At 72.7% G+C, this 56552-nt stretch carries 53 protein-coding genes and 1 pseudogene (2 of these 54 running past the window's edge); 30 read left to right on the top strand and 24 right to left on the bottom strand.

What is annotated here, in order from left to right:
* From E0L36_RS28465 to E0L36_RS08550, 3 genes are all read right to left on the bottom strand, one after another.
* Positions 1-161, bottom strand: partial view of a DUF309 domain-containing protein gene (locus tag E0L36_RS28465; protein WP_180928210.1) — the beginning only. The gene continues 571 nt to the left of window position 1, outside the view; only the first 161 of its 732 coding nucleotides appear in the window; its start codon is at positions 159-161; its stop codon lies beyond the left edge, outside the window.
* A gap of 158 nt (positions 162-319) precedes the next feature.
* Positions 320-2137 carry a siderophore-interacting protein gene (locus tag E0L36_RS08555; protein WP_180928209.1) on the bottom strand — a complete coding sequence of 606 codons (1818 nt, stop codon included), beginning with the start codon at positions 2135-2137 and terminating at the stop codon, positions 320-322.
* A complete protein-coding gene (locus E0L36_RS08550) occupies positions 2137-3129 on the bottom strand; it encodes an ABC transporter substrate-binding protein (protein WP_180928208.1) in 993 nt (330 codons plus the stop codon). Before E0L36_RS08550 ends, E0L36_RS08555 begins: the two co-directional genes overlap by 1 nt.
* Positions 3130-3172: 43 nt before the next feature.
* Here E0L36_RS08550 and E0L36_RS08545 point away from each other — a divergent pair, with 43 nt between their 5' ends.
* Genes E0L36_RS08545 through E0L36_RS08535 form a run of 3 tightly spaced genes read left to right on the top strand, consistent with a single transcriptional unit; the run spans position 3173 to position 6124 of the window.
* A complete protein-coding gene (locus E0L36_RS08545) occupies positions 3173-4189 on the top strand; it encodes an iron ABC transporter permease (protein ID WP_219636134.1) in 1017 nt (338 codons plus the stop codon).
* A complete protein-coding gene (locus E0L36_RS08540; RefSeq protein ID WP_219636133.1) occupies positions 4186-5322 on the top strand; it encodes an iron chelate uptake ABC transporter family permease subunit in 1137 nt (378 codons plus the stop codon). The genes E0L36_RS08545 and E0L36_RS08540 overlap by 4 nt, the downstream gene beginning before the upstream one ends.
* The gene (locus E0L36_RS08535; RefSeq protein WP_180928207.1) at positions 5315-6124 is read left to right on the top strand and encodes an ABC transporter ATP-binding protein; all 810 of its coding nucleotides are present in this window, start codon (positions 5315-5317) and stop codon (positions 6122-6124) included. The genes E0L36_RS08540 and E0L36_RS08535 overlap by 8 nt, the downstream gene beginning before the upstream one ends.
* Positions 6125-6285: 161 nt before the next feature.
* Here E0L36_RS08535 and E0L36_RS08530 read toward each other — a convergent pair whose 3' ends face one another.
* The 4 genes from E0L36_RS08530 to E0L36_RS08515 form a co-directional block, all read right to left on the bottom strand.
* Positions 6286-7059 (bottom strand): D-Ala-D-Ala carboxypeptidase family metallohydrolase, encoded by a 774-nt coding sequence (locus E0L36_RS08530; protein ID WP_180928206.1) that lies wholly within the window; start codon positions 7057-7059, stop codon positions 6286-6288.
* Between the two features lie 237 nt (positions 7060-7296).
* Entirely contained in the window at positions 7297-7944 is a 648-nt protein-coding gene (locus E0L36_RS08525; protein WP_180928205.1) for an FMN-binding negative transcriptional regulator, read from the bottom strand.
* Positions 7945-8077: 133 nt separating this feature from the next.
* Entirely contained in the window at positions 8078-8695 is a 618-nt protein-coding gene (locus E0L36_RS08520; RefSeq protein WP_180928204.1) for a LysE family translocator, read from the bottom strand.
* A gap of 22 nt (positions 8696-8717) precedes the next feature.
* Positions 8718-9461, bottom strand: a complete 744-nt coding sequence (locus tag E0L36_RS08515; RefSeq protein ID WP_180928203.1) for a metallophosphoesterase — start codon at positions 9459-9461, stop codon at positions 8718-8720.
* A 238-nt stretch (positions 9462-9699) separates the two neighbouring features.
* Between E0L36_RS08515 and E0L36_RS08510 the strand changes: the two genes are divergently transcribed.
* Complete coding sequence (locus E0L36_RS08510) at positions 9700-10320, top strand: ABATE domain-containing protein (protein WP_180928202.1); 621 nt, start codon at positions 9700-9702, stop codon at positions 10318-10320.
* Between the two features lie 10 nt (positions 10321-10330).
* Here the strand turns inward: E0L36_RS08510 and E0L36_RS08505 are convergent, their stop codons facing one another.
* Positions 10331-11107 (bottom strand): alpha/beta fold hydrolase, encoded by a 777-nt coding sequence (locus E0L36_RS08505; protein ID WP_180928201.1) that lies wholly within the window; start codon positions 11105-11107, stop codon positions 10331-10333.
* Between the two features lie 57 nt (positions 11108-11164).
* Between E0L36_RS08505 and E0L36_RS08500 the strand changes: the two genes are divergently transcribed.
* Positions 11165-11701, top strand: coding sequence for a MarR family winged helix-turn-helix transcriptional regulator (locus E0L36_RS08500; RefSeq protein WP_180928200.1), 537 nt, complete (start codon positions 11165-11167; stop codon positions 11699-11701).
* Between the two features lie 48 nt (positions 11702-11749).
* Here the strand turns inward: E0L36_RS08500 and E0L36_RS08495 are convergent, their stop codons facing one another.
* Positions 11750-13111, bottom strand: a complete 1362-nt coding sequence (locus E0L36_RS08495) for an NAD-dependent succinate-semialdehyde dehydrogenase (protein ID WP_180928199.1) — start codon at positions 13109-13111, stop codon at positions 11750-11752.
* Positions 13112-13351: 240 nt separating this feature from the next.
* Here E0L36_RS08495 and E0L36_RS08490 point away from each other — a divergent pair, with 240 nt between their 5' ends.
* From E0L36_RS08490 to E0L36_RS28225, 5 genes are all read left to right on the top strand, one after another.
* Positions 13352-14494 carry an SRPBCC family protein gene (locus E0L36_RS08490; RefSeq protein WP_180928198.1) on the top strand — a complete coding sequence of 381 codons (1143 nt, stop codon included), beginning with the start codon at positions 13352-13354 and terminating at the stop codon, positions 14492-14494.
* A gap of 63 nt (positions 14495-14557) precedes the next feature.
* Positions 14558-15487, top strand: a complete 930-nt coding sequence (locus tag E0L36_RS08485; RefSeq protein WP_180928197.1) for a 3-keto-5-aminohexanoate cleavage protein — start codon at positions 14558-14560, stop codon at positions 15485-15487.
* Positions 15474-16448, top strand: coding sequence for a 3-hydroxyacyl-CoA dehydrogenase NAD-binding domain-containing protein (locus tag E0L36_RS08480; RefSeq protein WP_180928196.1), 975 nt, complete (start codon positions 15474-15476; stop codon positions 16446-16448). Before E0L36_RS08485 ends, E0L36_RS08480 begins: the two co-directional genes overlap by 14 nt.
* Positions 16449-16580: 132 nt before the next feature.
* On the top strand, positions 16581-17546 hold the full coding sequence (locus E0L36_RS08475) for a PDR/VanB family oxidoreductase (RefSeq protein ID WP_180928195.1): 966 nt from the start codon (positions 16581-16583) through the stop codon (positions 17544-17546).
* A gap of 132 nt (positions 17547-17678) precedes the next feature.
* On the top strand, positions 17679-18260 hold the full coding sequence (locus tag E0L36_RS28225) for a TetR/AcrR family transcriptional regulator (RefSeq protein WP_180928194.1): 582 nt from the start codon (positions 17679-17681) through the stop codon (positions 18258-18260).
* Between the two features lie 89 nt (positions 18261-18349).
* On the opposite strand, the gene E0L36_RS08465 is transcribed toward E0L36_RS28225, so the two are convergent.
* From E0L36_RS08465 to E0L36_RS08455, 3 genes are all read right to left on the bottom strand, one after another.
* On the bottom strand, positions 18350-19192 hold the full coding sequence (locus E0L36_RS08465; RefSeq protein ID WP_180928193.1) for a VOC family protein: 843 nt from the start codon (positions 19190-19192) through the stop codon (positions 18350-18352).
* Positions 19192-19941 carry an SDR family NAD(P)-dependent oxidoreductase gene (locus E0L36_RS08460; protein ID WP_180928192.1) on the bottom strand — a complete coding sequence of 250 codons (750 nt, stop codon included), beginning with the start codon at positions 19939-19941 and terminating at the stop codon, positions 19192-19194. Before E0L36_RS08460 ends, E0L36_RS08465 begins: the two co-directional genes overlap by 1 nt.
* 88 nt (positions 19942-20029) lie before the next feature.
* Positions 20030-20818, bottom strand: a complete 789-nt coding sequence (locus E0L36_RS08455; protein WP_180928191.1) for an SDR family NAD(P)-dependent oxidoreductase — start codon at positions 20816-20818, stop codon at positions 20030-20032.
* Between the two features lie 471 nt (positions 20819-21289).
* On the opposite strand from E0L36_RS08455, the gene E0L36_RS08450 reads away from it, so the two are divergent.
* Positions 21290-22204 (top strand): hypothetical protein, encoded by a 915-nt coding sequence (locus E0L36_RS08450; RefSeq protein ID WP_180928190.1) that lies wholly within the window; start codon positions 21290-21292, stop codon positions 22202-22204.
* Positions 22205-22357: 153 nt separating this feature from the next.
* Here E0L36_RS08450 and E0L36_RS08445 read toward each other — a convergent pair whose 3' ends face one another.
* Positions 22358-22765 (bottom strand): hypothetical protein, encoded by a 408-nt coding sequence (locus E0L36_RS08445; protein WP_180928189.1) that lies wholly within the window; start codon positions 22763-22765, stop codon positions 22358-22360.
* 144 nt (positions 22766-22909) lie between these two features.
* On the opposite strand from E0L36_RS08445, the gene E0L36_RS08440 reads away from it, so the two are divergent.
* A complete protein-coding gene (locus E0L36_RS08440) occupies positions 22910-23344 on the top strand; it encodes a VOC family protein (RefSeq protein WP_180928188.1) in 435 nt (144 codons plus the stop codon).
* Positions 23345-23680: 336 nt separating this feature from the next.
* On the opposite strand, the gene E0L36_RS08435 is transcribed toward E0L36_RS08440, so the two are convergent.
* A complete protein-coding gene (locus E0L36_RS08435; protein ID WP_180928187.1) occupies positions 23681-24457 on the bottom strand; it encodes a methyltransferase domain-containing protein in 777 nt (258 codons plus the stop codon).
* Between E0L36_RS08435 and E0L36_RS08430 the strand changes: the two genes are divergently transcribed.
* Positions 24456-25004 carry a MerR family transcriptional regulator gene (locus E0L36_RS08430; RefSeq protein ID WP_308416671.1) on the top strand — a complete coding sequence of 183 codons (549 nt, stop codon included), beginning with the start codon at positions 24456-24458 and terminating at the stop codon, positions 25002-25004. The two genes, E0L36_RS08435 and E0L36_RS08430, sit on opposite strands and share 2 nt — an antisense overlap.
* Before the next feature lie 56 nt (positions 25005-25060).
* Here the strand turns inward: E0L36_RS08430 and E0L36_RS08425 are convergent, their stop codons facing one another.
* Positions 25061-25537, bottom strand: a complete 477-nt coding sequence (locus tag E0L36_RS08425; RefSeq protein WP_180928186.1) for a nucleoside deaminase — start codon at positions 25535-25537, stop codon at positions 25061-25063.
* A gap of 438 nt (positions 25538-25975) precedes the next feature.
* On the opposite strand from E0L36_RS08425, the gene E0L36_RS08420 reads away from it, so the two are divergent.
* Entirely contained in the window at positions 25976-27025 is a 1050-nt protein-coding gene (locus tag E0L36_RS08420) for a hypothetical protein (protein ID WP_180928185.1), read from the top strand.
* 284 nt (positions 27026-27309) lie between these two features.
* On the opposite strand, the gene E0L36_RS08415 is transcribed toward E0L36_RS08420, so the two are convergent.
* The gene (locus tag E0L36_RS08415) at positions 27310-27867 is read right to left on the bottom strand and encodes a sugar O-acetyltransferase (protein ID WP_180928184.1); all 558 of its coding nucleotides are present in this window, start codon (positions 27865-27867) and stop codon (positions 27310-27312) included.
* 173 nt (positions 27868-28040) lie between these two features.
* On the opposite strand from E0L36_RS08415, the gene E0L36_RS08410 reads away from it, so the two are divergent.
* Positions 28041-28985, top strand: a complete 945-nt coding sequence (locus E0L36_RS08410) for a LysR family transcriptional regulator (RefSeq protein WP_180928183.1) — start codon at positions 28041-28043, stop codon at positions 28983-28985.
* Positions 28986-29051: 66 nt separating this feature from the next.
* Here E0L36_RS08410 and E0L36_RS08405 read toward each other — a convergent pair.
* A pseudogene (locus tag E0L36_RS08405) lies at positions 29052-30253 on the bottom strand (IS110 family transposase).
* A gap of 302 nt (positions 30254-30555) precedes the next feature.
* On the opposite strand from E0L36_RS08405, the gene E0L36_RS08400 reads away from it, so the two are divergent.
* From E0L36_RS08400 to E0L36_RS08360, 9 genes are all read left to right on the top strand, one after another.
* Positions 30556-31473, top strand: a complete 918-nt coding sequence (locus tag E0L36_RS08400; RefSeq protein ID WP_180928182.1) for a LysR family transcriptional regulator — start codon at positions 30556-30558, stop codon at positions 31471-31473.
* Positions 31474-31752: 279 nt separating this feature from the next.
* Entirely contained in the window at positions 31753-33075 is a 1323-nt protein-coding gene (locus tag E0L36_RS08395) for an MFS transporter (protein WP_308416670.1), read from the top strand.
* Positions 33076-33178: 103 nt separating this feature from the next.
* Positions 33179-33982 (top strand): LamB/YcsF family protein, encoded by an 804-nt coding sequence (locus E0L36_RS08390; RefSeq protein WP_219636131.1) that lies wholly within the window; start codon positions 33179-33181, stop codon positions 33980-33982.
* Positions 33979-34608, top strand: a complete 630-nt coding sequence (locus E0L36_RS08385; RefSeq protein WP_180928181.1) for an allophanate hydrolase subunit 1 — start codon at positions 33979-33981, stop codon at positions 34606-34608. The genes E0L36_RS08390 and E0L36_RS08385 overlap by 4 nt, the downstream gene beginning before the upstream one ends.
* The gene (locus E0L36_RS08380; protein WP_180928180.1) at positions 34605-35528 is read left to right on the top strand and encodes a biotin-dependent carboxyltransferase family protein; all 924 of its coding nucleotides are present in this window, start codon (positions 34605-34607) and stop codon (positions 35526-35528) included. The genes E0L36_RS08385 and E0L36_RS08380 overlap by 4 nt, the downstream gene beginning before the upstream one ends.
* 206 nt (positions 35529-35734) lie before the next feature.
* Positions 35735-36628, top strand: coding sequence for an NAD(P)-dependent oxidoreductase (locus E0L36_RS08375; protein WP_180928179.1), 894 nt, complete (start codon positions 35735-35737; stop codon positions 36626-36628).
* A 65-nt stretch (positions 36629-36693) separates the two neighbouring features.
* On the top strand, positions 36694-37806 hold the full coding sequence (locus E0L36_RS08370) for a mandelate racemase/muconate lactonizing enzyme family protein (protein WP_180928178.1): 1113 nt from the start codon (positions 36694-36696) through the stop codon (positions 37804-37806).
* A 290-nt stretch (positions 37807-38096) separates the two neighbouring features.
* Positions 38097-39005 (top strand): alpha/beta hydrolase, encoded by a 909-nt coding sequence (locus E0L36_RS08365; protein WP_180928177.1) that lies wholly within the window; start codon positions 38097-38099, stop codon positions 39003-39005.
* A gap of 22 nt (positions 39006-39027) precedes the next feature.
* Positions 39028-39918, top strand: coding sequence for a virginiamycin B lyase (locus E0L36_RS08360; protein WP_180928176.1), 891 nt, complete (start codon positions 39028-39030; stop codon positions 39916-39918).
* Positions 39919-40444: 526 nt separating this feature from the next.
* Here E0L36_RS08360 and E0L36_RS08355 read toward each other — a convergent pair.
* Positions 40445-40858, bottom strand: coding sequence for a hypothetical protein (locus tag E0L36_RS08355; protein ID WP_180928175.1), 414 nt, complete (start codon positions 40856-40858; stop codon positions 40445-40447).
* A 352-nt stretch (positions 40859-41210) separates the two neighbouring features.
* Here E0L36_RS08355 and E0L36_RS08350 point away from each other — a divergent pair, with 352 nt between their 5' ends.
* Positions 41211-43103 carry an alkyl/aryl-sulfatase gene (locus tag E0L36_RS08350; protein ID WP_180928174.1) on the top strand — a complete coding sequence of 631 codons (1893 nt, stop codon included), beginning with the start codon at positions 41211-41213 and terminating at the stop codon, positions 43101-43103.
* Between the two features lie 85 nt (positions 43104-43188).
* On the opposite strand, the gene E0L36_RS08345 is transcribed toward E0L36_RS08350, so the two are convergent.
* Positions 43189-44430, bottom strand: coding sequence for an MFS transporter (locus tag E0L36_RS08345; RefSeq protein WP_180928173.1), 1242 nt, complete (start codon positions 44428-44430; stop codon positions 43189-43191).
* A gap of 133 nt (positions 44431-44563) precedes the next feature.
* Between E0L36_RS08345 and E0L36_RS08340 the strand changes: the two genes are divergently transcribed.
* From E0L36_RS08340 to E0L36_RS08325, 4 genes are read left to right on the top strand one after another with little or no spacing between them, the layout of a single operon-like run.
* Positions 44564-45691 (top strand): thiolase family protein, encoded by a 1128-nt coding sequence (locus E0L36_RS08340; RefSeq protein ID WP_180928172.1) that lies wholly within the window; start codon positions 44564-44566, stop codon positions 45689-45691.
* A complete protein-coding gene (locus tag E0L36_RS08335; protein ID WP_219636130.1) occupies positions 45688-46503 on the top strand; it encodes a crotonase/enoyl-CoA hydratase family protein in 816 nt (271 codons plus the stop codon). Before E0L36_RS08340 ends, E0L36_RS08335 begins: the two co-directional genes overlap by 4 nt.
* The gene (locus E0L36_RS08330) at positions 46500-47666 is read left to right on the top strand and encodes an acyl-CoA dehydrogenase family protein (protein ID WP_180928171.1); all 1167 of its coding nucleotides are present in this window, start codon (positions 46500-46502) and stop codon (positions 47664-47666) included. Before E0L36_RS08335 ends, E0L36_RS08330 begins: the two co-directional genes overlap by 4 nt.
* Positions 47666-48718 carry an acyl-CoA dehydrogenase family protein gene (locus E0L36_RS08325; RefSeq protein WP_180928170.1) on the top strand — a complete coding sequence of 351 codons (1053 nt, stop codon included), beginning with the start codon at positions 47666-47668 and terminating at the stop codon, positions 48716-48718. Before E0L36_RS08330 ends, E0L36_RS08325 begins: the two co-directional genes overlap by 1 nt.
* Before the next feature lie 151 nt (positions 48719-48869).
* Here the strand turns inward: E0L36_RS08325 and E0L36_RS08320 are convergent, their stop codons facing one another.
* Genes E0L36_RS08320 through E0L36_RS08310 form a run of 3 tightly spaced genes read right to left on the bottom strand, consistent with a single transcriptional unit; the run spans position 48870 to position 52875 of the window.
* Positions 48870-50222: a CynX/NimT family MFS transporter gene (locus tag E0L36_RS08320; protein ID WP_180928169.1), complete on the bottom strand. Its 1353-nt coding sequence runs from the start codon at positions 50220-50222 to the stop codon at positions 48870-48872.
* The gene (locus tag E0L36_RS08315; RefSeq protein WP_180928168.1) at positions 50219-51151 is read right to left on the bottom strand and encodes an alpha/beta hydrolase fold domain-containing protein; all 933 of its coding nucleotides are present in this window, start codon (positions 51149-51151) and stop codon (positions 50219-50221) included. Before E0L36_RS08315 ends, E0L36_RS08320 begins: the two co-directional genes overlap by 4 nt.
* Complete coding sequence (locus E0L36_RS08310; RefSeq protein ID WP_180928167.1) at positions 51148-52875, bottom strand: class I adenylate-forming enzyme family protein; 1728 nt, start codon at positions 52873-52875, stop codon at positions 51148-51150. Before E0L36_RS08310 ends, E0L36_RS08315 begins: the two co-directional genes overlap by 4 nt.
* 82 nt (positions 52876-52957) lie before the next feature.
* On the opposite strand from E0L36_RS08310, the gene E0L36_RS08305 reads away from it, so the two are divergent.
* A complete protein-coding gene (locus E0L36_RS08305) occupies positions 52958-54946 on the top strand; it encodes an NAD(P)/FAD-dependent oxidoreductase (RefSeq protein WP_180928166.1) in 1989 nt (662 codons plus the stop codon).
* A gap of 35 nt (positions 54947-54981) precedes the next feature.
* Here the strand turns inward: E0L36_RS08305 and E0L36_RS28220 are convergent, their stop codons facing one another.
* The gene (locus E0L36_RS28220) at positions 54982-56253 is read right to left on the bottom strand and encodes a TetR family transcriptional regulator (RefSeq protein ID WP_180928165.1); all 1272 of its coding nucleotides are present in this window, start codon (positions 56251-56253) and stop codon (positions 54982-54984) included.
* 213 nt (positions 56254-56466) lie between these two features.
* On the bottom strand, positions 56467-56552 hold the end of the coding sequence (locus E0L36_RS08295; RefSeq protein ID WP_180928164.1) for a MazG-like family protein. It continues 223 nt past the right edge of the window; the window shows 86 of its 309 coding nt (coding positions 224-309); its start codon lies beyond the right edge, outside the window; the stop codon is at positions 56467-56469.

Raw genomic sequence — 56552 nt, 5'->3', positions numbered from 1 at the left:
CGCTCCGGCCCGGCGGGCCCGCTCTCCGGCTCGGCGTCGGCGGTGGCGCCGCAGCGGGGGCAGGGGGTGCCGGGATCGGCCGTGTCGCGGACGGCGCCGCACTCCGGGCAGACCAGCGCGGCCCAGCAGGCGGGGTCGCCCCCCTCGCGGTCGTCGCTCACCGGTGCCTCCTTCGCCTCCGCACGTCATGGCCGGTCACCACCGGGCAGCCTACGCGCAAGCCGTCCGCGAGGTCAGCCCGCGCGAGCGGGGCCGCACTGGGCCGCGCGGGGCCCGGAGGTACCGCGGTACCTCCGGGCGACCGGGAGGGCTACGGCCCTCAGGCCGCGCGCAGTTCGATCATGAAGAAGTTCTCCCTGACCCGCGTCGTGCCGGTCAGCCGCAGCCCCGCCCCCCGGGCCAGCTCCGCCCAGTCGGCCTCGGTGCGCTCCCCGCTGGCGAAGACCGTGTGCATCTGGAGGTCGAACACGATGTCCTGCGCGTCGTCGTGGTCCCCGCTGATCCGCTCGAACAGCACGACGCGGCGGTCGTCCGCCGCCGCTGCCACCCGGCGCAGAATGGCCGTGGCCTCCGCGTCCGGCCAGTCGTGCAGCACCTGCGCGAGCACGTAGACGTCGGCGTCCTCCGGCAGCGCCTCGAAGAAGCTGCGACCCACGATCCGGACGCGCTCGGCCAGCCCCCGTCCGGCGAGTTCGGCGCGGCCCCGCTCGGCGGTCGTCGGCAGGTCGAGCAGGGTGCCGGAGGTGTGGGGGTAGGCCGTGAGGACGCGGCCGAGCAGGGTGCCGGTGCCGCCGCCCACGTCCATGACGTGCTCGTCGGTGAGGTCCAGCGCCTCGACGGCCCGTGGCGACCACATCTCCGTCCAGTGGCCCAGCACCTCGTCGAAGGTGCGGCCGAGCCGTTCCTCGGTGGCGAGTTCCGCCCAGAAGTCGTGGCCCCTGACGTGGGTGAAGCCGGAGGTGCCGGTGCGCAGGGTGTGCACGATGCCGGGCCAGGCGTCGTCCAGCCGGGAGTATCCGTTCCGGCGGTCGAGCCCGCTGTGGGCGGTCTCCTCCAGCAACACCGCCCCGAAGGGGGTCAGTTCGACGGTCTCGGCGGCGCCCGCCTTGCCACCGAGGGTGCAGAAGCCCTCCTGTTCGAGGACGCGGAGCAGGCGGCGCAGCCCTCCCTGGGTGACCTCCGCCGCCTCGGCGAGCGCGGCGATGGTGCGGTGGCCGTCCGTGACGTGCTCGGCGAGGTCGAGGGTGAGCGCCGCTCGGATGGCGTGCGGCACCCCGAGTCCGGTCTTCCGCCGCAGGGTGTGCAGCGCCAGGCCCATCTCCTCCTGGGTCTGGCCCGCGCGCCAGTACCCGGCGACGTCGGTGAACCCGGGGTCCACGCCGCGGTCCTGGCGGAACCAGCGGCGCAGGGGGCGCAGCGTGCCCGCCTCCCCGGCGGCCCACGCGTACACCCGCCCGTCGCGCCAGGGCGCCGCCCGTACCGCGTCCATCAGCCCGTCGGGACCGGCGGTGTCGCGGTGCACCCACGTCAGATGGAGGTCGGTCGCGTGGTCGAGGGTCTGTTCCTCGCTGGCGGTGGGGACGGAGACCACGGCCGTCACCGGGGTGCCCGCGGGCAGCTCCTCGATGCGCCGGGCGATGGCGGGCAGCGCGGTCTCGTCACCGACGAGGAAGTACCAGTCGATGCCGTCCGGGAGGACGGTCGTACCGCGGGGCCCGGCGACGTGCACGCGCTGGCCGGGGGCCACCCGCTCCGCCCACTCGGCGGCGATCCCGCCGCGGTGCCGGACGAAGTCCAGCTCCAGGCGGCGCCGTTCGGGGTCGTAGCGGCGCGGGGTGTAGTCGCGGGAGCGGCCGATGGCCTCGCGGGTCCAGTCCAGGTGGCCGTCGTCCTGGACGGGTGGCGCCACCGGCGGCGTCCCCTCGGGGACCCCGGGCCCGTCGGTGATCACGATCTTGACGTGGTCGTCGGCGTTCTCGGTGCGGAACGGCTCGATGGCGTACCCGTTGTTCCGGAACGCGCCGAGCTGTTCGCCAGTCAGAACGACCCGGCGGGTGAGGGGGGTGACGTCGAAGACCTCCAGGACCTCCAGCTCACGGATGTAGATCGGGAACGCCCGGTGTTCGCGGCCGGCCATCAGGAGGAGGTCCCTTCGGAGGTGTACCGCTGTGCGGCGGTGGTCAGTTCCGTCACCTGCTGGTTGGCGGCGGCGAAGGTGTAGATGGTCGCGGAGGTGAGCGGGAAGACGTTGCCCGCCTTCACCGCGGGAAGACGTTTGAAGGACTCACTCCGCAGCAGCTTGTCCACGTCCGGCTCCTTCTTCCCGTGCAGGTCGACGGCGTAGAAGAGCACGTCGGCCCCGTTGAGGTCCGGGATGTTCTCGCTGGCCAGCTCCTCCACGTAGCGCGCGGGCCGCTTGGTGTACCGGTCCATATAACCGAAGCCCGCGGCGTCCAGCCGCTCCCAGGCGAGCGACTTCTTCGTCGATATCCAGTTCTTGCCGCCGTCGGTGCTGAGATGGACGGCCTTGGCGCCACGGAGCCGCTTGCCGTGGCGGCGCTCGATGGCGGCCAGCTTCTTGCTGAGCGCGGCGTTGTCCCGTTCGAAGCCGGTCGACTTCCCCACCACGTCGGCGAGTTGGGGGTAGTTCTTCCAGACGTCCGGCGGTTCGGCGATCTTGAGGATCACCGTGGGAGCGATGTCCTCCAGCTCGTCGTAGTCGATCCCGATGTTGCCGTGGTCCATGCCGACGATCAGGTCCGGCTTGGCCTTGATGACCTTCTCCACGTCGACGCCCTGGAAGGTCCCGACCGTGGGGATGTCCTCGTACTTCGCGTAGGTCCCGGCGTCCATCTCGCCCTTGAGGAACTCGCCCTCCAGCGCCGCTACCGGCTTCACGCCGAGGTCGGCCAGTTCGGAGCCGGTGCGCCAGAGCGCCACCACACGCTTGGGTTTGACGGGGACTCCGGAGATGTCGCCGTTCATGGTGTCGCGCACGGTTCGGGTCTCCCCGCCGTTCTTCCCACCGTCCGCCGTGTCATCGGAAGTTGAGCCTCCGCAGGCGGCCAGCGTCAGCATCGCTCCCACGGCCGCGACGGCGAGGGCGGCTCGGGTTCTGCGTCCTGTCATCGTGTGATTCGCCTCCAATGAGATTTAGGTTAGCCTAACCTTCGTGAGATTCAAGCCACCTCCAGCGGGGCTCCGACTCCCGCTCGCCGCCGGGCTGCTGACCGTGGGAACCGGCCTCGCCGTCCTGCTCAGCCTCGCGTTCGGCAGCAACGCCATCCCCTTCGGCGAAGTCCTCGCGGCCGTCCTCACCGACGTGGATTCGGACAACGCCACCGTCATCAGTTCGCAGCGGCTGCCCCGCACGCTGCTCGGGCTCGCGGTCGGCCTCGCGCTCGGCATGGCGGGCGCCCTGATGCAGGGCCACACCCGCAACCCGCTGGCCGACCCCGGGCTGTTCGGCGTCAACGCGGGCGCCGCCTTCGCCGTCGCCGGTCTCACCTACGGGCTGGGCGTCGGCTCCGCCACCGCACACGTCGGCGCCGCGCTCGCCGGTGCGGCCCTCGTCACCGCGCTCGTCGCGCTGTTCGGGCTGCGCGGCACCAACCGGGGCGCGCTCGTCATGCTCGCCATCGCCGGTACCACCCTCAGCGCGCTGCTCACCGCGCTCACCACGGCGCTGGTCCTGCTGGACAAGAACACCCTGAACGTCATGCGGTTCTGGCAGGTCGGCGCGCTCGCCGACCGGGACTACACGATGCCGGCGCTGGTCGTCCCGCTGCTCGCGGCCGGCTGCGTGCTCGCCCTGGTCAACTCCTTCTCCCTGAACGGCCTCGGGCTGGGTGACGAGGTGGCGCACGCGCTCGGCACCCGGGTCCGCCGCAGCCGGATCACCGGCGTCCTCGCCATCACGCTGCTCGCCGGACCGGCCACCGCGGTCTGCGGGCCGATCGCCTTCCTCGGCCTGGTCGCCCCGCACACCGCCCGGGTCCTGGCCCGGCACGACCAGCGCTGGCTGGTGCCGCTCTCCGGACTGACCGGCGCGATCGTGCTGCTCCTGGCCGACACCCTCGGGCGGGTCAGCGCCCGCCCCGGCGAACTGGAGGTCGGCATCGTGATGGCCGTCATCGGCGCCCCCGTGCTGCTCGCCGTCACCCGCCGCAGAAGGCTGGTGGCCCTGTGACGACCACGCGATCCACCACCCTGGAGCGGCCGTCGGAGCACCGGCCGGAGCAACAGCCCCCGCGGGGGCTGCGGTTCGCGCTGGACCCGCGCCGCGGGGTGCGGCTCGGCCCGGTCGCGGTACCGCTGCGCCCCCGCGCCGTGCTGGTGACCGCGGTGATGGTGCCCGCGCTGCTCGCGCTCTGCGCCGTCGGGGTGTTCACCGGCAGCGTGCACCTTCCCGCCGACCGGGTGCTGGCGGCGCTCAGCGGGAGCGGCAGCCAGCTGGAGAACCTCGTCGTCCTCGACCACCGGTTCTCCCGGGCCGTCGCCGCCGTCCTCGTCGGCTGCGCGCTCGGCTGCGCCGGGGCGCTGACCCAGTCCGTCACCCGCAACCCCATCGCCAGCCCGGACATCCTCGGGGTGGCCAGCGGCGCCGGGTTCTTCGCGGTGCTGCTCGTCACCCAGCCGTCGATCGCCTCGCACACCGGGGAGAACGCGGCGACTGAACTCCTCGCGCCGGTCGCGGTGCTCGGCGGGATCGTCACCACCGCCGTCATCCTGGCACTCGCCTGGCGGGGCGGTTTCGACGGGCTGCGGCTCATCCTCGTCGGGCTGAGCGTCAACGCCATCGCCCTGGCCGGGACCTCCTGGCTGCTGACCCGGGCCGAGCTGGAGGACGCGCAGATCGCCACCCGCTGGCTCACCGGCTCCCTGGAGGGCGTACGGATGCCGGACGTCACCGCGCTCACCCCGGTGGTGCTCTGCGGCCTCGTCCTCTGCGCGGCGCTCGCCCGCGACCTGGGCGCGCTGCGGCTGGGCCGGGACGTGGCCCCCGGGCTGGGCACCCGGCCCGGGCGGACCGAGGCGCTGGCGCTGCTCCTCGCCGTCGTCCTCGTCTCGGGCGCGACGGCGGTCGCCGGGCCGATCGCCTTCGTCGCGTTCGTCGCGCCGCAGGTCGCGATGCGTCTGTTCGGCACGCCCGGCCCGCCGCCGCTCGCCGCCGGGCTGACCGGCGCGCTGCTCGTCCTGGCGGCGGACATGACGGCCCAGCGGCTGCCCGCCGAACTGCCGGTGGGCGTGCCCACGGCCGTCCTCGGCGCCCCCTACCTGCTGTACCTGTTGAACCACCACCGGCGGAGAACCAGTGTCTGAGGAGAAGTCCGGGGCCAGTCCCCTGAGCGCGCGCGGCGTCAGCGCCGGGTACGGGCGGAAGACCGTGCTCGGCGACCTGTCGCTGGAGATACCCCGCGGGCGGGTCACCACCGTCATCGGGGCGAACGGCTGCGGCAAGTCGACCCTGTTGCGGGTCTTCGCGCGGCTGATGACCCCCACCGCGGGTCAGGTGCTGCTGGAGGGCGAGCCGCTCGCCGGGCTCCGCCCGCGCGACCTCGCCCGGAGGGTGACGCTGCTGCCGCAGAACCCGGTGGCGCCGGAGGGGATGACCGTCGCGGACCTGGCGGCGCGCGGACGCCAGCCGCACCAGCCCTGGTACCGCCGCTGGGACCCGGAGGACGACCGGATCGCGGCCGAGGCGATGGCCGCGACCGGCGTCGGCGAGCTCGCGGACACCCCGCTGGAGGAACTCTCCGGCGGCCAGCGTCAACGGGCCTGGATCGCGATGGCGTTGGCCCAGCAGACCGAGCTGATGCTGCTCGACGAGCCCACCAACCACCTCGACCTCGCCTACGCCGTGGAGGTGCTCGACCTGGTCGTGCGGCTCTGCCGGGACACCGGCCGCACCATCGTCATGGTGCTGCACGACCTCAACCTCGCCGCCCGCTACAGCGACCACCTCGCGGTGATGCGGGACGGCACGCTGGCCGCGCAGGGCCCGCCCCGGTCCGTCCTGACGCCGGAACTGCTGTGGGACAGCTTCGGGTTGCGCGCCCACGTCTTCGACGATCCGCTGGACGGACTGCCCACCGTGGTGGCCGCCCGCACCCAGCGGGCCTGACCCCGCCCGGCGGGGCTGGCCGTCCCGGCCGTGGGGGCCGGGCGCGAACTCGCCGGCCCGGAGGGCCCGTTCGCCCCGCCGGGCCAGCCCACGCGAAGCGCCCGCGGTCCCCCAGGAGGGGAACCGCGGGCGCGCGTCCGGCTGTTGTCAGCCGGGCGACCTCACATCCCGCAGCTGGGAGCCGACCAGGACTTGCCGCCGCCGCCCGCGACGTGGGTGTGGTCGTCGTGACCGGGGTAGCCCGGGCCGAGGATCTCACCGAAGCCGTGGTTCCGGGCTTCGAGGGCCAGGGCGCAGAAGCCCTGGGACCCGGCGCCCAGGTCGGCCGCGTGGCCGTACAGGTGACGGCTGTTGGGCGCGCCGCCCACGTTGTCGTTGCAGGAGACGCTGCGGAAGCCGCCGTTGACGACGATCGGCTTGTCGCCCATGGCGTGCCGCATGGCCTGCAACTTCCACATGGTGACCAGGGCGTTGGCCTTGGCGGTGGCCGCCGAGACCTTTCCGCCGGACCAGTCGGAGTTGCAGTTGTTCAGCTCACTCCAGTCGAAGTTGACCGGCGAGCAGTCGTCGTCCTGGAGTTCGTAGATCTTGTCGAAGGTGGCCTGGTCCGCGACGCCGCTGCCGCTCAGCCCGTACGCCTCCTGGAAGCGCTTCACCGCCGCCTTGGTCGCGGGGCCGAACTCGCCGTCGATCGCGATGTCCTCACCCGACGCCGGGTAGCCCGCCACCCGGATCTGGAGCTGCCGCACGGCGTCGCCGGAGGCGCCCTCCTTCAGCTCGTCGCTCCAGGTGTAACAGGCGTCGGCGGGCGCGGCGTCGGCGGACGGCGCCGGGGCGGTGGACTGGCTGGAGCTGGCGGAGGCGGGCGCGGCGAACAGCATTCCGGCGCTGGCCACCGCCGCCACGAACAGCGTGGTGGAACGTCGTGATGTCATGTGGGGAGACCTCTGCTCGGTCGATGACATGGTCAGGCCGGAGCCTCGCGAGCCACCCCGCGTTTGTCAATGCGCCCGCTCCGTCCTTAACTCCCTTGTGTCCAGGGCTCATTGGACTAGCCCGCGGAAACGGGGAGGGGAGCCCCGGTCCGTCCGGGAGGAGCGGCGGGGCACCCGGATACCGGACGCCCGGCACCCGCCCCGGGGCCCGGGAGGAGGTCCGGGGGGGGCGGGGTGTCAGGGTGTCCAGGGGCCGAGGCGGTCGAGTCGGCGGCGCTGCTGGCGTGCGGTGGCGGCGTCCAGGCCCTGGTCGCGCACGGTGAGGTGCCCGGCGACGGCCGCGCGGTGCTCGACGGTCTTCTGGTCGTCGTACTTGAACTTGGCCCGTACCTCGGTGACCGCGAGCCGCAGTCCGCGGATGCCGGACAGCATCCGGCCGTAGGGCGGCTTCCCGGGCTCGACGGCGGCGTGGTCGCCGTCCGGCTGGAAGTGCGCGAGCTGCCGGCGCAACAGCTCGGCCTTGGCGTCCGGTTCGTCCACGAGGTGGGCGTGGCAGCTGAACTGGACGGCCGTGTAGTAGCTGGTGGGGACCCCGTCGGTGGGGGGCACGCCGTCCTTCGCTCGCCAGGGGCCGGGGATGAAGGCGTAGTCGCCGACGACGGTGAGGACGACGCGCGGATCGCGCTCGAGCGCCGTCCAGACCGGGTTGGGCCGGGCGAGATGGACCAGCAGGTCCGCGCCGTCCGGGCTGAAGTGGGTGGGGACGACGGCGGGCGGCTGGCCGGGCGGGCCGTTGACGCTCAGTTGCCCGAAGTCGTGGCCCTCAAGGATCCAGTCGCGCCACTCGGCCTCGTCCAGGCTGGCGTCCCAGGGGTGGATGAGCACGCTGTCCTCCTCGCGGTGGCCGCTCGCGGACGAGCCGGTGGTGGTCCGCCCGCCACGGTAGCCGCCCGGTGGCGGGCCCCGACGTCCCGGCCCCGGTCAGGCCGCCCCGTCCCGGTCAGCGCCGCCCGCACGGCTAGGCCAGCGCGCTCCGGACCCCGAGGACGAGCAGCACCGCGCCGGTGGCCCGGGCCACCCGCTCCCGGTACCGGGGCCGCCGCAGGGTGTCCGCGGCCCGGTGGATGAGGAGCGTCCAGACGCCCAGCCAGGCCGCCACCAGCAGCGCGTGGGCGGCGGCCAGGGTGAGGATCTGGCCGCCCAACGGGCGGTCCGGCACGAGGAACTGGGGTACGAGGGTCAGGTAGACCGCCGCCGCCTTCGGGTTGAGGACGTTGGCGAGCGTCGCCTGCGTGTAGGCGGAGTCCGGCCACCACGCCGGGCGGCGGGCGGCGGCGCCCGGCGGCTTCCGGGCGGAGCACCAGGTCCACAGGCCCAGGGCTACGAGGTAGGCCGCGCCGAGCAGCCGGACGGCGGTGAGGGCCCGGCTGGAGTGCAGGACCAGCGCCGACAGTCCGGCCAGCGCAAGCAGGGCGTGGGCGTGGATGCCGGTGGCCGTGCCGAGGATGACGGGCACGGCCCGGCGGCGCCCGGCTCCGGCGGTGTGCCGCAGCAGCAGCGCCAGGCTGGCGCCCGGGGTGGCGACCAGGGGAAGGAGCGCCACCAGGAACCCCAGGACGGCGTGCGGCGGGATCACGGTGCCTCCGGGCTCGGCGGGTTCAGGGCAGCACGCGGAAGTGGGTGGTCAGCCGCCCGTCGTCGTCGAGGACGTGGAAGGCGAGACCGGGCGGCTGGTCCGGGTCGACGGGAGGGCCGCCCTCCCAGGGCAGACGCAGGGTCGAGGTGACGGCCGGTGCGGTGACCAGCGGGAGTCCGGCGAAGTTCGAGACGGCCGCGGTGTGCGCGTGCCCGGTGAGCACGGCGGCGATCCGGGGGTGCGCGTCGAGCAGGGCGGCCAGTCTCGCCGGTTCCCGGAGCCGGATGGCGTCGGGCAGCGGGTGGTGGAGAACGACGGGCGGATGGTGGAAGGCGAGCAACGCCCGGGTCTCGCCCGGCAGTTCGGCGAGCCGCTGCTCGATCCAGCGCAGCGTGCCGGCGTCGAGCAGGCCCTCGTCGCGGCCGGGGACGCTGGAGTCGCACAGCAGGACGGCGGTTCCGGCGACGTGGTGCAGCCGGTTCACCGGCCCGTCGCCGGGTGCCTCCCCGAGCAGGGCCGTGCGGTAGGCGGAGCGCACGTCGTGGTTACCGGGGCAGGTGAGCACCGGGAAGGGGCCGCTGAGCAACTCGGCCGCCAGGGCGTACTCGTCCTCCTCCCCGTGGTCGGCGATATCGCCGGTGACGAGGACGGCGTCGACCGGGCGGGGCAGGGAGCGCAGGTGCTCCAGGACCCGTTCGGCGCGCCGGGTGGCCCGTGCGCCCCCGTCCAGATGCAGGTCGCTGACCTGGGCCAGAAGCGTCGTCATCGGCTGTTCCCTCCCCGGGGCGGCGGCAGGCGCGCACGCGTCGGACGCGGAGGCGCACGACGCGGCGGGCACGGCGAACGCCCGCGCCTAACGGTAATTTCCATTTTTCCGTTAGATAGCCTAGGCGCGGCGGCGCGGTGTGCTCAAGTGGGGGCGGTGGAAGGGGTGGTCACGCCCCGGCACCACGGAGCGAGGCCGGGAGCCGTGGGGAGCGGCGAGGACGTGGGAGGAGGCGCCGATGGAGAGCGGGCTGGCGCTGGAGCTGGCGAGCACGATCCGGCACGACGGGGACGGCGGCGTCACCGACGACCTCGCCACGCCCGCCGGGGCGACCCGCTGGGTCCGGGCGCGGGAGGAGCTGCTGGACGGCGTCCCCGTGCGGGAGCTGGTGGTGGACGAACGGCTCCGGGCGGAGATCACCGGGGTGCGGCGGGCCGTCCGCGCCCTGTTCGCCCGGGCCGTCGAGCCCGCTCCCCCCAGTCCGGCCGACGCCGGTGAACTGCCGCCGTGGGAGCGGGCGCTGGCCCATCTGAACCAGACCGCCGCACTGGAGCGGGTGGTTCCCCGGCTGGACTGGCCGCCGGACGGAGACCCGGCACCCCGGCTGCTGCCGACCGAGCCGGACCCGCGGGTCCGGCTTCTGGCGGCGCTGGCCCGCTCGGCCATCGACTTCCTGGGCGGACCTCGACGCGCGCGGCTGCGGGCCTGCGCCGCACCGCGCTGCGTGCGCTACTTCGTCAAGAGCCACGGGCGGCAGGAGTGGTGCAAACCCTCCTGCGGCAACCGCGCCCGGGCGGCCCGCCACTACCGGCGTCAGCGCGCGGCGGCGGAGGGCGGTCCCGCCGCCGCGCACCCCTGACGGCCGGGGGTCACAGCTCGCGGAGGAAGCCCCGGAGGATCTCGTTGAAGGCGTCCGGGCGCTCCATGTTGGGGTAGTGCGCGGCGCCGTCGAGCGACACCGCCCGGCCGCCCGGGACGGTGCGGGCGAGCCGTTCGGCCATGCCGACGTGGTCGGGTGAGTCGAGGGCGCCGTTGACGGCGAGCGTGGGCACGCCGATCCCGGCCACGCGGTTCCAGGTGTCGGCCACCGGGATCCGCCAGTCCGGCTCGTCCGCGGTGTGCTGGGACATCGTGCCCCGCGCCATTCCGCGCAGGCGCCCGACGACCTCGGGGTCGAGCTGGTCGAGCCCACGGTGCGGGCCCGCGCCGAGGAGGGTGAACGCCTCGACGGAGGCGTCCAGATCACCCGCGGCCATCGCCGCCTGCCAGGCGCCCAGGGTCTGCTGGGTCCAGGGGTCGGTGAAGTACGGCTCGCTGGTACCGGCGCCGCTGACGACCAGCGCCGCGACGAGATCGGGGTACTCCAGGGCGGCGTCGACCGCGAGGGCGCCGCCCATGGAGACGCCGACCAGGATCGCCGGGCCGGTCTCCAACTCCCGTAGCAGCGCGGCGAGGTCGTCGACGTGCCGGAACGGCGCGGTGGCGGGAGCGGACCGCCCGTGCCCCCGGGCGTCGGGCGCGATGACGCGGTACCGCGTGGCCAGCACGGGAATCTGGTCGGCCCACATGCCGTGGTCCAGGAAGCCGCCGTGCAGCAGGACGAGCGGCCGGCCGGTGCCGGCGTCGAGCCAGAACACATCATTCATGACAACCAAGGTGTCATCTTGTGGCGCGACTGACAACTCAGGTGTCATGATGGAGAGGTGAGTGAGACCGAGCGTGAACAGCCGCCCGAAGCCCTGGCGGAGCGGCTCTCCCAGGTGTTCGACCTCGTGGGGCCGCTGTACCGCCGGGCGCACCACCGGGTCGAACAGGACGTGTCCACCGAGGGGTTGACGGTCGGGGTGCGGGCCGTGCTCCGCGTGCTGCACGCCAACGGCCCCCTGACCGTCCCGCAGATGGGCCGGAACCAGGCGCTGAGCCGCCAGTTCGTGCAGCGCGTGGTCAACGACGCGGCGGCGCGGGGCCTGGTGGAGCCGGTCGCCAACCCGGCGCACAAGCGGTCCTCCCTGATCCGGCTGACCGCCGACGGCGAGGCCGCGATCGGGGCGGTGCTCGACCGGGAACACGCGGTGCTCGGCGGGATCAGCGGCGAGCTGAGCGAGGCCGAGGTCGACACCTGCCTCCGCGTCCTGACCCACCTCCTCGACCTGGTGGGCACCGGGGAGCCGCAGCGGACCCGCCCGGGCGGGGCACCGGCGGACGGCACGCGGCCGCCCCGCCCGCCGGACCCGGCGTAGCGCGGGGCGGCGGAACGGGGCGGGAGCCGCGTGCGGTGTGGGCCGGACTCAGGGGAGCCGGATCATCTTCTTGTTCACGAACTCGTTGAACGCCAGGTGCCCGAGCTCGCGTCCGGTGCCGGAGCGCTTCACGCCACCGAAGGGCAGCTCCACGGCCTCCGCGTCGACCTCGTTGACGAAGACCATCCCGGCCTCCAGCCGGTCCGCCACGCGCCGCGCCTGCTCCTCGTCCGGTGTGTGGACGTACGAACCCAGGCCGAACGGGGTGTCGTTGGCGAGGGCGACCGCCTCCTCCTCGTCCCGCGCCCGGTACAGCACGGCGACCGGACCGAAGAACTCCTCGTGGTGCACGGGGTTCTCCGGGGTGACACCGGTGACGACGACGGGCGGGAAGAAGGTGCCCCGGCGCGGACCGGCCCGGCGCACGGTGGCCCCGTGCTCGGCGGCGCGCTGTAGCTGCTCCTCCAGCCGCTCGGCGGCGGCGGTCGAGGACAGCGGCCCCAGCCGGGTGGCGGGGTCGGTCGGGTCGCCGGGCTCCAGGGCCGTGAAGACGCGGGTGAACCGCTCGGCGAACTCCTCGTACAGCTCGTCCACGACGATCATGCGCTTGGCGGCGTTGCACGCCTGCCCGGCGTTGTCGATCCGCGCGGTGACGGCCTTGTCGACCGTCGCGTCCAGGTCGTCGGTGCCCAGCAGCAGGAACGGGTCGGAGCCACCGAGTTCGAGGACGACCTTCTTCAGGTGGCGGCCCGCGAGTTCGGCCACCGCCTGCCCGGCGCGCTCGGATCCCGTGAGGGACACCCCGGCCACCCGGGAGTCGGCGATGAGGTCGGCCACCTGCTCGTTGGTGGCGTAGACCGTGGTGTAGGCGTGGGCGGGGAGCCCGGCGTCGGCGAAGATCCGCTCCAGGAAGGCGGCCGACTGCGGGCACTGCGGGGCGTGTTTGAGCAGGATCGTGTTGCCGACGGCGAGGTTCGGGGCCGCGAAGCGGGCCACCTGGTAGGCGGGGTAGTTCCACGGCATGACGCCGAGCAGGACGCCCAGCGGAGCGCTGCGCACCAGGGCCCGTCCGGCCGGGAGCCCGATCTCCACGTCGGCCAGGCAGTCCGGCGCCACCTCGGCGGTGTACCGGTAGATGTCGGCGCAGAAGTCCACCTCGCCGAGGGCCTGTTCGATCGGCTTGCCCATCTCGCGGACGATGATCTCCGCCAGTTCGCGGCGCCGTTCGGCGTGCAGCTCGCCCACGCGCGCGACGAGGGCCGCCCGCTGCCGCACCGTGGTCTCGCGCGCCCAGGACGACTGCGCCGCGCGCGTCGCCGCCAGGGCGCGTTCCAGCTCCTCGTCGGTGATCGTCGGGTACTCCGCGACCAGTTCGTCGGTGACGGGGTTGATGACTGCGTACCGGCTCATGCTCCTCCTCCAGCTCGCACGTCAGCGGTGCGGTTCGGCGCGTCATGGTGGCACAGACTGAACAGATGTCCAGGGGTCCGACGATACCCCGACCCCCGCGCACACCGCGGCGATCGCCGGGGCCGCCCCTCGCACACCGCCTCCCACCTGGGGTGACCCCGGGAAGATCGACGGGGGGCGAGCCGGGGACCAGCGACCGGACTATTGAACGTTCGTCCAGTTTCACCTATCGTCGACGCCATGACTGCTGTCACTCCGGAAGAGGTCACGGCGATATCCGCCGGCTACGACGAAGATCCCGCGAACTCCCTGTCCCTGCGCGCCGACGCGTACACCGAGCCGAAGTGGCACGCGGCGGACCTCCAGGCCGTCTTCGCCCGCACCTGGCAGTGGGTGTGCCACGTCGAGCGGCTGACGCGGCCGGGCAGCTACGTCGCCACGACGATCGCCGAGACACCGGTGGTCGTCGTCCGCGACCGGAAGGACCAGCTGCGCGCCTTCTACAACGTCTGCAAGCACCGGGCGCACGAGCTGTTGTCGGGCTCCGGCACGACGCGCGCCATCGTCTGCCCGTACCACGCGTGGACGTACGACCTGAGCGGCGCCCTCGTGGGGGCGCGGCAGACGGACCGGATGGAGTCATTCGACCGCTCGGCGATCTGCCTCGACCAGATCCAGGTCGAGGAGTTCTGCGGTTTCGTCTTCGTCAACCTCGACCCGGCGGCCACGCCGCTGGCCCAGCAGGCCCCCGACCTCGCCGCCGAGATCACCGCGCGGGCCCCGGACCTGCCCCGGCTCACGCACGCCAAGCGGCTGCACTACGAGGTGCGGAGCAACTGGAAGAACGTCATCGACAACTTCCTGGAGTGCTACCACTGCCACGTCGCGCACAAGGAGTTCGTCTCCCTCGTGGACATGGACACCTACGACGTGCGGACCCACGGCATCTGGTCGAGCCACTTCGCGGACGCGGGCACCTCCGAGAACACCGCCTACGATGTGTCCGGCGCGACCGTCACGGAGCACGCGGTGTGGTGGCTGTGGCCCAACACCTGCCTGCTGCGCTACCCCGGGCGGGGCAACTTCATGGTGTTCCAGATCGTGCCCGCCGGGCCCGACCGCACCGTGGAGACCTGGGACTTCTTCCTGGAGAGCACCGAGCTCGACGAGGCCGAGAAGCAGTCGGTCCAGTACATCGACGAGGTCCTCCAGGTGCAGGACATCGACCTGGTGGAGAGCGTGCAGCGCGGGATGAGCACCCCCGCCTTCCAGCAGGGCCGAATCGTGTACGACCCGGAGCGGGCGCCGGGGCTCTCCGAGCACGGCGTGCACCACTTCCACGGCCTCGTCCTCCAGGCCTACCGCGCGCTCGTCGGCGCCTGACCCTCCCGCGCGCCGCCCGACCACACGGCCCGATCCACCCACTCCGCAGCGAGGTGCGTTCGCATGCCCCCACCCGTCATCATCACGTGCGCCCCCACCGGGGGCATCCACACCCCGACGATGTCCCCGCACCTGCCGATCACCCCGGAGGAGATCGCCCAGGCGTCCGTCGAGGCCGCCCAGGCGGGCGCGGCCATCATCCACCTGCACGCCCGTGACCCGGAGGACGGGCGGCCCGACCCGCGTCCGGAGCTGTTCCAGCGGTTCCTGCCGCGGATCGCCGCCGAGTCCGACGCCGTCGTCAACATCTCGACGGGCGGCGGGCTGGGCATGTCCCGCGAGGAGCGGCTGCGCGCCGCGAACTGGGCCTCCCCCGAGATGGCCTCCCTCAACGCCGGGTCGCTCAACTTCGGGATCTTCCCGATGCGGCGGAAGTACGGCGAGTGGAAGCACGACTGGGAGCCGGAGTTCCTGGAGAGCACCCGCGACCTGGTCTTCAAGAACACCTTCGCGGACCTTGAGTACATCGTGCGGGAGCTGGGCGGGACCCACGGCACCCGGTTCGAGTTCGAGTGCTACGACCTCGGCCACCTGTACAACCTGGCCTGGCTCATCGACCAGGGCTGGGTCGAGCCACCGTTCTTCGTGCAGCTGGTCTTCGGCGTGCTGGGGGGCGTGGGCGCCGACCTCGACAACCTGGTGCACATGCACACCATCGCGGACAAACTCTTCGGCGACGACTACGAGTGGTCCGTCCTCGCGGCCGGGCGGCACCAGATGCCGTTCGCGACGCAGGCCGCCATGCTCGGCGGCAACCTCCGGGTGGGCCTGGAGGACAGCCTGTTCATCGGCCCGGGCGAACTCGCCCGCTCCAACGCCAGCCAGGTCACGAAGATCCGCACGATCGTCGAGTCGCTCGGGCACACCGTCGCGACCCCGGCCGAGGCCCGCCGGCGGCTCGGCCTGAAGGGAGCGGAGCATGTCGCGTTCTGAGCACCCGGGCGGCGGGCCCGGAGCCGTCACGCACGTCGCGAGCCTCGGCGGCGGGGTGATCGGCCAGAGCTGGACGGCGCTGTTCCTCGCGGCGGGCAGGTCCGTCGCCGTGTACGACCCCGACCCGGCGGCCGAACGGCGGGTGCGGCAGGCGGTGGAGACCGCCTGGCCGGTGCTGACCCGGCTGGGGCTCACCGAGCGGGGCGACCCGGAGAACCTCTCCTTCCGCTCCGACGCCCGCGCCGCGGTCGAGGGGGCCGGGTTCGTGCAGGAGAGCGTGCCCGAGCGGATCGGCCTGAAGCACGAGGTGTACGCGGCGATCGAGCCCGCGCTCGGCGCCGGGACGGTCGTGGCCTCCTCGGCCTCCGGGCTGACCCTGACCGAGATGCAGCGGGGCTGGCGGGATCCGGGCCGCCTCGTGCTCGGCCACCCCTTCAACCCACCGCACCTCATCCCGCTCGTCGAGGTGATGGGCAACGACCGCACCGGCGCCGGGGTCGTGGACCGGGCCCGCGCCTTCTACGAGTCGACGGGGAAGGTGACGATCGAGGTCCGGCGCGAGGTGCCGGGGCACGTCGCCAACCGGCTCCAGGCGGCGCTCTGGCGGGAGGCCATCCACCTCGTCACCGAGGGCGTCGCGAGCGTGGAGGACGTCGACACCGCCGTCTCCGCCGGCCCCGGGCTGCGCTGGGCGGCGATGGGACCCACCCAGCTGTTCCACCTGGGCGCCGGGGAGGGGGGCCTCGCCGCCTTCTGCGAGCGCTACGCCGACAGCTTCAACCGCTGGTTCGACGACCTGGGGGAACCGCACCTGGACGAGGCGACCGCGCGGCGCCTGGTGGACGGGCTCCGCCCGGTCAGCGAGGGGCACTCGATCGAGGAGCTGGCCCGCCAGCGGGACGCGCTGCTGACCCGCCTGGTCGCCCTCACCCGGGATCCGGGCGCGCCCGGGACGTCCTGACCCCGCCCCACGGAACACCGTCCGGCCGTACGACGGCCACCGCGGACGGGGCGCGCCCGAACCGGCCCGGCGCACGCCGGGCCGGGCGGACCCCGCGTCCCGTCCGCCCCCGCAGAGAGAACAGGAAGAGCCATGTCCGTGCTGAGCGACCGTCCGCTGACGTTGCGGCTGGAGCGGAGGACGCGGGCGGCGGACTCCGCCGTCCTGCTGGAGTTCGCGTCGGCCGACGGCGCGGACCTGCCCCCCTGGGACCCGGGCGCGCACCTCGAACTGCGCCTCCCCTCCGGCCTGTCACGGCAGTACTCGCTCTGCGGCGACCCCGCGGACCGCCGGACGTACACCGTCTGCGTACTGCGGGAGGAGGCCGGGCGCGGCGGCTCCGCCGAGGCGCACGACCGGCTCAACGCCGGTGACGAGATCGGGAGTTCCGCGCCGCGCAACCACTTCCCGCTGGTCGAGGCACCCGACTACCTGCTGCTGGCGGGCGGTATCGGCATCACCCCGCTGCGGGCCATGGCCCGGGAACTCGACCGGCGCGGCGCCTCCTGGCGGCTGGTCTACGGCGGTCGCGCCCTGCGCTCCATGGCCTTCGCGGAGGAGCTGGCCACCGCCCACCCCGACCGGGTCACCCTGGTGCCGCAGGACGAGCGGGGGCTTCCGGACCTGGCGGGGCTCATCGCGGGGCTCACGCCGGAGACCCGCCTGTACTGCTGCGGCCCTTCGCCGATGCTCGCCGCGGTGTCCGGGGCCTGCGCCACGGCCGGGGTCTCCGACCGGCTGCACCTGGAGCGGTTCGCCGCCGACGGGGACGCGCCCGCCGGGGACACCGGTGCCGCCTTCGAGGTCGAGCTGCGCGCCACGGGCGTCACCCTGAACGTCGCCGCCGGCCAGAGTCTGCTGGAGGCGGTGCGCACGGTGCTGCCGACCGTCGACTCCTCCTGCCGGGAGGGTTACTGCGGCACCTGCGAGACCCGCGTCCTGGAGGGCCAGCCCGAGCACCGCGGCAGCCTGATGACGCCCGAGGAACACGACGCGGAGGGCACCATGCTCATCTGCGTCGGCCGGGCGCGCGGCCCCCGGCTGGTCCTCGACCTGTGAACGGCGGCCCCCCCCGGCGGGCGGGCCGCCACGAGCCCCCGGCGAGGCGCGGTCCCGCCCCCGCTCCCCCGGCTTCCCGCGCCCGTCCACCGCGTATGCGGGGCGGCCGCCCGAGCGGCTAGTATCGCCCGGGTGAGCGACACGGTTGCGGGAGTCGGACGGAAGACCGGCCGACAGGAGCGGATCCTCGACGCCGCCCTCGCGCTCCTCTCCCAGCACGGCATCTCCGGCGTCAGCATGCGCGCCGTCGCCCGGGAGGCCGAGGTCTCGCTGGGGCTGGTCAACTACCACTACGACGGCAAGGTCACCCTCATCAGCGCGGCGCTGCGCCGCGTCGAGGAGCACGACGTGGCCATGGTCACGCCCGATCCGGCCCGGAGCGCGGAGGACAACCTGCGCGCCGCCCTCCGCCGCGTCGCCGACGCCGAGTTCCTGACGACGGAGTACCTCTCGCTGCGGCTCCAGCTGTGGGCCCTCGCGCAGGCGCACCCGGACTTCGAGGAGATCAACACCACCGCGCAGAAGCGCTACCGGAAGGGGCTCGCCACGCTCATCCGGGCGGCCCGGCCGGAGCTGTCGAGCGCGGAGACCACCAAGCGGGCCACGGACATCGACGTCGTGCAGAACGGCATGTGGCTCACCGCCCTCCTCGGGATCGACCGGGCCGCGATCCGGCGCAGCGTCCGGCGGTGCGAGGAGATCGCCTTCGGCTGACCGCGTACGGGCCCCTCCGGGCGGTCCGGCCCGTACGGGCGGCGGTACCGGGTCCGTCCGCCGCGCGGCTGGCCGTTCGGCCGTCGGGGTCAGTCCGGGCCGATCGCCGCGGGGCCGATCCGCGGTCCGCTGGGGCGGCCGTCCGGCAGGTCCACGCCCCGCACGCCGGGCCGTTCGGCGGGGAACACCCGCACGCTCCCGCTCGGCCACGCGAACTCCACGTGGTCCTCCGCCGCCCGCGCCGCGCCGCCCAGGACGTCCCCGAAGAGGCGCCGGGAGAACTCCGGATCGGTGGACGCGAGCCGGGTGGCGCCGAGTTCGGCGACGGGGCCGGGAACGGTCTCCCACAGCGAGGTCCACCACAGTGGCTCGGTCGCCCCACTGACGCTGGGCAGCGTCTCCGGGTCCCGGTCGCGGCTGGCCAGCAGCTCGCCCGGGGCCGGGTAGGCGCGGTCGGACTGGGCGAGCTGCACGACCACGCCGTGTCTGCCGTCCGGCCGGATGAACGCCTCACGCCACGGCGGGTGGTGGTAGCTCTCGCCCACCACGTCCGCGCCGACGGCCCGCGCCCGGGCGACCGCGGCGCGCAGGTCCGGCACGGTGAACGTCAGATGGTGCGGTCCCTCGCCGCGCTTGGCGAGGTACCCGGCGAGGAAACCGGCGCCGGTCGGCTCCATCAGCTCCAGCCGGGCGCCCGCGCTCGCCGACCCCGCGTACAGCAGCAGGTACCGGAACTCCGCCAGGACCTCACCGGTGATGGGCGTCGCGCCCAGCTCCCGCCGCAGCCGGCGTGCCCAGCCCAGCGCGTCGTGCACCGCGAAGGAGGTGTGGTCCAGGTCCGGGCCGCCGCCCGGCCCGGCCGCCGCGCCCACCGCAGGCGGGCTGGACGCGGCGGGCTCCGTTGATCCGGCGGGCGGTGGGGAGGCGGTCATCAGAAGAGTCCCGGGTTGAGCGGGGAGGCGGCGGTGAGGCCGCCGTCCAGGGTGAACGTCTGGCCCGTGACGTAACGGGACTCCGCCGAGGCGAGCCAGGCCACGGCGTTCGCGATGTCCGCTGGCTCACCGAAGCGGCCGACGGGGTGGCGGGCGAGCGCGTCCCGGCGGGCCGCCTCCGGGTCACCGGCGAGCGCGAAGCCGTCCTCGGCCATCGCCGTCATGATCCAGCCGGGCTGGATCGCGTTGCACCGCACCGCCGGTCCGTGGTCCACGGCGATCGAGCGGGTGAGCCCGTGCACGAACGCCTTCGACGCGTTGTAGAGGGCCATGTTCGGGTCGGCCACCTCACCGGAGATGGAACCGATGTTGACGATCACGCCGCCGTGCTCGGTCATCTGGGGGAGCACCGCGCGGCACGCGGCGAAGGTTCCCCGGCAGTTCACGCCCACCACCAGGTCCCAGTCCGCGTCGGTGGTCTCCGTGACGGTCCTCTCGACCTGGACGCCCGCGTTGTTGACGAGCAGCGAGACCGGCCCGAACTCCCGGTTCGCCTCCGCGAGGACCCGCTCCACCTCCCCCGGGCGCGCCACGTCGGCCCGTACCCACGGCACGTCCCCGGGCAGGTCGGCGGGCCGGTCACCGCGCCCGCACGTCAGCACGCGCGCTCCGTCGGCCCGGAGCCGCTCCACCACGGCGCGCCCGATTCCCCGGCCCCCGCCGGTCACGATCGCGGTGTGCCCCGTCATCGGGCACCCCCGTGGTGGACGGGGGCGTGCCCCGGCCGGTCCTGCCGTCGGACGGTGGCGGACCGGAGCCGCCTCGGAGTGGTGTCCATCAGAGCCTCATCTGCTGTGCCTGCGCCGACAGTCCACCGTCCAGGACCCAGAGCTGCCCCGCCGCGTAGCCGGCCTCGTCCGAGGCCAGCCAGTTGACGAGGTTGGCGATGTCCTCCGGCGTCCCGTAGCGGCGGATCGGGTGGACGCCGCGGACCGCCTCCTGGAGCTGGCCGATGTCGCGCCCGGCCCCGCCCGATCCGGCGCCGTTGAAGAAGCTCTGCAACATCGGGGTGTCGATGTAGCCGGGGCAGACCGCGTTGACGCGGATGCCCTCGGGGCCGTGGTCACAGGCGAGCGCGCGGGTCAGGGCGTGCACCGCGCCCTTGCTGGCGCAGTACGCCGCTAGTCCGGGGTCGGCCAGGAACCCGTCGTACGAGCCGAAGTTGACGACCGAGGCGGTGGTGTCGCCCCGTACCGCGTTCCGGAGCAGTGGCAGGGCGTGCTTGCAGGTCAGAAAAGTGCCGGTCACGTTGACCGCGAAGGACTGGTTCCACTCGTCGAGCGTGGTGTCCTCGATCGTCTTCTCCAGCTCGATCCCCGCCGCGTTCACGAGGACGTCGAGCTTCCCGGAGCGCTCGCGGATCTCGGCCATCGCCCGCGTGACCTGGTCCTCCGAGGTGACGTCCAGGCTCAGGAACCGGCCGTCGCCCTCGGGCCCCGCCGGGTCCCGCCCGGGCAGGTCCGCGACGTGGACCTCGGCGCCCTCGCGGAGGAACCGGGCGACGATCGCCCGGCCGATACCGCCCCGCCCACCGGTGACGAGCGCGGTCTTGCCTGCCAGCTTCATACGCTTCGGCCCTTCCCTCGATCGACGTCGGGACAGCGGCCGCCGTCCTGGCCCGGTGGTCCGGGCACTCCCCCGCTCCCCGGTCACACGCCCCGGACGTTCCCCCGCACCGTGCCGGTCCCGGCCCACCGTTCCGCACCGCTCCGGCGCGGCGTCCCCGCTGGTCGCGGCGGTGGGAACGGCGGTCGCGCCCGGCCGTCCGACCCAGTCTGCCTCCTGAACGTTCGTCCAATCAAGCCCCCCGGAGCGTCACCCCCGTGGGCCCCTCCTCCACCCCACCGGCACGGAGCGGCCACGTCCCACGGGGAGCAGCACCACGCGGGAAGGCGCCACCCCCGGGGAAGCGCCGCCCTCGGTCAACGGCGGCCGGTACGGGGCCGCCTGACTCCCGAGGAACCCAACCTCCCCTCGTCAGGGGCCTGTTGGGGTGGGACCATCGTGGGCGGGCACTGTCACCGGGAAGGCGAGGGCGTGAACGACGCACGAGGGGACACCGCGTGGGACACCGCGCCGCTGACCGGGCGGCTGTCCCGGGCGCGGTGGCACCGGTACCGCGCCGAGACGGTCGCGGGCCGGCACGGAACGGAACTCGCCCGGCCGTCCTGGCGCGAGCGGTCCGAACACGCCGTGCTCGCCGTGGTGTTCGGGGTCGGGGTGCCCGCCCTGCCGCTCGCCCTCTTCGTCACCGGCGCACCCACCGCGCTCGCGATCTGCGCGTCGGCGCTGTGGTCGGGGAGCACGCTGATGGCGCTGTACTGGTCGCGCCGGGACCTCTGGCGGCCCCGGGTCCGCGCCCGGTTCCGGCTGGCCGAGTTCGCGCGCGTCAACGGCATGGAGTACCGCCCCGAACCGGAGCCGAGACGGCTCGCGGCACACGTCTCCGGCGCCGCCGCGCGGCGGCGCCACCGGGACCGGATCACGGTGCCGGGGCCACGGGGCTTCGCCGTCGCGCGGTACGAGGAGACCTCGGGCGGCGATGACGCCGAAGGCTGGAGCGTCACCCACGGCTACGCGGTGTTCCGGCTGCGGGAGTCCTGCCCGCGCACCCTGGTGGCCCGTCGCTCACCCGCACTCCCCCGTGAACTGAAGGACGTCGAGCCGGTCGGCGGCCCGGCGGGCACCTCGGTGTGGTCGGCCGGGCCCACGCACCCGCTGCTGGGACCGCTGCTCGGGAGCGGCGTCGTCGAACAGGCCCGCGGGTTCGGCCGGTCGGTGCGGATGGAGATCGTCGGAACCGAACTGTTCCTGATCCGCGAGGGGTTCTGGCCGATGCGGTCACCACGGCTGTGGCGACGCCTGTCCTCGGTGGCCCAGGCGCTCGCACCGTTCCTCGACACCACGGACCGGGTGGACCCGGCGAAGTGCCTCGTCCCGTACGGGAGATGACCACTCCACCCGAGCCCCGGCACCCACCCACCGCTCGATCCCCAGCCGTGACACGGACGTGGCGGACACGCACCGAGGACGGGCCGTGACCCCGTCGCGCTGTCGCCAGGTTCCACACGTCCCTGACGGCCCGCCAGTCCGCGTAACCGACCGTCAGCCCCGGCGAGTTGTCAGCTCGCGAAGCTCCGCCTCGTGCCTCGCCTCCCGCTGGAGCGCCTCCTCCAGCGTGTACGGCTCGTCGAGCCGGTCGCCGTGGTCGAGCACGCGACCGGCCAGGCCGATCAGCGGGGCATCCCCGTGCGGAGTGGAACAGTCGAACAGGGGGCTGCACAGCGCGTCACCGCTCTCCTCCGGATCAGGCGCCATCCGCGCTCCGGTCCAGCCCCGGTGCCCCCACAGCCGCGACAGGGCGACGAGGGTCGCGGGGTCGCACCGCTTCTCGCGGGGGTCCGCGTCGGAGCGCAGCCGCCGCACCAGATCCGCGTGGAGCCCGTACCGGCGGGCCCCGTCCGCGACGGCGCGGGGCCGGTCGGCCCGGAGCGGCCCGGTACGGCCCGTCAACTCCCCTTGCCCTCACGGTTGTTCGCCTCCGCCCGCCGGTCCCCCTCACCGGACGGAGGGGCGGTGGGCGACACGGCCGCCACCGGCGCCGAGGGGCCCGACATGGGGAGGCGGGCGCCGGAATCCCGCTGTTAGGGTGCGCCGATGTCATCGATCAAGCAGTTCCAGGTCACCTTCGACTGCGCGGAGCCCGAGCGTGTCGCTCGCTTCTGGTGCGAGGTGCTGGGGTACGTCGTACCGCCACCGCCCAAGGGGTTCGACAGCTGGGACGACCTCAACCGTTCGCTGCCTCCCGAGGAGCGGGACGCGTGGTGCGCCTGCGTGGACCCCACGGGAGTGGGCCCCCGCCTGTTCTTCCAGCGTGTTCCCGAGGGCAGGGTCGTCAAGAACCGGGTGCACCTCGACGTACGGTCCGCCGTCGGACTGGTGGGCGAGGAGCGCGTGGCCGCGCTGGAGGCCGAGGGCGCGCGGCTGATCGCGCTCGGCGCCGAGCGCGTACAGCTGCTGACCGCCGACGAGGAGAACGAGTCCTGCCTGGCCATGCGGGACGTCGAGGGCAACGAGTTCTGCCTCGACTGAGCGCCCCCGGACGGGCGTTGGGACGGCGAGGCGCCACCCCACCCTGCGTGCGGGCCTCTTCGCGCCGTGGCGGGCGCGCCTCTTCGTACAGCGCCCCGGAGGACGCGCGGAGGCCAGGAGGGACGCGCGAGCTGACGGGTGCGGCCGCGCCGTCGGGGCGGGCCGGTTTCGGGGTGCCGTGCTGACGGGTGTGCGTGAACTGGCCCTCCAGCGCCGCTCCGACGGCGGTCGATCGCCCGACTCCCGCCTCACGCCCGTCGGTTGGTGAGGCCACCTGGAGCGGCCCCGGCGCCGCCCCGCCCACGAGCCCCCGGAGGCCCACCGGCGGGGCGGCGCTCAGTCCGGGGCGGTGGCGGCGGCCACGAAGAGCGGAATGGCGACCAGGAAGCGGCCGCTCTGGGCGCGTTGGCGCTGCTCGGCGAGCCACTCCCCGGTCCGGGAACGGCTGACGGCACCGTGCGCACAGGCCGCTTCGGCGAGCCGGGTGAGCAGCGACAGCATCCCGGGATCGGTGAACACTCCCGTGTGCGCCTCGACGGTGACCTCCTCGAAGCCGCCGTCCAGCAGCAGAGCCCGGTACTGGCGGCCAGCGCGGGGCGCTCCCAGGAGGTCGGCGCGGGCGTGGACGAGGGCGCGGGTGAGTTCGGCGTCGGCCGAGTCGATCATGATGGCGTCCCAGTCCTGCCCGGCCAGGACGATCCTGCCGCCGGGACCGAGGACACGCCGTGCCTCCGCGACGGCCCGGGCCGGTTCCGGGAGTACGTGCAGGACCTTGTCGGCGCGGTAGCCGCGCACGCTTCCGTCGGTGAACGGCAGGTCCTCCGCGCTCGCCTCCCGGAACTCGACCTCGGGCCACCGTGCCCGGGCGGTCGCCAGCATGGCCGGGCTCGGGTCGACGCCCACCGCGTGGACGCCGCGTTCGGCCAGCTCGGCGACGGCGCGTCCGGAACCACAGCCGATGTCGACGACGGTCGACTCCGGTGCGGGCGACAGCAGTTCGTAGGAGCGGGCGCGCAGCCGGACGGCGCCCGGCAGCTCGTCCGCCGCGTCGAGGACGGACAGCAGGTTCTCGATGTCGCGGTGCTCGTCCACCGCGTCCTGGTTGTTGGACATGACCGACAGGCTGCGTCTTAATGTCGACATGAAGTCAAGCCAGCCCACCGGCCCCGTCGCCCCCGCTGACGCCACCCCACCCGCCGCGCCCCTCACCCGCTCCGACGTCCTGGGCATCGGGGCCCTCGCCGCGCGGTTCGGCCTGGCGCCCCACGTCCTGCGGCACTGGGAGTCGGTGGGCCTGCTGCACCCCGGTCGGGACGCCGCCGGGCGCCGCCGCTACGGCGCGGACGACCTCAGCCGGGTGGCGATGATCCTCATCGCCAAGCGGGCGGGGCTCGGCCTGGACGCCATCCGGAGCCTGTCCACCTCCGTCGACCGCGCCGCCCGGCGCGAGACCCTGCGCCCGGCGGCCGAGGAGCTCCGGTCGGGGATCGCCGCGGCCCAGGCCTCGTTACGGCTCATCGAGGGCAGGCTGAACTGCGAGCACGAGGACGTCACCCGCTGCCCGGAATACCGGCGGCTCGTCGCCGAGGAGATCGACTCCCCCACACCCGCGCACCGTTCGGCACGGAACGACAACTCCCCCGCCACACCCCCTGGTTGAACGCCAGCGCGCCGGAGGCCACCGTTCGCGGCGCCGGGGGGCACGGGGCCGGTTCATCAGGCGCGGTGGCAGCGGCGGTGCAACGCGCGTACCTCGTCCGCGAGGTCGGGAACCGGCCCCTCCACCACCAGTTCCGGCGCCACCTCCCGGATCGGCAGGGGCCGCACGGGGGCGGCTGGCACGCCCAACTCGCCGAGCCAGCTGGTGAGTTGCTCGGAGGAGCTGACGTACACGATGCGGCCCAGCCCCACCCAGGCGTGCGCGGCGGCGCACATCGGGCAGTGCTCCCCTGAGGTGAAGACGGTCGCCGCGGCGCGCTCCCCGGGGGCCATGTTCGCCGCGGCCCACCGGGCCAGCGCGAACTCCGGGTGGCGGGTGCGGTCGCCCGAGGCGACCCGGTTGCGGTCCTCGGCGAGGACCGTCCCGTCCGCGCCGACGAGCACGGAGCCGAACGGCTCGTCACCGGCCTCCAGGGCCTCGGCCGCCAGCTGCACACAGCGGCGCAGGTGCCGCGCTTCAACCTTGTTCACCATGGTGCTCCCAGCAGACGGTCTCCCGGCCGAGCCTAGCCTGTTCCGCGACGCCAGCGGCGCACCTGACCTGCCCACCTTCCCGTGGGCGGCGGCTCAGGGCCGGGTGCCGGACGGCGCGCGGTTCCGCGCCGGTGAACGGCGCTCCGGTCCGGAACGGACGATCCCCCTGTCCGGAACGGGAGCTCCCGCGCTTCCCAACGGGCCCAGAGCGACGGTCAGTTGACGTTGCGCAACCCGACGCCCCCGTCGCCTGCGGGCGGACTGGCGTATTTCGGGCGGGTGGCCGGGAGGGTGGGCGACGGGAACGCCCCACCCCGTTGGAGTGTCCGCGTCATCACGCTAGCCTCGTCTCCGCGCCGTGGGCACCGTCGGTGTCAGGTGGTGACTCTGGCGGCTCGTGCCCCCGCATCCCACCTCTCGCGGACGAAGGAGCGACCCGTGCCCCTCCCCAGACGTACCGCCTACCGCCTCGCCGGCGGCGCGGTGTTGGCGACCGCCCTCACCACCTCGCTGGTCGCGCACGCCGCCACCGACCGGGGCGGCGACCCCCCGGGAACGCCGGGGCCCACGGCGGACCGCACCCTGCGGGTCTACAACAACAACATCGAGAACCTGGTGCGGAACAACGCGGACGGTTCCTGCACCCGCGTATCCGGGCCGGACCACCTGTCGTCCCTGCTGGTGGACGACGAGGGCAAGACGGGGACCCCGGGCGTCAAGGCGCCCGACGTACTGATCGTCCAGCAGATCCGCGGCCGGGGCCAGGCCGACGCCTACGCCGACCAGCTGTCGGCCAAGTTCGGCCTGCCGAAGGGCACGTACCAGGCCGTGCTGGCCAACGAGGACCCCGGGGAGTGGGGCGGCAGCCACCACTGTTCCGACCAGTCGCTGGGCGACCTCAAGAAGAAGCAGACCAACGGCATCCTCTACAACACCCAGCGGCTCGGGCTCGCCTCCGGCGACGTGTCGAAGTACTGGAGCGCGGGCTGGCTCAAGCCCGGCACCTCGTACGAGGACGGCAAGGGGTGCACGCTCTACAAGCCGCCGAACAACGACGACGGCGCCACCTACGCGCACAAGTGGCGGCGCACCAGCGCCATCGCCGCCCGCTTCACCATCAAGGGCACCGACACCTCGGTGTTCGCCGCGACGATGCACCTGCCGCAGGAGAACGCCAAGAACGCCTGTGGGGGTGAGAAGACCAAGGGGATCGGCGGCAGCGGGATCCGCCTCGGGGCGGACGCGACCCGGCTGATGAACGCCTCCACCCTCCGCGTGGTGGGCATCGACGCCAACCGGACCGGCATAGCCGCCGACACCCTGGCCAAACAGGGGATGACCGGCCACGGGTCGAAGCCGACCGACGGCTCCCGCAAGATCGACTACCTGTTCCTCGGCGGAGGGAAGGTGGCCGACTCGCCGGTGGACCACACCGTGGGCGGCACCAAGTCCAACCACCTGGGCCTGTACGGCTTCCTCGACTTCTGACCGGCCCCCGGGGCCGCCGCCGTTGAGGACCGGCGGCGGGCTCGCCGCCAGCGCGCGACCCGGGGACCACCGGCCGCGCCCCTCCCCGCTCCGGGGAGGGGCTCCGGCCCGGGCGGACGGGTCAGTTGGGGCGGTGGACCTCGTGCCGACCGGTCTGGGCCCGGGGGCGGACGGGCAGAAGGTCGGTGTTCACGTGGGGCGGACGGGTCGCGGCCGGTCGACGGCCGCCCCGGCCCGTCCGCCTTCCCGCGCGTGGGGCGCGACGCCCCGGCACGGGCGGGAGTTCAGCCGTCCCACCGCTTGCGGGGGAACCCGGCCGGGCCGGTCACCAGGGTGTGGGGCGGAACGTCCTTCGTGACGACGGTTCCGGCACCGACCACGGCGCCACGGCCGATCGTGACCCCGGGGAGGACCGTCACACCGGCGCCGATCCAGGCGTCGGCCTCGACCGTGATCGACGCCATCGTGAGGTACTCGCTCCGCTCACTGGCCACCAGCGGGTGGTCGGTGGCGATGAGGGTGGTCCTCGGGCCGATGAGGACGCCGTCGCCCAGCCGGATGCCGCCCTGACCCACGTTGTCCATGAACGTGCAGCCCTGGTTGACGAAGACGTGCTCACCGAAGTCGATGCCGAGCCCGTGGTGGGTGTGAAAGGGCGGGTAGACGGTGACGGAGCTGGGAACCGGCCTCCCGATGATCTCCGACAGCAGGGCGTAGCGCGCGGCCTTGTCCTCGTAGGGCAGGGCGTTGAGCCGGGAGGTGAGCGTGTTGACGTGCTCGATCCGCTCGGCGATACGGGCGAACTCGGGCGTGCGGACGTAGAGACGGTCCTGGTCGGACATGACGGTTCCTCACAAAAGGCGCTCGGGCAGGGGCCGTTGGGCGGCGCCCGTCGGAACGACGGGCGATCAACCGCTGGTTGGCCTCGGCCATCAAAACGAGCGGCCCGGAGGGTGATCAAACAACGATCGGGGCGGCCAGGATCAACTCCTGGTTGTCCGCCTAGGATGCGCGGATGGACGTCACGGCCATACGCACCTTCCTCGCCGTCGCTGACGCGGGACAGTTCCAGGAGGCCGCCGCCGACCTGTCGATCACGCCCCAGGCCGTGTCCAAACGGGTCGCCGCGCTGGAGCGGGAACTCGGCGTCCAGCTCTTCGTCCGGGACGCCCGCGGGTCCCGACTCACCATCGACGGGCAGGCGTTCCTGCCCCACGCCCGCACGCTCCTGCACTCCGCCGAGCGTGCCCTGGCGTCCGTCCGGGCGGGCCGCCGGGCGCTGCGGGTCGATGTGATCGGCCGTCAGCTCTCCCTGGCGGGACTGCTGCGCGGCTTCCATCACGCCCACCCCGAGGTCGAGTTGGACGTGGTGACCCTGTTCGACGCGGACACCGCTCTCGCCGCCGTCCGCGACGGGACCGTCGACGCGACGTTCCGCACCGTGACCATGCCCGGCCAGCAGCTACCGCGCGGGGTTGTGGCCGCCCCCGTCTTCGACGAACCGCTCCACCTGTTCACCGGGCCGCGCCACGAGTTCGCGAACGCTCCCGCGCTCACCCCCGCCCAACTCGCCGGCCGGCGCATCTGGATGCCCGGCAACCTGCCCGGCACCGAGTGGACCGCCTACTACGACGAACTCGCCGCCACCTTCGGCCTCACCATCGACGCGGTCGGCCCGGACTTCGGTATCGAGCCGCTGCTCGACACCATCGCCAGCTCCACGACCCTGGCCACCTTCGCCAGTGAACACACCCCGCTGGTCTGGCCCACCAGCCACGACCTACGCCGCGTCCCCCTCACCGACCCGACCCCGCTCTACCCCCACTCCCTGGTCTGGCGCGCCCACAACCCCCATCCCTCACTGGCCTCCCTGCGCCATCACCTCACCGCCGCCTACCCCGGCCGCCCCACCGACGGCGTCTGGACTCCGGCCTGGACGCGGCCACCGGACCAGCCCTGACCCCGCCCCGGCCGGACACCACAGCGGGTGGCGCCCGGCCCCGGGGGGGTGTCTCTATGTCTTTGATCAAGTCGTGGTGGCGGTTCGGGGTTCGTAGAAGGTGCCGTCGCGGAGCATGGCGAAGATGACGCTGACGCGGTGGCGGGCGAGGCGGAGGAGGACCTGTGTGTGGGTTTTCCCCCGGGATCGGCATTTGTCGTAGTAGGTGCGGGAGGTGGGATCGTGCAGGGCGGCGAACGCGGAGAGGAACACGGCTCGTTTGAGCTGCCGGTTTCCGCCTCTGGGCGCGTGTTCGCCGTGGATGGAGGTCCCCGACGCCTTGGTGGTCGGGGCGAGACCTGCATAGGAGGCGAGGTGGGCGGCGCTGGGGAAGCCGGTGGCGTCGCCGATGGTGACGAGCATGGTGGCAGCGGTCCTGACGCCGACGCCGGGCGTGGACGTCAGGACCGGGTGAAGAGGGTGGGCCTCCAGCAGTTCACTGATCTGGGCTTCCAGGGCCCGCCGCTGTTCGTGAACGGCCCCCAGCGACCGGGCCAGGGACGGGATAACGGTGTCGAGGGTGCCGGTGCCGGGGACGACGACGGTCTGTTCGTCCAGTGCGTCGAAGATGTCGTCGATCAGTCGCTGGGCCATGCGCGGGGCCTTGGGCCGGACCACCTCGACCAGCCTGCGGCGTCCGGCCATCCGCAACGCTTGTGGGGAACCGTAGCGTTCCAGCAGCCAGGTGATGGACGGGTGGTCCAAACGTGGCCCGAGGACGCGTTCGAGGCTGGGGTGGAACTGGGTGAGCGGGCCGCGGATGCGGTTGGAGGTGCGGGTGGCCTCGGCCGCGAGGTCCTCATCGAAGCCGACCAGCACGGTCAGCTCGGCGGTGATCTCCTCGGTCAGCGCAAGCGAGCGCAGGGTGTGCGGCATGGTGCGGGCCGCACCCGCGATCACCTCAGCGTCACGCGCGTCGGTCTTGGCCTCGCCCGGGTAGAGGTCGGCGACCCGGCGCATCGCCAGACCGGGAAGGTAGGCGACCTGGCAGCCCGCGTCCCGGGCCACGGTCAAGGGCAGGGCGCCGATGGAAGCGGGCTGGTCCACGAGGACCAGCACGGTGCCGAACTTCGCGGCCAGTTTGTCGAAAACGGCCCGCAGTTTCGGCTCGCTGTTGGGCATGGGCTTGTCGAAGACCTTCTTGCCGGCCGGAGTCAGCCCGTGCCGTGATGGGCGCTCTTGCCGACGTCCAGGCCGAGGAAGACGCTCACCTCGTCGATCTCGTACAACCCGTCCTCCCGAGTGGGGCCGGTGCGGTGCTGGCCAGGGCAACGGCGCCGTACGCGCGCATCCACGTTATGCAGACCAGCCACCTACGATCGGCTCGGCGTTGCGCCGGGCCAGATGACGGTCAGGTCTCTCATCAGCGTCTCCCACGGCACCCCACGGGCCCGGTGACACCACCCCCAGGTCATCGACTTCCAACAGGGGGGAACAGTCATGCCAGGCCCGGAGGCCAGCGGCCCTCTTGCAGGACCGCCGAAGAAGATTACGGGGGGTGACGCCGTGGTGTCTCCGTATTCTGGGGCTCATGCCGCTCACCTCGCCTCAGCTATCCCTGCTCCTGGCAGTGCGGGAGACAGGCAGTCTCGCCAGGGCCGCGTCGTTGCTCGGTGTCACCCCGCCCGCGATCTCGCAGCAGCTGACCCGGCTGGAGAAGGAGGTGGGTTCCCCTCTGGTCGAGCGGGGAGCCCGCGGCGCGATGCTCACGCGTCTCGGAGCGGCACTGTGCGAGCACGCCGTCCGTGTGGCCGCGGAACTCGAACGAGCGGAGGAGACCGTCGAGGCGTTCCTCGGCGTCCACGCGCGGCGACTGCGCCTGGGCGCCTTCCCCTCGGCGGCGATGTCGCTGTTGCCCCAGGCTCTCGCGACGCTGCGCTACCGCTACCCAGACGCCGAACTGTCCGTCGTCGATCTGCTGTCCGACGAAGGGCCCGAGCGGGTCGCGGGGGACGAACTGGACCTCGCCATCACCGCGACGTACGGGCAGACGCTGCCGGACTTCGAGGGCGTCCGCTACGAACACCTGATGACCGACCCGCTCCTCGCCGTCCTGCCCGACGACCATCGCCTGGTCCGGTCACCGTCCACGGCGCCGGTGCGATTGGCGGACGTCGCGGCCGACGCCTGGGTGGGCGGTATCGCCGAGCGTCCCGCGCGCCGCCAGATCGAGGCGGCGGCCGCCGCACACGACATCACGCCCCACGTACCGTTCCAGACCGAGTCCCTGGACGTCGCACAGGCCCTCGCCGCGGCGGGAGTCGCCGTGGCCTTCGTGCCCCGGCTCGCCCTGTGGCAGGCCCGCTCCACCGCGCCCAGGCCCCTCGTCCCCGAACTCTCGCGGGAGATCTACGCGACGCTGCCCAGCAGCTCCGACCACATCGGGCTCGCGGCCGAACTACTCAAGGCCCTGCGGCAGGTGTGTGCCCCCTACCGGCGGCCACGCTGATCCCGCATTAAGCAATCTTGCACGCTGACTACAGGAGAAGACGGTTCTCTCGACGGCTCGCGCTCTGCACTATGAGGCAACCGAATCGACGGAAACCAGCCTGAGACCCCGTTCACCAGACGACCTCCTCGGCAGAAGCGGCGACCGTCGTCCTCATCGCTCGACGCATCCGGCACCGACGAGGCGGGCTCTCCCGAAGCCTTCGGCTCGTGTGCCGCGCTGGTGCGCCTGAGAGCGACCCGACATCTGCGGAACGCACCGGGAGGGCCAGTGGGTAGTGTGGCGGATCACGTCACGAAGTCGACGACGAACGCGAAGTCGGTCGTCGACGATCCCCGTGTGTTGCGCCGAGCAGTGCTCGGTGCCACGCTCGGGCAGTTGGTCGAATGGTTCGAGATCGCGGTCTACGGCTTTCTCGCGGTCACCATCGGCGACCAGTTCTTCGACACCGACGACAGTTCGGCCGCGCTGCTCGGCTCCTTCGCCGTCTTCGCCGCCGCGTTCGTCATCCGTCCGCTGGGCGGGGTCTTCTTCGGGAACATGGGCGACCGGATGGGGCGCAAGCGAACCCTGGCCATCGTCCTCATCCTCGCGTCCGGCGCCACGTTCGGCATCGGGCTGCTGCCCACCTACGCGTCGATCGGGGTGTTCGCGCCCGCCCTCCTGGTGCTGCTCCGCCTGTTGCAGGGCTTCTCGGCTGGTGGTGAGGTGGGGGGCGCCTCGGCGTTCGTCGCCGAACACGCGCCACCGGGCAGGCGTGGCTTCTACGTCTCCTGGGTGCAGTTCGGCTCGGTCGCCGGGTTCCTCGTCGGCTCCCTGGTCGTCCTGGTGCTCACCCTGGTCCTGACCGGGGACCAGATGGACAGCTGGGGCTGGCGGGTGCCCTTCCTGATGGCGGCCCCCATGGGGCTCATCGGGCTCTACGTCCGCAACAGGCTGGAGGAGACACCAGAGTTCACCGAACTCCGGCAGCAGGGTGAGGTGGCCAGGCGCCCGCTCGTGGAGACCCTCACCGACCACTGGCGCTCGGTGGTCGTCGTCGCCGGGTTCGCCCTGTACCACAACGCCACGCTCTACGTGGTCCTGACGTTCGTCCCCAGCTATCTGGAGAGCACGCTCGACTACAGCGCCGTGACGTCCTCCGTCTCGTCAGCGATCACCATGACCGCGGTCGCCATGTCGGTGCCCTGTTTCGGTGCCCTGTCCGACTCCCTCGGCCGCCGGCGACTCCTCGGCAGCTCCTGCGTACTGGCGATCGCGTTCGCCTATCCGCTGTTCTGGCTGATGGGGCAGGGAACTCCGGCCCTGGCGGTGCTCGCGCACGTGGCCCTGGGCGTGATCCTCGGGGTGTTCATCGGGCCCGCGCTGGCCGCGATGAACGAGCTGTTCACGACTCGCGTGCGCTACGGCGGCTTCTCCCTCGGATACAACGTCTCGGCCTCGGCCTTCGGCGGCACGGCCCCATTCCTGGTGACGATGCTGATCACGCAGACGGGAAGCGACACCTCACCGGCCCTGTACGTCATGGCCACGGCGGCGGCCACGCTGGGCGTCGTCGTGGCGGCGCGCGAGACGGCGCCACGAATCACCGGCGGGGGGTGAACCCCGCCAGCCGCGGCACGGAGGGCGACCGGCAGACTCGGTGCCGTACCAGTCCGCCACGTTGCGACCGCGCCACCCGTACCGCTTACTCCCGGAGGAAGGCATGTCCGACCACACACGACGTATGTCCCTCAACAGCGATATCGGCGAGGGGTTCGGCGCCTGGGTGATGGCCGACGACGAGGCACTGCTGCGCACGGTCACCGACGCGAACGTGGCCTGTGGCTTCCATGCCGGCGACCCCACCCTGATGCGTCGGACCTGCGAGACCGCGGCGGTGAACGGAGTCACCGTGGGCGCCCAGGTCGGTTTCCAGGACCTGCGTGGCTTCGGGCGCCGCTACATCGCCATACCGGAGAAGGAACTCCTCGACGACCTGCTCTACCAGCTCGGCGCGCTCGCGGGGATCGCCCGGGTCGCCGGCACGTCCGTCCGCTACGTGAAGCCGCACGGCGCGCTGTACCACTCGGCGGTCGCCCACGACGAGCACGCGGCCGCCGTCGTCGGCGCCATCCACGAGTACGACTCCGATCTCCCGCTGGTCTGCCAGCCCGGTACCCGCCTCGCGCGGCACGCGCAGGACGCCGGGCTCGGGCTGGTGCGCGAGGGGTTCATCGACCGGGCCTACACCGCAGACGGCCTGCTGGTCCCGCGCGGTCGGCCCGGCGCCGTGCACACCGATCCCGCCGCGGCGGTACGGCAGGCCGTCACGCTCGCCACCTCCGGCACGGTGACGGCCGACGACGGCACCGTGATGCCGATGCCGGTGGACTCCCTGTGTGTGCACTCCGACTCTCCGGGAGCCGCCTCCTTCGCCCGGCGGACGCGGGAGGCCCTGGAGGCCGCGGGCGTGTGCGTAACGTCCCTCGTGGAGACGGCTGCGTGCGGAACCGGGGCCGCGGCGTGAACGGAACGCGACGCCTGCGGCCCGCCGGCGAGCGCGGCCTGCTGATCGAGACACCCGACGACGAGGACGTCCACGCGCTCGCGACGTGGCTCCGTGCCGGCACCCACGGCCACCGCCTCGTCGAGATCGTCCCCGGCCCCGCCACGGTGCTCGTGGTCGGGGAACCCGGCACCCTCGCGGACCTCGCCCGCGAGCTGGAGCGGACCGCCCCGTTCGCGCGGGCTCCGGAGGACGCTGGCCCGGTCACCGAGGTGAAGGTGGTCTACGACGGTGTCGACCTCGACGCCGTCTGCGCCCATTCCGGCCTGACCCGGCGGGAGGTCGTGGAACAGCACACCGGAGCGCTCTCCCGGGTGGATTACTTCGGGTTCAGCCCCGGTGTCTGGTACGCCAACGGCGTTCCCGGCGTCCTCCGGGTACCGCGCATGGACACCCCGCGCACCCGGGTTCCCGAGGGCGCCGTCGCCATCGCCAACGAGTACACCTCCATCTACCCCGGTGGCACACCCGGCGGTTGGCGGATCATCGGCCGGTCGGTCAGCCCGTCCCTGTGGGACCCGGAACGCACCCCACCGAACCTGATTGACGTGGGCGACCGCGTGCGGTTCGTGGCCGTCGCACCGTGATCCCCGCACAGCTCGCGACCAGCGTCGAGGTCATCACCTCCGGGCCCCGAACGACCGTTCAGGACCTCGGCCGCCCGGGCCACGCCCATCTGGGCGTGCCCACCTCGGGTGCGGCCGACCAGGCCGCGTACCGCCTCGCCAACCGGCTGGTCGGCAACCCCGAGTCGGCCGCCTGTCTGGAGACCGTCCTCGGCGGGGCGGCCGTTCGCTTTCACGGTGCCACCTCGATCGCGCTCACCGGCGCGCCCGTACGGGCCACCCTCGATGGGCGGCCGATGGCCCTGACCCAGCGGGTGCCCGTACGGCCCGGTCAGACCCTCCGGCTCGGCACCCCGGCACACGGCCTGCTCTGCTACGTGGCGATCCGCGGTGGCGTCGACGTAGCACGGACGCTCGGCAGCGCGGCTACCGACACCCTGACCGGACTCGGCCCCACCCCGCTGACGTCCGGTCAGCACGTGCCGGTCGGCCCGGCACCGGCGCTGGAGAAGGCGCCGGGCTGCTCCGACACCGCGTTCACCCCAGTGCCGTCCGTCGGTCCGGCGGTGCTGCGGGCGCGTCTCGGCCCGCGGGACGACCGATTCACTCCAGCCGCGGTGCGGGCCCTGTTCGCCTCCGGCTGGGAAGTGACCGCGGACACCAACCGAGTCGCCGCGCGGCTCACGGGCCCGTGCCTGGAGTATGCGGACCGCGGCCAGCTGAGATCCGAGGGCATGGTGACCGGGGCCATCGAAGTTCCCCCCTCCGGACAGCCGATCGTCTTCCTCCCGGACCATCCGACGACGGGCGGATACCCCGTCATCGGAGTCGTCGATGCCGCGGACCTCGGACTGCTGGCCCAGTCCAGGCCCGGAACCGCCGTGCGGTTCACCCCCGCCAGAAGCCCCCGGCGGCGCCCGACGTCCCCTCCGGGGCATTAAGCAGAACGACGTACTGCGATGCGGGGAACGACATTCTTCTCCCGCCGCGAGTGTCACAGGATGAGGGGGCCGGGTCGCTACCCGAGCCTCTTCGCGGGTCACATCCCCCTAATCAGCATTGACCAGCATCAATCAGCACTAACGGCATCCGTCCGCTCAACGGCGCGGAGCCTGATCCGTACGGCACACCGGAAAGCGAGTTGTCCATGCAGGTCGGATTCATCGGACTGGGCAGGATGGGAACGGGCATGGCCCGTAACACCGCCACCTCCCACCCCGTCACCGTGCACGACGCGAGGCCGGAGGCCGTGCGGGAACTCACCGTGGCGGGCGCGACGGCGGCCTCCTCGGCGCGCGGAGCCGCGGACGGAGCGGACGTCCTGGTGACGATGCTGCCCGGCCCGGAGGCCATCGAAGCGGTCATGCTCGGCGACGGTGTCGCGCGGGCGCTGCGCCCCGGCGCCCTGTGGATCGACATGAGCAGCAGCAGCCTCGACACCATGGAGCGGGTCAAGTCCGCGTGCCCCGACAGGGGCTGGACGGCTCTGGACGCCCCCGTGACCGGCGGCGTTCCGGGCGCCGAGGAGGGAAGCCTCCAGGTGTTCGTCGGAGGCACAGCCGCCGACTACGAGCGGTCCCTGGGCGTACTCACCACCATGGGCGACCCCGAGCGCATCCTGCACGTGGGCGGGCAGGGGTGCGGCTACACCGTCAAGCTCTGCGTCAACCTCGGCTTCTTCCTGCACGCCGTGGCTGGCGCCGAGGTCATGGCGCTCGGTACCAAGGCGGGGGTCGACATCGATCTGCTGCACGACGCGCTGACCCGCTCCGGAGCCAGCAGCAAGTTCATCGAGAACGACCTGGCGCGGAACGTGTTCGCCGGGGACTACAAGGAGTACTTCCGGCTCGCGCTCGCCCTCAAGGACATCCGTCTCGCGGTCGACCTGGGCCGCTCGGTGGGCGTCCCCCTGGAGGTCGCCGCCCTGGTTGAGCAGCTTCACCATCGCGCTCTGCTCACTCAGGGGGACGGCGGGCAGCTCCTCGCGGTCAAGCAGCTGGAGGAGGCCGCGGGGATCGCGCTGCGCCGGCAGCCGACCTGACCCCGGCGACCGGCCGCAGGGAAACACCGCCCATCGCAGACAGCACGGAGGAGTACCGCACCACCATGAAGATCCAGTCCCTGGAGGCCATTCCCCTGGCCGCGTCGTTCAGGACCACGTTCCGGTTCGGGACCACGGACCGCACGACCTCTCCGAACGTCCTGCTCGTCATACGTACCGACGAAGGACACGTTGGCTACGGCGAAGCGTGTCCGGTGCCCGCGTTCACCAGCGAGACACAGAAGTCCATCGTGGAGCTCGTCGAGGAGCGCGTCGCCCCCGTCCTCGTCGGACGTGATCCCGAGCGGCGAGTACCGCTCCTGCACGTCCTGAGCGGGGTGCTGAAGTCCGCGCCCTTCACCATGACGGCCGTCGACACCGCCCTGCTCGACCTCCAGGGCCGGGCCCTCGGCGTTCCCGTGCACGCGCTGCTCGGTGGCGCCTTTCGCGACCGTACCGAGGTGCACGGATCGGTCGGCTGGGAAGAGGAGCCCGCCGCCATGGCGGCCAACGCCCTCCAGCAGAGCGCGTCGTACCGCTGGCTGAAGCTCTACGCTGGACGCGGTGAGGTCGACGACGACCTTGACCGGCTGCAAGCCGTACGTGACGCGGTCGGCTCCGGGACGCGCCTGTTCGTCGACATCAACGGCATGTGGTCACCCAGCGATCTGAAGCGCGCGCTGCCCCGTGTCGAGGAGATCGGCCTGTGCGCGCTGGAGCAGCCGCTGGCGCCCGCCGCCTGGGCGTACCAGCGGAGCCTCGTGACCGACCCCCGGGTGGACGTTGTCGCCGACGAGTCCGTGCGTACCGTGGCCGACGCCGCGGGCGTGGTGGGACAGCGGAGTGCCACCGTGGTCAATCTCGGTCACGCCAAGCTCGGCGGTCCGACCGCCGCGCTCCAGGCCGCCCATGTGGCGGGCGCCTCGGGGATGGGCCTGATGGTGGGCAGCGTGGTCGAGATGGGCGTCTCCAATGCCATGGGGCTGCACCTGGCCGCGGCGCTGCCGCGGTTGGCCTACCCGTCCTATCTGATGGGCCCCCTCAAGTACCGCGAGCAGATCACGAGTCCCGGAGTGGAGGTCGTCGACGGCCATGTCGCCATCCCCCAGGGCCCGGGGCTCGGCGTCGAGATCGACGAGGCCGAGCTGGCCCGTCTGGACGCGCGCCGGCAGGCATAGGGACCGGCTGCCCCAGCCTCGGCAGCGGGCCGGACCGTCGTGGGCCTGAGCACCCGTCGGTGTCGCTCGGAACGTTCGGGGCACCACCGCGATGACGGACGAGGAGCCGCTCGCGCCATCCTCCGCGTCAGCGAGGCACGTCCACGCGTGCTCCGAACGGACGTCGCGACCGCTTTCGCCCGCCAGATCGGCGCCGACGCACCGGCCGGACCGCGACCGGGAGTGCCCCGCACCGACGCCCCGTGGGAAAAGCCGTTGCGCTCGCGACTCCGCGCGTACAGGGTGCGGTGGTGACCGGAACCGAGATCGAACTCCCCGTCACGGACGGCGTGCTGGCCGGTGTGGACTTCGGCGGCCGCGGTGCGGGCGTGCTGCTCGTCCACGGCAGTGGGCACAACGCCGCGGCGTGGACGGACGTGGCCGCGCGGCTGGTGGGCACGTGCCATCCGGTCGCCCTCGATCTGCGCGGCCACGGGCGGACCCGGCTCGGCTCCGGCGGCCCCGAGCGGTACTGGCGGGACATCGGCGACGCCGTCACCGCGCTGGGGTGGGACCGCCCCGTGCTGGTGGGCCACTCCACCGGCGGGTACGCGGTGACGGCCGCCACCGCCGCGGGGCTCGTGGAACCGGCCGCCCTCTGCGTCGTGGACGGCGTGGTGCTCGACGACCGTGCCGCCTCGCTCCTGGAGCACGCCGCCCTGCGGACCGGCGAGGCGGCGGACCGGCTGCGGGCCACGTTCCGCTACGGCTGGGAGGCCAGCGACGACCAGCTGCGGGCCCATGTCGAGCGGTGCGTGCGGGAGGCCGGAGAGGACTGGCTCAACGCGGGAGCACGGCCCGGACTCGTCGGGGAGGTGACGCGGCGCTCCTTCACCCGTCGCGGCTCCCGGTGGGTGCGGCGGCCGACCGTCGAGGAGATCGCGAGCGTCACCGCCCTCGACCCCGGCGCGGAGATCCTTCCGTCCGTCGACGTGTACGACCGCCTCAGCTGCCCGCTGACGGTCGTGCTGGCCGAGGACGGCTTCCACGCCGCACGGCGCGACGAGGTGCGTGCCGTCGTCGACGCCGCCCCCGACCGTGAGCTGGTCGAGGTCCGCTCGAACCACAACGTCCCCATGACCCGGCCCGCCGACCTCGCCGCGATCGTGCTCGGCCTGGTGCGGAACCGCGTCGCGGCACCGGCCGGGAACACCGACTGACCCGTCTCGACGAGGAGTTGCCGTGCGCCCTGACGCCCCGGCCATCAAGGAGATCACCGTGGCCGGGAAGGGGGCTGGTCCCTACGGTGTCGCGGCCGGACCGGACGGCGCCCTGTGGCTCACCCTCGCGCACGCTGGCCGCGTCGCGCGGCTCACCCTCGACGGCGCACTCACCGAACACGCCCTGGACGCGTCCGGCTGCCTCCCCACGGTGATCGCTCCGGGGCCCGACGGGGCGATGTGGTTCACCCGGTCCCGGGACCACCGCATCGGCCGCGTCACCACCGACGGGGCGACGGAGTCCTTCCCCGTACCGACGCCCGGCGGCGGCCCCTTCGGGATCGCCGCCGGTCCGGACGGTGCGATGTGGTTCACGGAGATGAACGCCGACCGGCTCGGCCGGATCAACGGCGCGGGGGAGATCACCGAGTTCGCCCTCCCCCTCGCGGGTGCCCTCCCCTCGGCGATCACCGCGGGCCCCGACGGGGCGCTGTGGTGCACCCTCAACCAGGCGAACGCGATCGGCCGCCTCACCCTCGACGGGGAGTTCGTGTCGTACCCCCTCCCCACCGACGGCGCCGCCCCGGTGGGCATCACCAGCGACGGCGCCGCCCTGTGGTTCGTCGAGATCGCGGCGGGCCAGGTCGGCCGGATCTCGGTGGACGGCGGGATCAGGGAGTTCCCGCTCCCGGACCGCACGGCCAGACCGCACGCCATCGTCGCGACCGCCACCGGGGAGTGCTGGTTCACCGAATGGGGAGCCAACCGCGTCGGCCGCGTCACCGACAGCGGCGAGATCACCGAGTACGGCCTGCCGTCACCGTCGTCCGAACCGCACGGCATCGCCCTGGGCCCGGACGGCGCCCTGTGGGTGGCCCTGGAGACGGGAGCCGTCGCACGGGTGGAACCGTAGCCACGGCACGAGCACGAGCACCGGGCCGCCGGGGCGTGCCGGAGTCGCGGAGGCGCTTCCCGCCGATCCGGGAGGCGCGGTGGGACCGGCCGTCGCGTGACCGCGGCGACCGCTGGAACTGACCGTCCCCCGACTCCCTCAACCGGCGTGTGGAGCGCCCCGGCTGACGGTCGTGTGCGGTGGTGGCCGTGGCGGGTCAGCCGATCGCGCGGGTGGGCTGGCTGGCCGCGCCGGAGCGTCTCCGGATGGCGGTAGACGTAGACCCGCTGAACATTCCGCGCCCTGTCCACCGAGCGGGCTCATCACCTGGTCCTCACCGGTGGTGCCACGGGTACCGACGGAAGAGCTGCGCGAGGGGCGCGGAACTTGGGGAGGCACAAATTATCGTGATGCTTCCCCGAGAGGACCCGAGGGCCCCGCTGACAGATGAGCGGGACCCTCTTCGTACCGTGTGGACCGCGAGGCGTTCAGTTCCCGGCAGCCGGTTCGGCGCTAACCGCCCGATCCGAGTTCAGTCGCCATCTACTTATGCCCAGTCCGAGCAGGAGTTGAGCTGCTTGTTCTTCTTGTCGAACCTGGCTATCTGCATGCCAGCCTCGAAGATTCCCCTGTCGTCCTTGGCTGTCGTTCTCACGACGACCGTCTCACCATGGCCGCCGGCGTTCATGCGCCAGGGCCAGTAGTGAGTGACGTCACCATGCCGCTTCGTCACCAGACGCATTTGGACGTGATGGCCGTCCTTTCTGCTGTCCGTTATCTCCATGTGTACTTTTATCTTGGCTCCGGGATTGGTCCAGTTGTCTATCTGAAGATACCCTGATGCGCCTTCCGTGGTGCACCCGGCCGCCACAGGGGAAACGGCGGCCGCCGGGGAGCTTCCAAAGCTCAGCACTAGGGCCAGGGATAACGCAAAGCCACCGACGTACTTCCTGTATGCCATCTGCGGAGAATCCCTCCTCTTGAGGAATCACAAGTTTTCCACAGCTTGATATACGAACGATGGACGGTGAAACCGGCTGCCTCGGCCGGTAATTCACTGGGTCTCCAGGGCAGGCCGGGCACGCACACCCACAGCGGGGCACGGACAACCGGGACGGGCTTCCGTCACCGAACAGCCGCGTCCGCCGTCGCTGGCGGGCCGTGGCGGCCCCCGGGCCCCGGAAGCGGTCCTCGGTGGCGGCGGCACCGCGTGTCCGGAAAGGGATAGTTGACACCGATTTGCAGCTCCGTCAGCCTGCGACTGGCGCTCTACCGGAGGGCCCACAGCAGCGAACAGAGAGGCAGGAGTCCGCATGGCCTCGGCGCCCAAGCCCGCTCAGCCGTTCGTCACCCAGCAGCAGACCGAGGTCCGGGAGCGTCTGCCGTTCGCGGACCGGCAGGACTTCGAGGACGCGGCCCGGGGGCTGATCGCGCGCCGCGAGCCGGGCGTGGTCACCGCCGCGGACGGACGCGTGGTGTGGGACAACGACGCCTACGCCTTCCTGGAGGGGGACGCCCCCGACACGGTCAACCCGAGCCTGTGGCGTCAGTCCCAACTCGTCGCGCGGCAGGGTCTGTTCGAAGTCGTCGACGGCATCTACCAGGTTCGCGGCCTGGACCTGTCGAACGTGACCTTCGTGGAGGGGACGACCGGCGTCGTCGTGATCGACCCGCTCCTGTCGACGGAGACGGCCGCGGCCGCGCTCGCCCTGTACCGCGAGCACCGGGGCGAGCGCCCGGTCACCGGCGTCGTCTACACGCACTCCCACGTCGACCACTTCGCCGGGGTCAGGGGCGTCACCACGCAGGAGGAGGTGGACGCGGGACGTGTCCCGGTGCTCGCCCCGGAGGGGTTCACCGAACACGCGGTGGCGGAGAACGTGTACGCGGGCACCGCCATGGCCCGCCGCGCGGCCTACATGTACGGGGCGGCGCTGGCCCGCGGCCCCCGGGGCCAGGTCGGCGCCGGTCTCGGGCAGACCACCGCGACGGGCACCGTCAGCCTCGTTCCGCCGACGGTGGAGATCACGGTGACCGGGCAGCGGGAGACCGTGGACGGCGTCCGAATGGTCTTCCAGCTGGCGCCGGACACCGAGGCGCCCTCGGAGATGCTCATCCACTTCCCCGACCACAGGGCGCTGTGCACGGCCGAGGACGCCACTCACACACTGCACAACCTGCTGACGCTGCGCGGCGCCGTGGTGCGGGACCCGCGCAACTGGTCGCGGTACCTCACCGAGTGCATCGACCTGTTCGGCGAGACCACGGACGTCGCGTTCGCCTCGCACCACTGGCCGACCTGGGGCCAGGAACGCGTGCGGCACTTCCTGGGCGTCCAGCGTGATCTGTACGGCTACCTCCACGACCAGAGCCTGCGCCTGATCAACAGGGGCTGGACCGGCGGCGAGATCGCCGAGCATCTCCGGCTTCCGCCCGCTCTGGAGCGGGCGTGGTCCGCCCGCGGCTACCACGGTTCGGTGAGCCACAACCTCAAGGCGGTCTACCAGCGGTACATGGGCTGGTTCGACGGCAACCCGGCCCACCTGTGGCAGCACACCCCGACGGAGGCGGGGAAGCGGTACGTGGAGTTCATGGGCGGCGCCGACGCGGTGGTCGCCAAGGCCCGCGCCTCCCTCGAAGGGGGCGACCCGCGCTGGGCCGCCGAAGTCCTCAACCACGTCGTCTTCGCGCGGCCCGACCACGCCACGGCGCGTGAACTGCTGGCCGACACCTACGAACAGCTCGGCTACGGGGCGGAGAACGGCACCTGGCGCAACTTCTTCCTCTCCGGCGCGGCCGAACTGCGTGACGGCCGGTTCGGAACCCCCACCGTCACCGCCTCCGCCGACATCCTCGCCAACCTCGGCCCCCGCCTCCTGTTCGACGCGCTCGCCGTGCGGATCAACGGCCCCGAAGCCTGGGACGAACGCCTCGCGATCGACATCGTCCTCACCGACACCGGTGAGAGGTTCCGACTGCGCCTGGCCAACGGCGTGCTCACCCACACGGCGGCTCCGCGGCGGGACGCCGCCGACGTCACCCTGACCACCACCACCCGGCAACTGCCCGCCCTCGCCCGGGGCGACCTGTCACCGGAGACGCTCGCCGCCGCGGGCCTCCAGGCCGACGGCGACACCACGGCGCTCGACCGCCTCGCCGCCGTCCTCGACCCCGGTGACCCCGACTTCCCCCTCGTCACTCCCTGAGCCGCGCTTCCCGCCGGGGTCGCCCGCGCCGGTGGGCGGTGGGACACCGGCGGGGTCGACGTGGGCGGGTCGCGCGGGAGGCGGCTCAGGTCGTCAGTTGCTTCCCGTTGGTCTCGGTGAACGTCCAGGAGAGCGCGGCGAGGCAGCCGAACATGATCCCGGCGGCGAGGACGATCGGCTGGTAGCCGAAGCTCGGGACCAGCGCGGCGGCCACGATCGGGGGGAAGAACGACAGGCTGCGCGCCAGTTGCAGGGACGAGGAGACCGCGGTGGCCCGGATGTCGGCGGGGAACGACTCACTGAAGAGCGCTCCGAAGACGGCCGGGCCGTTGGCGCCGACGAAGAAGGCGAAGAACACGACGCGGACCCAGGTGCCGCCGTCGAGGAGCTGGTCCCAGGTCGCCACGAGGGCGAGACCGCTGACGAAGGCCAGCAGGGACAGGAGGAACAGCGTCTTCCGGCGGCCGAGGCGGTCGCTGAGGTACGAGCCGATGAAACAGCCGACGCCACCGGCGACGGCGGTGAACAGCAGCCAGGTCGACGCGCTGGTGACCGAGGAGCCCTGTTCGACGAGGTAGGACGGCAGGAATGACGCGATGCCGTAGTACGCGAAGAACTGGAGACTGGCGGCCAGCACGCACAGCAACCACACCCGCACGATGGCCGGGCTGATGCGGGTGCGCTCGGCCCGGCCCTCGCTGGTCTGCCGCACCCGGCTGGCCCAGACCTCGGACTCCGGCGTGTGCCGGCGCACCCAGAGCGCGAACAGGACGGGAAGCCCGGAGATGACGAACGTCCAGCGCCACCCGATCTCGGGCATCAGGTATCCGCCGACCAGGGAGCCGGCCACGATGCCGACGTAGACGCCACCGTAGAGCAGCCCACTCCACCAGCCACGGCGGTGCGGCGGGACGATCTCGGCGACCAGGGTCTGCCCGACGCCGTACTCCCCGCCGATGCCGATGGCCGCGACGCAGGTCAGGATGAGGAGGACCTCGTAGCTGGGGGACAGGGCGCGAGCGAAGGTGAACACCGAGAACATCGCGATCGTGATGATCAGAACCTTCTTGCGGCCGATCCGGTCGGCGAGCCATCCGAACAGCACGCCACCCACGCCCATGAACAGCAGCTGCATGCCGAGCAGCAGGCCCACCTGGCCCGATCCCAGGTCGAACTCCTTCGCGATCGGCACGACCAGCAGTGTCATCAGAAAGACTTCGTAGTAGTCGAAGATCCACCCGATGAGGGCGCCGAGGAAGGCACCCCGTTGCGCGCGGTCCAGACCCCTGGATCTCGCTGCCGGAATGTGTGAAGTCGTCGTGCTCACTGGACTACCGCCTCCTGCTTGAACTGCGAAACACCACCTGAGGGGGGAGGTATCAGCGGACGCTACACCTGTGACCCCGCTTATGTATACTGACTGGACAGAATCTTTTGCTGAGCCTGAAGTGGAGCTGCGCATGGCCGATGTCTACTTGGTCGGGGGAATGCGATCACCGTTCGTCCGACGTGGGGGCGTCCTGGCGGACGTCCACGCGGCCGACCTGCTGGCCGCGGTGACCACCGCGGCGCTCGACCGCTGTGGCGTACCGGCCACGGACGTCGACCAGGTCATCACCGGCTGTGTGACCAAGGTGGGAGACCAGGCCAACAACGTGGGCCGTACCGCGTGGCTCACCGCTGGCCACCCCGCCGAGGTCCCGGCGGTGACGGTGGACGCCAAGTGCGGTTCGAGTCAGCAGGCGGTCCACTACGGCGCTGGCCTCCTCGCCTCCGGCGCCGCCGACGTGGTGGTGTGCAACGGAGTCGAGCAGATGACCCGTAACTCGCTGGGGGACGACGCCCGTTCGGGCGACCGCGACCCGTACGGCGCGGCGTACCGCGACCGGTTCGAGGTCACCGACCAGGGGGAGGCCGCCGAACGGATCGCCGACCGGTGGGGCCTCGACCGGCGCGCCTGCGACGATCTGGCGGTCGCCTCCCAGGAGCGGGCCGCGGCGGCGATCGCGTCGGGGCGCTTCGACGACGAGGTCCGGCCGGTCGGCGAAGCCACCGTCGACACCGGTCCCCGGCCCACGACGCCGGAGTCCCTCGCCGCGCTGACCGCCAGGTTCCGTGCCGACGGCGTACTGACGGCCGGCAACTCCTCGCAGATCACCGACGGCGCCTCCGCGGTGATCCTGGCGTCGCGGACCGCGGTCGCGCGCCTCGGCCTGGCGCCACTGGCCCGGGTGACCCACCAGGTACTCGTCGGCGTCGACCCGGTGCTGAAGCTCACCGGCCCGATCCCGGCGACCCGGCGCGTCCTGGAACGGGCGGGCGTCGCACCGGCCGGCCTCGCGCTGGCCGAGGTCAACGAGGCGTTCGCGAGCGTGCTGGGAGCGTGGCTGAAGGAGATCCCGGTCTCCCCCGACGTGGTGAACGTCAACGGTGGCGCGATCGCGCTCGGCCATCCGGTCGGTGCCACGGGCACCCGGCTCCTGCTCACCGCGGCGCGCGAGCTGCGAAGCCGCGGCGGCGGCCGGGGCCTGGTCACCATGTGCTGCGGTGGCGGGCTGGGAACGGCGACCCTGCTGGAGGCGGCGTGACCGACCACCGCGATACAGCCGTGAGCCAGGACGAGCCGCTGCTGGTCGAACGCTCGGGACACATCGAGACCTGGACCCTGAACCGGCCGGACCAGCGCAACCCGATCACCGACTCCGACATGATCGCCGCGCTGCTGGCCGCCGTACGCCGGGTCGACGACGACCCCGACGTGCGGGCCGTCGTCCTGACCGGTGCCGGGCCAGCGTTCTCGGCGGGGGGCAACATCAAGGAGATCCGCGCTCGCGGAGGGATGTTCGGCGCCCCGCCGTACCAGGCGGCGCAGATGTACCGGGACGGGGTCCAGACGCTGGCCCGCGCCGTCTTCGAGTCCCCCGTACCGATGATCGCCGCCGTCAACGGCGCCGCCGTCGGCGCGGGATGCGACCTGGCGTTGATGTGCGATCTGCGCGTCGCCGCCGACGACGCGTTCTTCGCCGAGAGCTTCGTCAAGCTCGGGCTGATCTCCGGCGACGGAGGTGCCTGGCTGCTCCAGCGCGCGATCGGACCGGCCCGGGCGGCCGAGATGACCCTGACCGGCGACCGGGTGGACGCGGCGACGGCCCTCGCGTGGGGACTCGTGTCGCAGGTCCATCCACGGGACCAGCTGCTGGCGGCGGCGACCACGCTCGCCGAACGGGTCGCGGTCAACCCGCCCCTGGCCGTACGCGCCGCCAAGCGCCTGCTGCGGAGATCGGAGTCGGTCGACCTGGCCGGCGCGCTGGACATCGCCGCGAACCTGCAAGCCCTCATGCAGCACACCGAGGACCACCGCAGGGCCGTCGACGGCACGACGACGTTCCACGCGTCATGACGCCCCCGTCGCTGCCCCGGCCGCTGCCCGCCGTCGTCGGGAACGACCAGACCGGCGAACTGCGCCGGCGGGTACGCGCCTTCCTCGACGAGGAACGCGCCGAGGGCCGTTTCGAGCCGCGGGTCAACAGCTGGATGGACGGCTGGGATCCCCCGTTCTCGCGGCGGCTCGCCGCCCGTGGGTTCGCCGGGATGACCGTGCCGACGCGTTACGGAGGCGCGGGACGGACCTTCCTCGAACGCTTCGTCATCACCGAGGAACTCCTCGCCGCCGGTGCGCCGGTGGCCGCTCACTGGTTCGCCGACCGGCAGGTCGCTCCCGCGCTCCTCGCGTCCGGCACCGAGGAACAGCGAGCGGAGCTGCTTCCCGGCATCGCGGCCGGTGAGCTGTCGTTCGCGATCGGCATGAGCGAGCCCGACTCGGGCTCCGATCTCGCCAGTGTCCGTACCCGGGCCGTCCGTCGCGACGACGGGAACTGGGTGATCACCGGGACCAAGGTGTGGACCTCGGGCGCTCATCGCGCCGACCGGCTCCTGCTGCTCGCCCGGACCGCTCCGGGTGACCCCGCGGCCCGTCACGCCGGGCTGAGCCAGTTCGTCATCGACCTGGCGACCCCCGGTGTCCACGTACGCCCGGTCCTGTCGATGGACGGAGAGCACCACTTCAACGAGGTCGTCCTCGACCAGGCTGTCGTGCCCTCGACGTCCCTGCTCGGCGTCGAGGGCGAGGGGTGGCGGCAGGTGACCGCCGAGCTGGGCTTCGAGCGCAGCGGCCCCGAGCGCTTCATGTCGGCGCACCAGCTCCTTGAGGAAGCGGCGCGGGACGCACGCGGTCACGATCGCGCGCGGCGCGGGAGCGTGCCCGCCGACCTCGGCCGTTCCCTCGCCCGCACCGCCGCGCTGCGGGCGCTGTCGATGTCCGTCGCGGCCGCCATCACCGCCGGAGAGGACCCCAGAGTGCACGCCTCGTACGTCAAGCTCCTCGGCACTCAGCACGAGCAGCAGCTGGTGGAGAACGCCAGTCTCGAAGGACCGGCCCTGGACGCGGACGGGTTGCGCCCGCACGTCGTCGCCGGGCTGCTGTCGCGTCCGACGTACACCTTGCGCGGCGGCAGCAACGAGGTCCTGCGCGGGATCATCGCCCGCGAGATCGGAGCCCGGTGATGACCGTCTCTCCCGCGCCAGACCGTGACCTGGCCGCCCTGGTCGACGACGTCCTCCGTGGCGCCGAGCACCCCGGCGAGTGGCGGGCCGGACTCGACCGCCCGTTCTGGGACCGGCTCGCCGAGCTGGGCCTGACCACGCTCCTGTCCCGCCAGGGCGCGGGGTGGGCGGAGACCGCCCTCGTCGTCGCGGGCGCGGCGGCACGCGGCGTCGTGCTCCCCGTGGCCGAGCACGACGTCCTCGCCGGGTGGCTCGTCTCGGGCACCGACGCCGAGGAGGACCTGGACGGACTGCTGGTACCGGTGGTCGTGGACGGGACCGGTCGGGCCCGCGCGGTGCCCTGGGCGCCCCAGGCCGACAACCTGGTCGTCCTCACCACCGGCGAGGAACCGCGGGTGTTCGTCGTACCGGCGGCTGAGGTGCTCGTCTCCGAGAGCGTGGACCTGGCCGGCCGGCCGTGCGCCGACATCGAGGTGCCGCTCGGCCAGCTGAGCGGGACGGGTGAGTCCACCGGAGGGCGCGTCCGCGAGGTACCGGCGCCGCCGGGGGCGCACACGGCCCTGCTGCGACGACGACGCCTGGTGCGCTGTGTGCAGATCACGGCGGCGATGGGCGGGGCGCTCGACCTCGCCATCCAGTACGCCCGGGAGCGGGTCCAGTTCGGCCGGCCGCTCACGGGCTTCCAGGCGGTCCAGCACCTCCTGGCCGACGCCGCAGCCGAGCACGCGCTCGCGTCCGCGGCCACCGCCGCCGCGCTCGCCCGAGCCGACCGGGAAGTGGCGGCCGACCCGATGACGCTCGGGCGGCACATCACGGTGGCCAGCTCCGTCGTGGCCCGGTCGCTCGGCGTCGTGTCCCGCGACACACACCAGGTCCTGGGCGCCATGGGCACCACGGTGGAGCACCCGCTCCAGGCGGTGCTGCGCCCCGCCCTGGCCTGGCGTGCCGAACTGGGCGACGTCGTCGACCTGGAGCGGTCACTCGCCGAGGAGGTCATCGCGCACGACGGGACGGTCTGGGACTGGATCACCGGGTCGGCCTCCCGGGAATGACTCCCGAGCCGGGGTGGGGCCCGCTGGCCGTGCGGTCGCCCGGCGGTCCGCACGGTGCGGCCGGTCGGTGGGGCGGCGGGGCGGGTCGGTGGGGCGGCGCTCCGGGCCGCGTGCGCGGCCCCTCGGGTCAGGGCGTCGGGCGCCGGACGCGTCAGGACGCGGCGCCGTCCGGCTCGGACAGCGATGGTGCCGTCGGCTGGGCTCGGCGCGCCGCGATCCGGCGGACGGCGGCCAGCTGGGTGGCCGTGAACACCAGGAGGTAGGCGATGACCAGCAGCAGCGGCCACCGCCACCCGCTCGTCGCCTCGTGGAGCGCGCCGACCGCGAACGGTGTGGCGGCACTGAGCACGTATCCCGTCCCCTGCATGAAGGCGGAGTACTCCGCGGCCCGCTGGTCGGACTCCGACACCCGCATGATCAGCACGAACAGCGCGGTCAGTCCGGCACCTTGGGCGAGCCCTCCGAGCGTCGCGGCGAGGAGGTGGAGCTCGGGGCCGAGAAGCAGGACGATCGGGCAGGCCAGCCAGAGAGCCGCTATCCCCGCGGTCACACCGCCCCAGGAGACGGTGCGGAGGGCGACCGAGAGCAGCAGGGCGCCCGCGATCGCCAGCACCTGGAACCAGGAGGTGACAGCACCGGCACGGGACTGGCTGAGCCCGGCGTCGTCCCGCAGGATCTGCGGCAGCCAGGCCGCGACCGAGTAGTAGGCCGACACCTGACCGGCGAAGGCGAGCGCCAGCAGCCAGCCGACCGCGGTGCGGCGCACCGGCCTGGCGCTCGTGGCCGGGGTTCCCGAGGGCGGCGCCGGTGCGGCCGGGTCCTCCGAGGGCTCGTGCCGCGCGGAGCGCGCGGCCGGGACCGTCGCCCTCCGGGGCCGAAGGGTGGTGAACCACGCGACCATCGCGAGGAGGCTGACGAGCGCCCACGCCGACAGGGCCCACCGCCACCCGAGCCACGCGGCCAGCGGCGCGACGGAGAGCGTCGCGGCCATCGCGCCGATGTTCATCGTGCCCGTGTAGCCGGAGGTCACCACGGCCTGATGACGGGGCGTGGTCTCCCGGCGGATGATCGCTGGTGCCACGATGTTCCCGACGGTGATGCCGAGCCCGATCACCACCGACCCGGCGAGCACGCTCGCCCAGGGACCGGCCGAGCGGACGGCGAGTCCCGCGGTGACCGTCGCGAGCGCGACCAGCAGCGCGACGTCGAACCCCACCCGTCTGACGAGCGCCGTGGCCCAGGGCGCGCTCAGGCCGAAGCACAGCACCGGGATGGTCGTCAGGAGACCGATCTGCGCGGAGCCGAGACCCAGGTCGTCGCGGATGTCGTCGGCGATCGGCGCCACCGAGAGAAACGGGGCGCGGAAACTCAGCGCGCCGACGAGCAGCGCGGCGAGGACGAGCCACGGGGTGGCCCGGCCCCGGGCGGGCCGGGCGCCGAAGGCGCCGGAGGAGAGGTCACCGGTGCCGCGGGTGCCGCGAGGCGGGGAGGGCGGCCGCTTCACGCTGCGGCTTCGTCCAGGAACGCGCCGACCGCCGCGAGCGCCCCGCTCGCCTCCGGCAGTCGCGGAGCGAAGGCGTGCCAGACGTGGATCATCCCGTCCCACCACTGCGAGTCGACGGATGCCCCAGCCCGCCGTGCCCGGTCGGCGAGCAGCTGCGCGTCGCCGGCCAGCCCCTCGTTCGGGGACGCCTGGACGAGCGTGGGGGGAAGGCCGTGCAGCGGCCCGAGAACGGCGGAGGCGGCGGGATCACTGGGCGACCGCGAGCCCAGGTACGCGGTGACCATCCGCTGGAGCAGCCAGCGCGGAAGCTGGGGGTCGTAGGGCGCGTTGGCGTCGATGCTCGGGGCGACGAGCCGGAGGTCGAGCAGGGGCGAGAGCATCACCAGGGCGGTGATGGCGGGTCTTCGACCGGGTATCTCCCGCACGGCGCGCTCGGCGCCGAGGGCGAGCGCGCCGCCCGCGGAGTCCCCGGCGAGTACCAGCGGGTTCCGGCCTCCCTGGCGCCGGTCGAGCTCCAGCAGGGCGGGGAGGATCGCGGTGTGCTGTCCGGGGAAGGTGACCTCGGGGGCGAGCGGATAGTCGAGGACGAGCACCCGCCGGCCGGTCGCGAGGGCCAGGTGCGTCGCCAGGGGGCGGGTCGTCGCCAGCGATCCCATGATGAATCCCCCGCCGTGCAGGTACACGATGACCTGCTCGGACCGGACCTCGGCGGGCAGGAGCCACTCCGCGTCCATCCCGGCCAGCAGCACCGGTTCCACACGCACCGAGCGGGCGGTCGGGCGCGTGGCGGCGGCTTCCTCGTAGCGTGCGCGATGTGTCGACTCGGGCCACTCCGGCTGGGGCGCGTGCCGGTACAGGGCGCGTACGAGACCGTGGACGCTCGGCTTCAGGACGCTCAGCGCCTCCGGCGTCGGGGCGGACGTCGTCATGAGACCGCGCTCGCTATCTCCTGCGGCCCCGGGGTGTCCGGGGTGTCGCTGGCGTCCCCCAGCAGCGCTTCACGGAGACGGAACTTCTGGATCTTCGTGGCCGACATCGGCCACTCGGTCACGAACCGCACGGCCCTGGGCACCTTGAAGGCCGAGAGCCGCTGTCCACAGAACGCGATCAACTCGTCCTCGCCCGTGGTGTGTCCCGGCCTCAGCTCGACGAACGCGACGGGCACCTCGCCCAGGCGCGCGTCGGGGACCGGTACCGCGGCCGCCATCGTCACGGCGGGGTGCTTGAGCAGGACGTACTCGATCTCGGCGGCGCCGACGTTCTCACCGCCGACCTTGAACACGTCCTTCAGCCGCCCGAGGTAGACGAGGTCGGTGCCGTCCCACGTCCCGAGGTCGCCGGTGTGGAACCAACCCTCGTCATCGACGGGCGGGACGGGGTCGCGATGGTAGCGGCGCAGCACCGGGCGGCCCCTGACGACGATCTCGCCCTTCGTGCCGGGGGCGACCGGAGTGCCCGCCGGATCGACGACCCGGACCTCGACGCCGTCGAACGGGTGCCCCGAGGTCGTCGCGCGCGACCGGGGGCTGTCGCCCATGTCGTGGTAGACGCCCACCCCGCCCATCTCGGTGCAGCCGTAGCAGGACACCTGGACGGCGCCCGGGAGCGCGGACTGCACCCGTTCGAGCAGTGCCTGGGGGCCGATGGCGAGGATCCACCGCAGGGCGCTCAGGTCGCGTTCGGCGAAGCGCGGCGCGTCGAGAAGCGCGGTGATGAGCGTGGAGAAGGCGGGGTAGGCGGCCGTCACACGCTCGCGTTCGAGGACGGCCAGCGCCTCCTCGGCCTCGAAGTGGGCGGTCGAGCAGAACGTCGCGCCGACGTCGAGCGCGCCCAGCATCGGCAGGAGGCCGCCGGTGTGGAAGAACGGCAGTGGGTCCCACACGACGTCGCCCGCGCCCACCCCCATGGCCGCGGCGGTGTGGCGCGCGGTTGCCAGGAACGCGTCGAGGTCCAGCACACAGCCCTTGGGGTGCGAGGTCGTCCCCGACGTGTAGATGAGCAACTGCTCGCGACCGGCCGCGCCACCGCCGACGAGGCCGTCTCCGGCCGGGGGTTCACCGGTGGGACCACCCGTGGGAGCCGTCGGCTCGGTGCCGTGCGCCGTCGACGTGTCGAGCCAGGTCGTCGCGGGTTCGGCCCCTCCTGGCGCGTCGGGTGGGCGCACCGCGACGACCCGAAGGCGTGGCGCCTGCCTCTCCCACATTCCCGAGGTCGGGCCGCCGGGCTGGACTTCCCCCGTCGTGGGTTCCGTGGGCAGGCCCGCGGCGGCCCCGGGCAGCGCGCACGAGAGCCGGTGGAGGAGGTCGGGTCCACCTTCGCGGTGGCTGGTGGTCAGGATCGCCTCGATGTCCGAGTGCTCGACCACGTAGCTGATCTCGTCCGAGCGGTACCGGGTGTTCAGCGGGACGACCACGACGCCGCGCTCCCAGGCGGCGAGCAGACTGACCACCATCTGCGCCGAGTTGTGCGTCAGCAGGCCCAGCCGTGAACCGGCACGCAGGCCGAGCGAGGCCAGCACGGCCTGTTCCTGTTCGACCTGGTCAGCCAACCGCGCGTAGGTGAGACGGCTGTCGTCGATCACCAGCGCCTCGTGGTCGCCGTGCTGCCTGAGCCGGTGCGTCAGGGACGTCACCGATCCTGCGGGGTCGCGCATGGCTTGCGTTCCTCTCCTGAGTAGCCTCACCGATCGCCGTGTATCCTGACCGCTCAGGATACTTTAGACCAGGGAGGCGGACATGGCGATAGCGCGCGGAACAGCGGACGACGCCGAGTACGTGACGCGGCAGACCGGCGTCGGATCCAGCGGAGGTCCCGTCGACGTCCGCCGGCTCGACCGCGCGCTGGAAGACGCCAACATCCCCACGCTGATCTCGGTGCTCGCCCATCTCACCGGCGAGGAACGCTGGCTCCGGCGACCCTTCCGCCCGACCCGCACCAAAGGTCTGTCCGAGCACGCGGACGGCGGGCTCGACGGCGGGACCCAGGCGACGGTGCGGCGCGCCGTCCGTGATCTCCTCGTACGAACCCCGCGTCCCGCACCCGCCCCGCTCAGCGACGAACGCCTCGCCGCGATCATGAGCAACTGCATGGGCGAGGAGGTGCCCCTCCAGTACGCGGGCCTGATGCGCGAGGAGATGGGCCTCGAACCGCGCTTCGACCCCGAGCGGCTCCGGCGCTGCGAGCGACGCGACGACTACTCGGTCACCATCGTCGGGGCCGGGGCCTCCGGCCTCTGCATGGCGATCCAGCTCAAGCTCGCCGGTATCGCCTTCACCGTCCTGGAGAAGAATCCCGACCTCGGCGGCACCTGGTTCGAGAACCGGTACCCCGACTGCGGGGTGGACACCCCCAGCTACTGGTACTCCTATTCGTTCAACCCCGGAAACTGGGCGCGCTATTACAGCAAGCGCGACGACGTCCACGCTTACTTTCGCGAGACCGCCGAGCGGTTCGGAATTCTCGAACATATCGAGTTCGACACTAAGGTCGACCGTGCGGAATGGAACCCCGAGTCCGCTACGTGGACAATCCAGGCCAGTCGCGGGGACGGAACCCGGTCCACGCACCGGTCGAGCTTCGTGATCAGTGCCGTCGGCCAGCTCAACATGCCGAAAACGCCCGAGATACCGGGCGCGCCCACCTTCACCGGACGCCAGTTCCACTCGGCTCGGTGGCCCCACGACCTCGACCTCCGCGGCAAGCGGGTCGCCGTCATCGGGACCGGTGCCAGCGCCATGCAGCTCGTACCCGCCATCCGCGACGAGGTCGCGCACCTCACGATCTTCCAGCGATCACCGCAGTGGGTCGCCCGCAACACCGAGTACACCCGCGAGGTCAGCGACAGCACCCGGTACCTGATGGAGCACGTTCCCCACTACGCCGCCTGGTACCGCATGCGGCAGGTGTGGGCGTTCGGCGACAAGATCTTCCAGTCGCTGGTCGTGGATCCCGCGTGGGCCGGCACATCCGACGCGATCAACTCGGTCAACGAGGGGTACCGCTCCTACTTCACGAAGTACATGCGCGAGCAGCTCGCCGGCCATCCCGACCTCCAGCACAAGGCCATCCCGTCCTACCCGCCCTTCGGTAAACGGATGCTGCTCGACAACGGCTGGTTCGACACCCTGAAGGCACCCCACGTCGAGTTGGTCACCGACCGGATCACCGGCATCGAGCCTGGCGGTGTCGTCACCGGGGAAACGGTCCATGAGGCGGACGTGATCGTGTACGCGACCGGTTTCGAGGCCCTCAATCTCCTGGGATCGCTTGAGGTCGAAGGTCGCGACGGCGCGACGCTGCGGGACCGGTGGGGCGACGACGACGCCCGCGCTTTCCTCGGGATGACCGAGCGCGGTTTCCCCAACCTGTTCTTCCTCTACGGCCCCAACACCAACCTGGGGCACGGGGGGAGCCTGCTGTTCATCGCCGAGTGCCAGGCGCGCTACATCCTCGACCTCCTCGCCCAGGTGATCGACGAGGGCACGCGCGCGGTGGAGTGCCGCCAGGACCTCCGTGACCAGTACAACCGGGACATCGACCGGGCCCATGAGGCGCTGATCTGGACCCACCCCGGGATGAGCACGTGGTACCGCAACAACCGCGGACGGGTCGTCACCAACTCGCCCTGGCGCCTGCTCGACCTGTGGGAGATGACCCGGCACGCCGACCTCTCCGAGTACGACACCGACACGTTCGGCGGCGGCCCCGGGCGTGAGTCGGCCTGAGCGGCCGGACTCGCGCGCGGACGTCGCGGGCGGCGCTACGGGGCGGTGACCCGCACCGGCACGACGAGGCCGTTGAGGAACATGTCGGCGTACATGGCCCCGGCCGTCGCGGCGTCGACCCGTCCTGACGGGTCGAACCACCGGGCCATCCAGTTCAGGGCCCCGAGGGTGGTGAGGGCGGTGACGCGCGAGTCGAGGTCGCGGAAGATCCCCAGGCGCTGGCCCGCCTCGACGATCTCCGCGACCCCGCCGACGTAGCGCGCCCTGAGCTCTTCGATGACCTGGGCGTGCGGCCGGGAGAGGTAGCGGGACTGGCCGACGAAGACCCGGACGGAGTCCCACTCGGTACTCATGACGACGGCGTGCCGCGCGATCACGTGGCGCAGCACCCGCTCCGGGTCGTGGCCCGCCTCCTCGCGCCAGCGGTCGAGGTTGGCCAGGCTCGCCATCGCGAACTCGTGGTGGATGGCGAAGAGGAGGTCTTCCTTCGAGCCGATGTGGTAAAAGAGCGCGCTCTTGTTGACACCGGCCGCGTCCGCGATCTGCTGCGTGCTGGTCTCGCTGAAGCCGGCGGTGGCGAACAGTCGCGCGGCCGCCCGCAGCGCGGCCGCGGGAACCCTGGGCGGCTCGCCACCCGACTTGTTCGCGGGGGCGGCGGGGGCGAGCCGCGACCAGCCCGCGCCGTCCGTCGCCGGCGGCTCGGCGAACGCCTCACCGGAGCGCAGGCCCGACAGCAGCAGGGCGGTCACCTGCTTCGTCACCTGCGGCCCCGTGAGGTGACCGCGCGGACGGAACCACTGGTACGCGCTCGCCAGGGCGCCGAAGATCCCCGCGGCCACGACCGCGGCGTCCGGTGAGCGCAACCGGCCCTCCCCCGCACCGTCACGCAGGATCACCCGCAGACGGGCCTCCAGCTCATCGCGGCGCCCGACGAGGGTCGACCGGTCGTCCGCGTCGAGGTGGTACTCCTCCTCGAAGAACACCCGTACGCTCCGCTGCCGCTTGATGATCACGGACAGGTAGGCGCGGAGGAAGTTGTCCAGTCGCGTGACGACGTCGACGTCGGAGTCGGCGTCCCCCACCGTGCGTTCGGCGGCTTCGAGGAACCGCTCGTGGATCAGCAACAACAGTTGCGGCTTGCTCGCGACATAGCGGTACAACGTCCGCTTCGTGATCCCGACCGAGGCGGCGACATCGTCCATCGTGGTGCCGCCGAAGCCACGCTCGTCGAAGAGACGGGTGCCCGTCTCGACGATCTTGGCAAGCCGTCGCTCCTGCGCCTTGGGGGCCCTAATTGCTTCACGCACGCGTGGGAACTCCTTTCGATGCCAACTCCCGCGTCCTCAACAGAGCGCCGACGGGCAGTTGAAAAGCATCTCATCCTGGCCGCCCCGGTATCGCGCCGTGGGCACGGTTCGAGGCGCTGCCACCGCACCGGACCCGGTGAACGGGCCGCCGACCTCGCGGGAACCGGACCTCCTGACGGGACGCCCTGACCGACGGCGCCCTCCCGCCGGAGTTCACAGGTCCCGGGCGGCGATCCGCCGCAGATGTTCCTCGAAGACGGCCTGAGCGTCGGGGTTGAGGCGTCGCAGGGCGACCATGC

The sequence above is a fragment of the Streptomyces sp. AJS327 genome (genome assembly GCF_013450295.1).
Classification (GTDB): domain Bacteria; phylum Actinomycetota; class Actinomycetes; order Streptomycetales; family Streptomycetaceae; genus Streptomyces.
This window is presented reverse-complemented; position numbering and strand designations above follow the sequence as displayed.

Excerpts from the sequence above, each read along its gene's own strand:
- E0L36_RS08490 (WP_180928198.1), top strand. The coding sequence starts at position 13,352 with ATGACTGCTGTCACTCCGGAAGAGGTCACGGCGATATCCGCCGGCTAC.
- E0L36_RS08495 (WP_180928199.1), bottom strand. The coding sequence starts at position 13,111 with ATGAGCCGGTACGCAGTCATCAACCCCGTCACCGACGAACTGGTCGCG.
- E0L36_RS08505 (WP_180928201.1), bottom strand. The coding sequence starts at position 11,107 with ATGAATGATGTGTTCTGGCTCGACGCCGGCACCGGCCGGCCGCTCGTC.
- E0L36_RS08510 (WP_180928202.1), top strand. The coding sequence starts at position 9,700 with ATGGAGAGCGGGCTGGCGCTGGAGCTGGCGAGCACGATCCGGCACGAC.
- E0L36_RS08340 (WP_180928172.1), top strand. The coding sequence starts at position 44,564 with ATGGCCGATGTCTACTTGGTCGGGGGAATGCGATCACCGTTCGTCCGA.
- E0L36_RS08310 (WP_180928167.1), bottom strand. The coding sequence starts at position 52,875 with ATGCGCGACCCCGCAGGATCGGTGACGTCCCTGACGCACCGGCTCAGG.
- E0L36_RS08330 (WP_180928171.1), top strand. The coding sequence starts at position 46,500 with ATGACGCCCCCGTCGCTGCCCCGGCCGCTGCCCGCCGTCGTCGGGAAC.
- E0L36_RS08430 (WP_308416671.1), top strand. The coding sequence starts at position 24,456 with ATGACCGACAGGCTGCGTCTTAATGTCGACATGAAGTCAAGCCAGCCC.
- E0L36_RS08515 (WP_180928203.1), bottom strand. The coding sequence starts at position 9,461 with ATGACGACGCTTCTGGCCCAGGTCAGCGACCTGCATCTGGACGGGGGC.
- E0L36_RS08555 (WP_180928209.1), bottom strand. The coding sequence starts at position 2,137 with ATGGCCGGCCGCGAACACCGGGCGTTCCCGATCTACATCCGTGAGCTG.
- E0L36_RS08305 (WP_180928166.1), top strand. The coding sequence starts at position 52,958 with ATGGCGATAGCGCGCGGAACAGCGGACGACGCCGAGTACGTGACGCGG.
- E0L36_RS08425 (WP_180928186.1), bottom strand. The coding sequence starts at position 25,537 with ATGGTGAACAAGGTTGAAGCGCGGCACCTGCGCCGCTGTGTGCAGCTG.
- E0L36_RS08550 (WP_180928208.1), bottom strand. The coding sequence starts at position 3,129 with ATGACAGGACGCAGAACCCGAGCCGCCCTCGCCGTCGCGGCCGTGGGA.
- E0L36_RS08480 (WP_180928196.1), top strand. The coding sequence starts at position 15,474 with ATGTCGCGTTCTGAGCACCCGGGCGGCGGGCCCGGAGCCGTCACGCAC.
- E0L36_RS08460 (WP_180928192.1), bottom strand. The coding sequence starts at position 19,941 with ATGACGGGGCACACCGCGATCGTGACCGGCGGGGGCCGGGGAATCGGG.
- E0L36_RS08370 (WP_180928178.1), top strand. The coding sequence starts at position 36,694 with ATGAAGATCCAGTCCCTGGAGGCCATTCCCCTGGCCGCGTCGTTCAGG.
- E0L36_RS08350 (WP_180928174.1), top strand. The coding sequence starts at position 41,211 with ATGGCCTCGGCGCCCAAGCCCGCTCAGCCGTTCGTCACCCAGCAGCAG.
- E0L36_RS08475 (WP_180928195.1), top strand. The coding sequence starts at position 16,581 with ATGTCCGTGCTGAGCGACCGTCCGCTGACGTTGCGGCTGGAGCGGAGG.
- E0L36_RS08410 (WP_180928183.1), top strand. The coding sequence starts at position 28,041 with ATGGACGTCACGGCCATACGCACCTTCCTCGCCGTCGCTGACGCGGGA.
- E0L36_RS08315 (WP_180928168.1), bottom strand. The coding sequence starts at position 51,151 with ATGACGACGTCCGCCCCGACGCCGGAGGCGCTGAGCGTCCTGAAGCCG.
- E0L36_RS08440 (WP_180928188.1), top strand. The coding sequence starts at position 22,910 with ATGTCATCGATCAAGCAGTTCCAGGTCACCTTCGACTGCGCGGAGCCC.
- E0L36_RS08530 (WP_180928206.1), bottom strand. The coding sequence starts at position 7,059 with ATGACATCACGACGTTCCACCACGCTGTTCGTGGCGGCGGTGGCCAGC.
- E0L36_RS08400 (WP_180928182.1), top strand. The coding sequence starts at position 30,556 with ATGCCGCTCACCTCGCCTCAGCTATCCCTGCTCCTGGCAGTGCGGGAG.
- E0L36_RS08485 (WP_180928197.1), top strand. The coding sequence starts at position 14,558 with ATGCCCCCACCCGTCATCATCACGTGCGCCCCCACCGGGGGCATCCAC.
- E0L36_RS08465 (WP_180928193.1), bottom strand. The coding sequence starts at position 19,192 with ATGACCGCCTCCCCACCGCCCGCCGGATCAACGGAGCCCGCCGCGTCC.
- E0L36_RS08415 (WP_180928184.1), bottom strand. The coding sequence starts at position 27,867 with ATGTCCGACCAGGACCGTCTCTACGTCCGCACGCCCGAGTTCGCCCGT.
- E0L36_RS08435 (WP_180928187.1), bottom strand. The coding sequence starts at position 24,457 with ATGTCCAACAACCAGGACGCGGTGGACGAGCACCGCGACATCGAGAAC.
- E0L36_RS08375 (WP_180928179.1), top strand. The coding sequence starts at position 35,735 with ATGCAGGTCGGATTCATCGGACTGGGCAGGATGGGAACGGGCATGGCC.
- E0L36_RS08455 (WP_180928191.1), bottom strand. The coding sequence starts at position 20,818 with ATGAAGCTGGCAGGCAAGACCGCGCTCGTCACCGGTGGGCGGGGCGGT.
- E0L36_RS08355 (WP_180928175.1), bottom strand. The coding sequence starts at position 40,858 with ATGGCATACAGGAAGTACGTCGGTGGCTTTGCGTTATCCCTGGCCCTA.
- E0L36_RS08325 (WP_180928170.1), top strand. The coding sequence starts at position 47,666 with ATGACCGTCTCTCCCGCGCCAGACCGTGACCTGGCCGCCCTGGTCGAC.
- E0L36_RS08390 (WP_219636131.1), top strand. The coding sequence starts at position 33,179 with ATGTCCGACCACACACGACGTATGTCCCTCAACAGCGATATCGGCGAG.